The organism is Actinotignum sanguinis, from assembly GCF_003957255.1.
GTDB classification, from domain to species: Bacteria; Actinomycetota; Actinomycetes; order Actinomycetales; family Actinomycetaceae; genus Actinotignum; species Actinotignum sanguinis.
On record NZ_QDIE01000007.1, the window covers coordinates 1 to 57,671 of the forward strand.

At 62.1% G+C, this 57,671-nt stretch carries 40 protein-coding genes, 2 tRNA genes and 1 pseudogene (1 of these 43 running past the window's edge); 28 read left to right on the forward strand and 15 right to left on the reverse strand.

The window, feature by feature from the left end:
- Positions 1-258 precede the first annotated feature (258 nt).
- The gene (locus tag DDD64_RS02995; protein WP_164545888.1) at positions 259-2,655 is read left to right on the forward strand and encodes a MaoC family dehydratase; all 2,397 of its coding nucleotides are present in this window, start codon (positions 259-261) and stop codon (positions 2,653-2,655) included.
- A 76-nt stretch (positions 2,656-2,731) separates the two neighbouring features.
- Here the strand turns inward: DDD64_RS02995 and DDD64_RS03000 are convergent, their stop codons facing one another.
- Positions 2,732-3,784: a zinc-dependent alcohol dehydrogenase family protein gene (locus DDD64_RS03000; protein ID WP_126134964.1), complete on the reverse strand. Its 1,053-nt coding sequence runs from the start codon at positions 3,782-3,784 to the stop codon at positions 2,732-2,734.
- A 375-nt stretch (positions 3,785-4,159) separates the two neighbouring features.
- A tRNA-Pro gene (locus DDD64_RS03005) sits at positions 4,160-4,233 on the reverse strand.
- Positions 4,234-4,418: 185 nt separating this feature from the next.
- On the opposite strand from DDD64_RS03005, the gene DDD64_RS03010 reads away from it, so the two are divergent.
- From DDD64_RS03010 to DDD64_RS09175, 11 genes and pseudogenes are all read left to right on the forward strand, one after another.
- A tRNA-Gly gene (locus DDD64_RS03010) sits at positions 4,419-4,492 on the forward strand.
- Between the two features lie 209 nt (positions 4,493-4,701).
- Positions 4,702-7,515, forward strand: coding sequence for a hypothetical protein (locus tag DDD64_RS03015; protein ID WP_126134965.1), 2,814 nt, complete (start codon positions 4,702-4,704; stop codon positions 7,513-7,515).
- A gap of 271 nt (positions 7,516-7,786) precedes the next feature.
- On the forward strand, positions 7,787-8,773 hold the full coding sequence (locus DDD64_RS03020; protein ID WP_126134966.1) for a methionine ABC transporter ATP-binding protein: 987 nt from the start codon (positions 7,787-7,789) through the stop codon (positions 8,771-8,773).
- Positions 8,770-9,519 carry a methionine ABC transporter permease gene (locus tag DDD64_RS03025; protein ID WP_126134967.1) on the forward strand — a complete coding sequence of 250 codons (750 nt, stop codon included), beginning with the start codon at positions 8,770-8,772 and terminating at the stop codon, positions 9,517-9,519. The genes DDD64_RS03020 and DDD64_RS03025 overlap by 4 nt, the downstream gene beginning before the upstream one ends.
- 117 nt (positions 9,520-9,636) lie before the next feature.
- Complete coding sequence (locus tag DDD64_RS03030; protein ID WP_126134968.1) at positions 9,637-10,479, forward strand: MetQ/NlpA family ABC transporter substrate-binding protein; 843 nt, start codon at positions 9,637-9,639, stop codon at positions 10,477-10,479.
- Between the two features lie 296 nt (positions 10,480-10,775).
- Positions 10,776-12,365 (forward strand): trigger factor, encoded by a 1,590-nt coding sequence (gene tig, locus DDD64_RS03035; protein ID WP_126134969.1) that lies wholly within the window; start codon positions 10,776-10,778, stop codon positions 12,363-12,365.
- A gap of 444 nt (positions 12,366-12,809) precedes the next feature.
- Positions 12,810-17,468 (forward strand): metallophosphoesterase, encoded by a 4,659-nt coding sequence (locus DDD64_RS03040; RefSeq protein WP_164545889.1) that lies wholly within the window; start codon positions 12,810-12,812, stop codon positions 17,466-17,468.
- 242 nt (positions 17,469-17,710) lie between these two features.
- Complete coding sequence (locus DDD64_RS03045) at positions 17,711-18,358, forward strand: ClpP family protease (RefSeq protein ID WP_126135012.1); 648 nt, start codon at positions 17,711-17,713, stop codon at positions 18,356-18,358.
- Between the two features lie 38 nt (positions 18,359-18,396).
- A complete protein-coding gene (locus tag DDD64_RS03050) occupies positions 18,397-19,074 on the forward strand; it encodes an ATP-dependent Clp protease proteolytic subunit (RefSeq protein WP_375712894.1) in 678 nt (225 codons plus the stop codon).
- A 237-nt stretch (positions 19,075-19,311) separates the two neighbouring features.
- The gene (gene clpX / locus DDD64_RS03055; RefSeq protein WP_126134971.1) at positions 19,312-20,571 is read left to right on the forward strand and encodes an ATP-dependent Clp protease ATP-binding subunit ClpX; all 1,260 of its coding nucleotides are present in this window, start codon (positions 19,312-19,314) and stop codon (positions 20,569-20,571) included.
- Positions 20,571-20,849 (forward strand): annotated as a pseudogene (locus tag DDD64_RS09175) (chorismate mutase); the annotation flags it as partial. The gene clpX and the pseudogene DDD64_RS09175, both read left to right, overlap by 1 nt.
- A gap of 227 nt (positions 20,850-21,076) precedes the next feature.
- Here DDD64_RS09175 and DDD64_RS03065 read toward each other — a convergent pair.
- A complete protein-coding gene (locus DDD64_RS03065) occupies positions 21,077-22,912 on the reverse strand; it encodes an AMP-dependent synthetase/ligase (protein WP_126134973.1) in 1,836 nt (611 codons plus the stop codon).
- Between the two features lie 130 nt (positions 22,913-23,042).
- On the opposite strand from DDD64_RS03065, the gene DDD64_RS03070 reads away from it, so the two are divergent.
- From DDD64_RS03070 to DDD64_RS03090, 5 genes are all read left to right on the forward strand, one after another.
- Positions 23,043-23,948 carry a PIG-L deacetylase family protein gene (locus DDD64_RS03070; protein ID WP_164545890.1) on the forward strand — a complete coding sequence of 302 codons (906 nt, stop codon included), beginning with the start codon at positions 23,043-23,045 and terminating at the stop codon, positions 23,946-23,948.
- Between the two features lie 93 nt (positions 23,949-24,041).
- Complete coding sequence (locus tag DDD64_RS03075) at positions 24,042-24,971, forward strand: ATP-grasp domain-containing protein (protein ID WP_126134975.1); 930 nt, start codon at positions 24,042-24,044, stop codon at positions 24,969-24,971.
- Positions 24,968-26,194 carry a glycosyltransferase family 2 protein gene (locus DDD64_RS03080; RefSeq protein ID WP_126134976.1) on the forward strand — a complete coding sequence of 409 codons (1,227 nt, stop codon included), beginning with the start codon at positions 24,968-24,970 and terminating at the stop codon, positions 26,192-26,194. The genes DDD64_RS03075 and DDD64_RS03080 overlap by 4 nt, the downstream gene beginning before the upstream one ends.
- Complete coding sequence (locus tag DDD64_RS03085; protein ID WP_126134977.1) at positions 26,191-27,609, forward strand: sensor histidine kinase; 1,419 nt, start codon at positions 26,191-26,193, stop codon at positions 27,607-27,609. The genes DDD64_RS03080 and DDD64_RS03085 overlap by 4 nt, the downstream gene beginning before the upstream one ends.
- A gap of 28 nt (positions 27,610-27,637) precedes the next feature.
- On the forward strand, positions 27,638-28,309 hold the full coding sequence (locus DDD64_RS03090) for a response regulator transcription factor (RefSeq protein WP_126134978.1): 672 nt from the start codon (positions 27,638-27,640) through the stop codon (positions 28,307-28,309).
- Positions 28,310-28,381: 72 nt separating this feature from the next.
- On the opposite strand, the gene DDD64_RS03095 is transcribed toward DDD64_RS03090, so the two are convergent.
- Entirely contained in the window at positions 28,382-28,915 is a 534-nt protein-coding gene (locus tag DDD64_RS03095) for a hypothetical protein (RefSeq protein WP_126134979.1), read from the reverse strand.
- Between DDD64_RS03095 and DDD64_RS08895 the strand changes: the two genes are divergently transcribed.
- Positions 28,914-29,111, forward strand: a complete 198-nt coding sequence (locus DDD64_RS08895) for a hypothetical protein (RefSeq protein ID WP_126134980.1) — start codon at positions 28,914-28,916, stop codon at positions 29,109-29,111. The two genes, DDD64_RS03095 and DDD64_RS08895, sit on opposite strands and share 2 nt — an antisense overlap.
- A 33-nt stretch (positions 29,112-29,144) precedes the next feature.
- On the opposite strand, the gene valS is transcribed toward DDD64_RS08895, so the two are convergent.
- The 10 genes from valS to proC form a co-directional block, all read right to left on the reverse strand.
- Positions 29,145-31,787, reverse strand: coding sequence for a valine--tRNA ligase (gene valS, locus DDD64_RS03105; RefSeq protein WP_126134981.1), 2,643 nt, complete (start codon positions 31,785-31,787; stop codon positions 29,145-29,147).
- A 135-nt stretch (positions 31,788-31,922) separates the two neighbouring features.
- On the reverse strand, positions 31,923-32,648 hold the full coding sequence (locus DDD64_RS03110) for a tyrosine-protein phosphatase (RefSeq protein ID WP_126134982.1): 726 nt from the start codon (positions 32,646-32,648) through the stop codon (positions 31,923-31,925).
- Complete coding sequence (locus DDD64_RS03115; protein ID WP_126134983.1) at positions 32,648-33,664, reverse strand: metallophosphoesterase; 1,017 nt, start codon at positions 33,662-33,664, stop codon at positions 32,648-32,650. Before DDD64_RS03115 ends, DDD64_RS03110 begins: the two co-directional genes overlap by 1 nt.
- Positions 33,661-34,566 carry an ABC transporter ATP-binding protein gene (locus DDD64_RS03120; protein ID WP_126134984.1) on the reverse strand — a complete coding sequence of 302 codons (906 nt, stop codon included), beginning with the start codon at positions 34,564-34,566 and terminating at the stop codon, positions 33,661-33,663. The genes DDD64_RS03115 and DDD64_RS03120 overlap by 4 nt, the downstream gene beginning before the upstream one ends.
- Positions 34,563-35,369 carry an ABC transporter ATP-binding protein gene (locus DDD64_RS03125; RefSeq protein WP_126134985.1) on the reverse strand — a complete coding sequence of 269 codons (807 nt, stop codon included), beginning with the start codon at positions 35,367-35,369 and terminating at the stop codon, positions 34,563-34,565. The genes DDD64_RS03120 and DDD64_RS03125 overlap by 4 nt, the downstream gene beginning before the upstream one ends.
- On the reverse strand, positions 35,366-36,250 hold the full coding sequence (locus tag DDD64_RS03130) for an ABC transporter permease (protein WP_126134986.1): 885 nt from the start codon (positions 36,248-36,250) through the stop codon (positions 35,366-35,368). The genes DDD64_RS03125 and DDD64_RS03130 overlap by 4 nt, the downstream gene beginning before the upstream one ends.
- A complete protein-coding gene (locus tag DDD64_RS03135) occupies positions 36,247-37,287 on the reverse strand; it encodes an ABC transporter permease (protein WP_126134987.1) in 1,041 nt (346 codons plus the stop codon). Before DDD64_RS03135 ends, DDD64_RS03130 begins: the two co-directional genes overlap by 4 nt.
- Positions 37,287-38,816 (reverse strand): ABC transporter substrate-binding protein, encoded by a 1,530-nt coding sequence (locus DDD64_RS03140; protein ID WP_164545891.1) that lies wholly within the window; start codon positions 38,814-38,816, stop codon positions 37,287-37,289. The genes DDD64_RS03135 and DDD64_RS03140 overlap by 1 nt, the downstream gene beginning before the upstream one ends.
- Before the next feature lie 123 nt (positions 38,817-38,939).
- A complete protein-coding gene (locus DDD64_RS03145; RefSeq protein WP_126134989.1) occupies positions 38,940-39,281 on the reverse strand; it encodes a hypothetical protein in 342 nt (113 codons plus the stop codon).
- Entirely contained in the window at positions 39,282-40,082 is an 801-nt protein-coding gene (proC, locus tag DDD64_RS03150) for a pyrroline-5-carboxylate reductase (RefSeq protein ID WP_126134990.1), read from the reverse strand. It abuts the gene before it with no gap.
- 146 nt (positions 40,083-40,228) lie between these two features.
- Between proC and DDD64_RS03155 the strand changes: the two genes are divergently transcribed.
- Complete coding sequence (locus DDD64_RS03155) at positions 40,229-41,011, forward strand: SDR family oxidoreductase (RefSeq protein ID WP_126134991.1); 783 nt, start codon at positions 40,229-40,231, stop codon at positions 41,009-41,011.
- 74 nt (positions 41,012-41,085) lie between these two features.
- On the opposite strand, the gene DDD64_RS03160 is transcribed toward DDD64_RS03155, so the two are convergent.
- Positions 41,086-41,814 carry a pyroglutamyl-peptidase I gene (locus DDD64_RS03160; RefSeq protein ID WP_164545892.1) on the reverse strand — a complete coding sequence of 243 codons (729 nt, stop codon included), beginning with the start codon at positions 41,812-41,814 and terminating at the stop codon, positions 41,086-41,088.
- 208 nt (positions 41,815-42,022) lie between these two features.
- Here DDD64_RS03160 and DDD64_RS03165 point away from each other — a divergent pair, with 208 nt between their 5' ends.
- The 9 genes from DDD64_RS03165 to smc form a co-directional block, all read left to right on the forward strand.
- Entirely contained in the window at positions 42,023-42,361 is a 339-nt protein-coding gene (locus tag DDD64_RS03165) for a hypothetical protein (protein ID WP_126134993.1), read from the forward strand.
- A gap of 11 nt (positions 42,362-42,372) precedes the next feature.
- The gene (locus DDD64_RS03170; protein WP_164545893.1) at positions 42,373-44,292 is read left to right on the forward strand and encodes an alpha/beta hydrolase; all 1,920 of its coding nucleotides are present in this window, start codon (positions 42,373-42,375) and stop codon (positions 44,290-44,292) included.
- A 266-nt stretch (positions 44,293-44,558) separates the two neighbouring features.
- Positions 44,559-47,768: an isoleucine--tRNA ligase gene (gene ileS, locus DDD64_RS03175; protein WP_126135014.1), complete on the forward strand. Its 3,210-nt coding sequence runs from the start codon at positions 44,559-44,561 to the stop codon at positions 47,766-47,768.
- A gap of 127 nt (positions 47,769-47,895) precedes the next feature.
- Complete coding sequence (gene brnQ / locus DDD64_RS03180; RefSeq protein ID WP_126134995.1) at positions 47,896-49,269, forward strand: branched-chain amino acid transport system II carrier protein; 1,374 nt, start codon at positions 47,896-47,898, stop codon at positions 49,267-49,269.
- Between the two features lie 128 nt (positions 49,270-49,397).
- Entirely contained in the window at positions 49,398-50,366 is a 969-nt protein-coding gene (uriH, locus tag DDD64_RS03185) for a uridine-preferring nucleoside hydrolase UriH (RefSeq protein ID WP_126134996.1), read from the forward strand.
- 95 nt (positions 50,367-50,461) lie between these two features.
- Positions 50,462-51,901, forward strand: a complete 1,440-nt coding sequence (gene uriT / locus DDD64_RS03190) for a uridine transporter UriT (RefSeq protein ID WP_126134997.1) — start codon at positions 50,462-50,464, stop codon at positions 51,899-51,901.
- Between the two features lie 125 nt (positions 51,902-52,026).
- Positions 52,027-53,565 carry a bifunctional folylpolyglutamate synthase/dihydrofolate synthase gene (locus DDD64_RS03195; protein WP_126134998.1) on the forward strand — a complete coding sequence of 513 codons (1,539 nt, stop codon included), beginning with the start codon at positions 52,027-52,029 and terminating at the stop codon, positions 53,563-53,565.
- Positions 53,566-53,660: 95 nt separating this feature from the next.
- Positions 53,661-55,220 carry an aspartate:alanine exchanger family transporter gene (locus DDD64_RS03200; RefSeq protein ID WP_126134999.1) on the forward strand — a complete coding sequence of 520 codons (1,560 nt, stop codon included), beginning with the start codon at positions 53,661-53,663 and terminating at the stop codon, positions 55,218-55,220.
- A gap of 116 nt (positions 55,221-55,336) precedes the next feature.
- Positions 55,337-57,671: the 5' portion of a chromosome segregation protein SMC gene (smc, locus tag DDD64_RS03205; RefSeq protein WP_276330024.1), read on the forward strand. The gene runs 1,220 nt beyond the window's last position; only the first 2,335 of its 3,555 coding nucleotides appear in the window; the start codon lies at positions 55,337-55,339; its stop codon lies off the right edge, out of view.

A 57,671-nucleotide genomic window follows, 5' to 3' on the forward strand; every position in this document is an offset into this window, starting at 1 on the left:
TTTTCACTCTCCCGGTGTTTGTCAAGTATGCAAGGCTATTGAGGCCGGAAAGCTCAACGACCCGGACTTTGTGTTGGTATAGCGAGGGAAAGTCTGGGTATTAGCAACCATTTCTGTCTATTTACCCAACGGTGCAACGGCGCAACGGGGCAACGGGGCGACGGGGCGACGGTGCTGCACGCTTGGCCGCGAGCGCGCTGCCGGCAGCGGGGCGGCTCTTTTCCTAAAATGGAAGGGACACCGACGAAAGGGGTTCCCATGCAAGCCCGTCGCTACGCCGCTATCCTTGCCGCCGCGGCCCGCCAAAAACTCAGCCGCCGCGCCGTTCCTCGTGCTGACGAGCTGCCGCGGGTGAAGGTCCACGCGGTTGCCGAGCGCGCCGTGGGGGAAGGTATCGCCCGCTTTGCCGGCGGGGGAGTGGGCGGGCATGCCCCGGCCGCTCTGCTGCACCAACTATGCCTGGGTCCCACTCTCGATATTCTTGCCGATACCCGCCTGCCCCTGGTCGCCACCGGTGCCGTTATAACCGACCTGCGGTGGGAGATTCTCAGCCCCGTTCCTTTCGGGCGCCCGCTTACGGTGCGGGCGTGGGTTGCCAGTTTTGAGCGTGATGAAAAAGGTACGGCGCTGCGCCTCGCGGCGGATATTTCGTACGACGGCGCAGTGTGTTACCGAGAAATCGCCCGTTACCTGGACCGGGGCAGCACCGGGAGCCCCGTGCGCGTGACCGGAGAAGAACCGCAGCTCGGGGGCGCTGATCTCGATTTCCGCACCGAATTCGGGGTGGATGAGGCCGGGCATCTGCGCTACGCCAGTCCCCACGCGCTGGCGGAACGGCGCTTCACTGCCGCGGATGCGCGCCATTGGGCCCGCCTGACCGGAGATATCAACCCGATTCACCTCTCCGGAGCAACCGCCCGCCTCTTCGGCTTTAGCGGGGCGGTGCTGCACGGTGCCGCTACCGACGCCTGGGCCTGCGGCCAGCTTGGTCTGCGCGGGGATGCACCGGGCCGCGGGGAAGTTACCTTCCGTGCGCCCCTGGTACTGCCCCAAAAGGTGGTGCTGCGCGCCGTGGGGGAGGAAGACGCCGTCGCCGTTGTGGAGGAACGCACGGGGCGCGACCTCGTCCATCTGCGCTACACCAGTGCGGAATTACATGAGGCGCAGGGAGGTATCGTGCTCCCCATTCGGGATGGGAAACCCTCCAGCACCGCGGTTTCGCGGGGCATGGTCGAGGTTTTCGCGGCCGGGGACGCCGCGCTTGCCACGTCCCTTGAGGATGCTATTCCTTGGCGCCGTACCTACCGGGAGCCTTACGCGCAGCTGACCCGCCTCGACGATCCGGCCCGCGGGGCGGATGCGGCGCGGGCCGGGTTGGACTTCGTGCACCATACGCTCACCTTGCATGACGGTACGCCGCTTGCCAAGCTGCGCCCGCGCGGTGGGGCACCCCGGGGTGAAATCGTCCGGGGTACCACGGTGCCCTGCCCCTTCACGGTTCCTTTTCGGGGCCGGGAGATTCCCGAGCGCTGGCGCGGTGCGACCCGTCGGGATGCTCGCGGCGACTATGTGTACCTGAGCGGCACGGAGCTCCTTGACCACCTGGCCCGCTGGGAAGAACAGGGGCGGGTGCAGCCCGGGGTGCTCGCCGCGCTCACCGAGGTGGTGCAACACCCGGAGATGATGCGCTTGGAGGGGCGCACCGTGGCCGTCCTGGGGGCCGGTGCGGAGCTGTCTCCCGCGCCTACGCTGCTGGCCACCGGAGCGCAGGTGGCGGGAGTGGGGCGCAGCGAGTCGCGGCGCATGCGCACCTTGCGAGCCCGGGCGTTGGAAGCTGCCGGTGATCTCCATATTGCGCCCGCGGGTTTCGGTGACGTGACCGCAGCCCCGGACGCGGTGGCCGGTTGGCTCCTCTCGCTGCCCGGTGACCTTGTGGTGGTGGATACCCTTTACGCGCCCGGATATAAATTCCTGTTGGTGGAAGCGGGAGCGGACGCCGTGCTGCGCATGGTAGGGGAGGAAAGTAACGCTGCGTTCGCCTGGTACGGTTCGCCCACGGATGCCTACCCGATTCCGGGGAACGACGACGCAGCGGCTGGCGCCGCTGAGCTCCCCGGCGGGGTGGTTTCCCGCACGGCGATCCGCAGCTGGGCGAAACTTTCCGGGGCGCGGCCCGCCCGCGAGGGCGGCGTCGTCAATCTGCTCCAAGATATCCAGGGCCCCAATTACGCGGCCGCGAAACGCATCGGACGGTGGCGTGCCACCGTGGAGCGGGAAGCCGGCCGCACTATTTCCTACACTATTGCCCCGATGTCCCGCACCGAATCGGTGCTCATTTCCCAGCCGCTGCGTGCTGGGTACGCCGGCCTGGAGCGGCTGGGATACCCGCCCCTCGCCGCGGATACCGCAGCGGCTCTCCTCGCTGGCCTGCTGGTATGGGATCTGCACCATCCGGAGGCCACCGCTTCCTCCACTAGTTTCCTAACCGACCGCGCCTTGGATGGTGGGCTTCTCTCCATCCCCTATCAGCCCAATGACCTGGCCGGGCTCGCGCTTCTGAGCGGGGCGGAGCAGCTCCTCGGGCGCCACCGCGGACCTACGGCCGGGCGCTTACGGGAGCGCCCGGCCGTAGGGGATGCGTCCTCGGGCTACTAAACGAGGGAAGGCTGTTAGGAACCCGAGGACAGTTCTGGTTATACGAGGGGACAGGTCACATGGGTGGCCAGTTACTTTAGTGGATGAGAACCTTGAGGGCGTTGGTATCCGCAGCGTGGGCGAAAGCCTCGTAGGCTTCCAGGATGTCCTCGAAGGCAAACTCGTGGGTGACGAACTTATCGGCGGGCAGCTTCTTAGCGGCCACCAGCTTGAGCAGCATTTCCAGGGTATTGGTGGACACCAGACCCATAGAAATATTGATATTGGCGATCCACAGCTTGTCGATAGGCAGGTCAACCGGCTTACCGTGCACGCCCACATTTGCCACGTGCCCACCCGGGCGCACGATCTGGAGGCAGGTATCGAAGGTGGCCGGCACGCCCACCGCTTCGATGGCGACGTCGACCCCTAAACCATCGGTGAGGGCCATAACCTGCTCCTTCCAATCGGAGGAGCTGTTATTGACCGTGTGGGTGGCGCCGAAATCACGGGCGCGATCCAGGCGCTTATCATCCAGGTCAATGGCGATGACCTTGGCCGGCCCGTACAGGCGCGCCGTCATCACCGCGGCCAGACCCACGGGACCCGAGCCGACCACCGCGACGACGTCGCCCGGCTTGACTTTGCCGTTCTGCACCCCGATTTCGAAACCGGTGGGGAGGATATCGGAAAGCAGAATACCCTCCGCATCGCTCACACCTTCCGGAATCTTGTATACGGAGTTTTCCGCGAACGGCACGCGCACGTATTCGGCCTGGGTGCCGTCAATCATGTAGCCGAAAATCCAGCCGACGCCGGGCATGCCTTCGGGATCCATGCAGTGGGCGTACATGCCGGTGCGGCAGTAGGAGCAATGCCCGCAGGAGCTCACGCAGGAGAGGATGACCCGATCACCGACCTTGAGATTTGTCACGTTCGACCCGACTTCGGTGATGCGGCCAATTCCTTCGTGGCCCAGAATGCGCCCGGGTTCGACTTCCGGGGTGTCACCCTTGAGGATGTGGAGGTCGGTGCCGCAGATCGTGGTTGCTTCCATCTTGACGATGACGTCGGTGGGCTGCTGGATTTGCGGATCCGGAACTTCTTTCCATTCCTTAATTCCCGGACCTCCGTAGACAAGAGCCTTCATAATTTTCTCCTCATTGAGTCGCTCTGGTAAGTGCGGTGCCGTGACTGGCGCCACGCAATCCAATCTAGCGGGACGAAAGACCTATGAAAAGGGGGTGTTACGGCGGGTTGTGTAAGTTTGATCACGCGAGCGCTGTATAAGAATTACGTGAAAATATGCGGAAAAGTCGGCTGGGTGGTGGGTGTGATGGGTTGACGTAGCTCCCGAAGGGCGGGTGTATAAATTAAGGACGTATGTCTCGGTGGGGTGGATTTGACGGCAAGTGTGCGGCGGGTGCTGGCGGCGGCTTGCGGCGGGTGCTGGCGGCGGCGTCGTTCATAAAAATGTGGCGAGGCTGCACGAAAAGAAACATTGCACGTTCGGAACATCACACGGTCGGGACGGCGGGACTTGAACCCGCGACCCCCCGCTCCCAAAGCGGGTGCGCTACCAAACTGCGCCACGTCCCGTGCTAGTTATTGTATGTAGCTGCCATGCGCCGAAAACTGAAGGTTTCCAGCCGCACCTAGGCAACGTGCCTAGTGTAATGGATTCCGGCCCGCGATGCCCATGCGGCTAGTGGGCGCCAGTGGGGTGGAAGTCTTGGGGGTGGGGTGGTATTCTCTTCGGGTAGTGTTCGCGCAAGCGGCCGTATGCGAGTGTAGTTTAGTGGTAAAACCTCAGCCTTCCAAGCTGATGATGGGAGTTCGATTCTCCTCACTCGCTCCATACTTTTCGTTGATATTGTGCGGAATTATCTCAATACTTCACCGTGTACTCTTTCCCTGTGGTCACATAGCCCTGCCTCTACTAAGGATATGGCCCACTTTCACGATAATATTTTCAATATGTAGGTATTCTTTAATAATGATTGCACCTATGTCGTTGGGATCATTATGTTGAGAAAATCTGCCGCAGTCGGAGCTGCGTTGATACTTATGGGTTCTGGGATTGGGGCTGTCACCTCCGCTGTGGCAGCTCCCTCGTCAGCGGGCGAGCTACCCGCCGGCTTCGTGCCTGCCGATGCGGTCGCTGATGTTACCGCGGTCGTGGTGAATGCCCCGAGTAATGAATGTACGGGCCGCACCCTGCGCACCGCCAAGCCGGATGACGGGAAAACATATCCGAGCCAGGTTGGTTACTACACCAATAGCGTCACGTATTGCCTGGACCAGTCCTTCGTTACCGGCGATAACAAGATTTCTTGGGATGCCGGCACCAAAACCCTCTGGTTCAATAGTTATGTTCAGGATGCCTCGAATGTGTACAAGCGTGGCGTGTCCGTGGATACAGGTGGGATTGCCTCTGATATTCGAGTGAAATTCAGCGGCGCGAACGTTTTTACCGCCAGTGAGGGCGGCTACACCGCGAACGCCCTTTATTTCGCCGGGAACCAAGAAGGCCTATATAAGTACGTTCTCGATTTTGATGGGGATGCCTCTTTTGATGCCACAAATACCATCAATAAATATCCGGTGAATGTGGCCGATAGTGATCCGGCTGCTAAGTGGCTCAAGGGCGGCTCCATTGGGCTGGATTCTTCCGGTGCGCCGATTGAAATTGTCGGTCAAGGAAAACTCACCGCAGTGAGCAGGGATATTACGTGCGAGAAATGCGGGAGCGGAGATAACAATACCGCGATGAGCACCGCGATCCGCAGCACCGCGGATCTCAGCATTGGCGGCAATGTTCAGGTCACGGCACGGGTCACCAATGAAACCGGTTTAGCGACCGGGATTAACGCCTGGAAGAACCTCAAAATTGACGGTACCCAGGGTGCCACGGTGACGGCGGAAGCCACCTCCAACACCTCCACGGCAACCGCGATTATGCAGGCCGGCGGCGGCGATGTCGATAACACCGGCGACGTTATGAGCATCACCAATGCGAAGGTCACGGCGCAGGCAACGGCGCAAGGAAAATCGAGTTTCGGCGTATACAGCAGAGGAAATCTCAGTGTTGCTGGAAAGGCGTCACTTGACGTCACCTCCTCCTCGCAATCTCAAGGCTACGGGGTGTACAGCGAAGGCCAGGTAAAGGCCGACGGCGCAGCCACTCTCACGGTGGCGGCTTCCTCAGCGAATGTTGCCGGGGGAGTGGTCGGTGCCACCGGGGTGACCTTCGCGAGCGCCGGTGACAGCCTCATCAAGATGAACGGGGCGAAGAATGCCCCGGCGATCTTCACGGCGGGCCAAGGTACCTGCCGCTTCTTGGGTACGGGGGAGGTAACCGCCCAAACCATCGGTGGCTACGGTGCCTACCTCACCTGCCCGAACACCGAATTCGGGGAGCGCATTGGTGTGACCAAGCCCGGCACTTTCGCCCTTGCTGAGTTTAGCGGCGGTGCCTTTACGGTTGATGAGAACCTCGACCGGAACAAGGCGGCAGGCCCGGCCGGTACCAGCCCTGTTTCTTCGAGTGCCCGCACTCGTTTCGTGGTCAACCACAAGGGTCAGCGCGCCGGAAACTGGACCATTGGCCGGGGCTACGTGGCACAAATCGGCACGACTGCGCAAACCGATTCCGTGACCGGTCAGGTGACCGAACCCGGCTCGCAGCACTATCCGGACGGCACCGTGCGGCAGCATATTTTCACCGCGCCGCAAGCCCGGGTAGGCACGAGTGCGCAGCTGAGCATTCCTGCGGGAGCGGAGAGCATTCCGGCAGGGGAGGAGAGCCTTCAGGCGGGGGAGAAGGGTATTCCCTTTGCATGGTGGACGGTATCTGACCTGGCCACGCCAACCGAGCAGCTGAGCGCGGAAGCCCTCGGGCAGAACGCGCAGACGAACCCGGCCAATAGTGCGCTGAAGTTCGCCATGCCGGCCGAGGATCTTACGTTGACCCCGGTGTACGGCAAGATTGTTGTGCCCGCAGCGCCCGTGACCGCCCCGCAGCCCTGTGACGGGAGCGGAACCGTGGCACCGGCGAAGGTGACGCTGCCCGAGAATGCTGTGGGAATCATCTATGGCGAACCGAAAATCACCGGCACCACGGCAACCGTGACCGCTACGGCAAAACCCGGGTACCTCATTGCTACGCCGGTTTCCGAGCCAGGCTCCACGCCGAGCTACACGGTTGATAAGGAGCACCGTATGGCCACCTGGACCCTGGATCTCACTTCCACCGCGTGTGCCGCTACTCCGTTGGAGAAGCCCGCGGTGACCCCGATTGCTCCGACGTTGGTTCCGGCAGATAGCTGCGGTACTCCAGCTACGGTCACCATTCCGGAATCGGCCGTTGTGGAGTACACCCGTACGGAGAACAACGGCACCGTGACCGTGACGGCGCAGCTCAAGGATCCGCAGCGTTATAACTTCGCCGTGGGAGCCACGACCGAGTGGACCTTCGATATTTCTGCACGGCCGTGCCCCGTGCCGGAGCCGCCGGTGAACCCGGAGCCGGGCGCACCTGATACTCCGGGTACGCCAGGTGAACCGAATGACCCGGGTACGCCGGGCGCCCCGGACGCGCCGGAAGTGCCGGGTACCCCGGAGCCGCAGCCTGGCACGCCGGGCATGCCTAGCGAACCGGCCGGCCCGGGTGCTCCCGCTGATCCGAGTAATCCGGACCAGCGCCCCGCGCCGCAGCAGCCGGGTACTCCGGCTACCCCGGAGCAGAAGGCCCCGGCGGTGAAGGTGAAGCGCCCCGCGGCTAAGCTCGCGCATACCGGCACCGCGGTGACTACCGGAATCGCAGGAGCGGCCGCGCTTATCCTGGGCGGCTACGTGCTGCGCCGGAAGTATCGCGGCTAAGCGAAACGGCAGGTCAGCGACCCTAAGCTATCCCCTCGGGGACCTTGGAAAAAGTATTTGCGCAAAACCCGCACCGGCATCGCCGGGAGGGAAAACGCGGAAATGTCGGGGGAAACCGAGGGGATAGCGCTGTTTTTCACCCCCGAAACCTACCGTGGCGTATCTCATGAGTGAGCCATTGCGTTGTTGTCACCGGCAAAAACACCTACGATGATTGACTGTGCGCAGCAGCCCCGCTGAGCACACTAAGGGAAACGTCAGGGGATACGAGATGATCGAACTAGCCGAGGTGGAGAAGATCTACCCGCGCCGCGGAGCGGAATCCGTGGCGGCGCTGCGCGGCATCTCGCTCACCATCCCCACCGGGGAAATTCACGGCATCGTCGGTGAATCAGGGGCGGGTAAATCCACCCTCATTCGCTGCCTCACCGCCCTGGAAAAACCCACCAGCGGCTCCATTCGCATTAACGGCGAAGATCTCAACGCGCTGCCGGCCTCGAAATTACGCGCGGCCCGGCGCACCATCGGGATGGTGTTCCAGGGTGGCAACCTGCTTGAGGCACGCACCGCCGCGGAAAATATCGCCTACCCTCTTCAGATCGCCGGTGAAAAATCCGCGAAGATAGCCGAACGGGTGCGCGAGCTGCTGGGCGTCGTCGGCCTTGCTGATCGGGGCGATTCTTATCCATCCCAGCTTTCGGGCGGGCAGCGCCAGCGCGTGGCCATTGCGCGCGCCCTGGCCACCACGCCGTCAGTGCTGCTCTGCGATGAGCCCACCTCCGCGCTGGACGCGGATACCACCTTGCAGATCCTCGAACTGCTCCGTGAGGTGCGCGATGCCTACGGGGTGACCGTCGTTATTATCACCCACGAAATGGAGGTGGTGCGCCGAATCTGCGATTCGGTGACCCTCCTCGAATCCGGCCGGATTACCGCCGGCGGCACCATTGAAAGCGTGCTCGCGGACGTGAGTTCGCCCCTCGCGCGCCGCCTCGTGCCCGCTCCGGATATTGAAACGACCAACGTTTCGGGTTCCATTATCGATATTGCCTTTACCGCCCGCCCCGGAGAAACCGCCGGGTCCCAAGCTCTCAGCCTGGCCGCGCGCCTCGGCTGCGATATTGGCGCGGGCGTTTTTGAATCCATCGGTGAGATTCAGATTGCGCGCCTGGCCCTCGTGGTCAGCGACGCGCAGGTCGATACCGTTCTCACCGCGATGACTAACGCCGGAATCACCGCGGAGGTGCGGGCAGTATGACCACTCTTCTCAGTGCAGTTCTCAGCCCGGTTCTTTCCGCGCCGGCCGCATCCGCCGCGGCCGCACTCCCGCTGGAGCGCGGCACCTGGTTCGATGCCCCGGAAATCAAGGACGGCCTGGCCCGCGCCACCTTCGAAACGCTGGCGATGGTGGGTATCTCCACGGTTATCGCTTCGGCGCTCGGCCTTATCCTCGGGATGGTCCTCGTGGCAACCGGCCGCGGGGGACTACTTCCCTCGCCGCTCCTCAATAAAACCCTCGGTTTTATTGTCAACGTGGGCCGCGCCATCCCCTTCATTATCTTCGTCTTTATTCTCATCGGCTTTTCGCGTGCAATCGCCGGAACGGGCAGCGCCTGGCAGGGCTTCACCGTTCCGCTCACGATCTCAGCGGCCTTTTACTTCGCGCGCCTGGTGGAATCCAATCTCATGGGCGTCGAGCGCGGCAAAGTGGAAGCCGTCCTCATGATGGGAGCCTCCCGCACCCGCATCATGTTCGGGGTGCTCATGCGCGAAGCGCTGCCGGCCCTCGTCCAATCCGTCACGATCCTCGCGGTTACCCTTGTTGGCTACTCGGCCATGGCGGGTGCTGTGGGCGGCGGCGGGCTGGGCGCCATGGCCCAAAACGCCGGGTACTACAATAACCGCCCGGATGTCCTCACGATCGTGGTGGTCGTGCTGGTGCTCCTCGTCATGGTTATCCAGGCGCTGGGTGACATGCTCAGCCGGCTGGTGGATCACCGCTAAGGAACCGCCGGCCGGGTCACGCACCACCGGGATGCACCCGGAGCAGCGCTGTCAGCGAACGGTGTACAGCGATATGTCATCACCACCAACATTGTGAAAAATAGAGGAATATTAACCATGAAGAAGCTTTCGAAAATTGCCCTGGTAGCTGCGGTGAGCGCGCTCGCGTTGAGCGGCTGCGGTAGCTCGGATTCGGCCTCCTCCGCTCCCGCGAAGAACGACGACGGCGCGGTGCGCCTCGTGGTCGGTGCCTCGCCGGCCCCGCATAAGCAAATCCTGGAATTCGTCAACGATAACCTTGCCAAGGATGCCGGTTTCACCCTGGACATCCGCGAGTACAACGATTACGTGCAGCCCAATGTGGCACTCAACGCCGGGGAAATCGACGCGAATTACTTCCAGCACCTGCCCTACCTTGAGAACGAAATCCAGGAAAAGAACTACACCCTGGACCACGGCGCAGGTATTCACATCGAGCCCTACGGCATCTACTCCAAGAAGATCAAGCAGCTCAGCGAGCTCAAGGACAATGCCGTGGTGGGCGTGACGAACGATCCGTCCAACCAGGCCCGGGCCCTCGATCTGCTCCAGAAGAACAACCTCATCAAGCTCAACCCGCAGGTTACTTCCCCCACCATTTACGACGTGGTGGAGAACCCGAAGAACCTCACCTTCCGCGAAGCTGATGCTCCGTCCGTCCCGAAGATCCTCCCGGACGTGGATATCGCGATTATCAACGGTAACTTCGCCCTGCAAAACGGCCTGGTTCCTTCCAAAGACGCTATCTACACCGAAGATCCGACCGATAACCCCTACGGCAATATCCTCGCCTGGAACTCCAAGGCCACCGGTGAGAAGCTCGAGGGCGTGAAGAAGCTGGATGCCGCGCTGCACAGCCCCGAGGTTGCCAAGTACATTCGTGATACCTGGCCGAACGGCGAGGTTATCCCCGCCTTCTAAGGTTCATTACCCGAGCCTCATCACCCCGCCTTGCCAGCTGCGCTGGTAGGCGAGTGAGCTCCAGCTGCCCGGTACCTCGCAGCGAGGTACCGGGCAGCTGCGTCGTCGTGCCCCATAACGGTGCGCGGGTGAGAGTGCGTTCACATATGGCGAGTAGTTGTGCGCTAGAACTCCCATCACCCGGGGTGCGTGCCGTAGAATTAGCGGGTATGCCCGCGCCCGGCGCGGCGCAGTAAGGGGACGGATTCGTCCTATCGACAAGGGTTATCACCCCCATTTTTAGACTGGAGAAAAAGTTGGAAAGCTCCTACGAACAGCTCGATCCCACCCAGGTAAAGCTGACCGTTGAGGTTCCTTTCGAGGAATTCAAGCCGGAAATTGACAAGGCCGCGAAGACCATCGGTAACCAGGTGCAGATCCCTGGATTCCGCCGGGGTCACGTGCCCGCGCGCGTTCTGGAAGCGCAGATTGGCCGCGCCGCGATTGTGGAGCAGGCGATTAACGACTCTCTGGACGGCTACTACCAGGACGTTCTGGAAGAGCACGACCTCGTTCCCATGGGCCGTCCCGCGGTGGACGTGACCGGCGTAGCGATGGAAAAGAACTCCACCGACCCGCTTGCCTTCACCGTTACGGTGGATGTGCGCCCGGCCATTGTTCTCCCGGATCCGGCGCAGTACAGCTTCGAAGTGGAAGCCACCAATGCCGATGAGGATGCCGTGGAGGAGCGCCTCGAACAGCTGCGCGAACGCTTCGCCACCCTCAAGACTGTGGAGCGCGCCGCCGCCAGCCGCGACTACGTCACCATTAACCTCTCCGCCAGCATCGACGGTGAGGAAGTTGATTCGGTGGAGGGTGTCTCCTACCGCATCGGTGATGACAATATGCTCGACGGCCTGGATGAGGCGGTCAACGGTGCCGCGGCCGGCGATGAGCTGAGCTTCACCTCCACCCTCGTGGGTGGGGAGCACGCCGGGCAGCAGGCCGATGTCACGGTCACGGTGGAGAAGGTGCAGGAATCCGAACTTCCGGAAGCGGATGATGATTTCGCCCAGCTCGCCTCCGAATTTGACACCATTGAGGAACTGCGTGCGGACCTGGCGGAAAAGGCCGCCACGGATGCCGCCCAGGTGCAGGTCATGGCCGCCCGTAATCTTCTCCTGGATAAGCTCCGCGAGGATGTTACGGTGCAGCTGCCCAAGCGCGTGATCGACGCTGAAGTGGAACGCCACCTCGAATCCGAAAACCGCGCCACGGACGACGACCACGCCAAGGAAATCCGCGGGGAAATCCGCGATTCGCTGCGCGACCAGATCATCCTCGATGAGCTGGCCAAGAAGTTCGGTGTGGATACCACCCAGGATGAACTCTTCAACTTCCTGGTGCAGCAGGCCCAGTCTTACGGCATGGACCCCAACCAGTTCATCTCCGCGGCCGCGCAGACCGGCCAGCTCGGGGCTTTCAGCGGCGAGCTGCGCCGCGGCAAGGCGCTTATTTCCGCGCTGCGCCTGGCCAAGGTTGTGGACACCAACGGCAACGAGGTGGATGTCATCAAGGTCGTTGGTGAAAAGCCGGAAGAAGAACTCACCCCGGACTTCTCCGCCGCTCCGTCCCGCCCCGTGTGGGATGGCCCGGTTGATGAGGACGCTGCGGCTTCGGATAACGCAGCGCAGGGCGACGACGCCGCGCCGGCGGAGGAAACTCCCGCCGCGGATGCGCCGGCTGGCGATGCGGAAGCTTTCGACCCGGCCACCAAGAAGGTGGACGAAGTCGTGGAATACGCCCAGGATGCGGATGCCGCTGAAGTGGCTCGCGTGCTCGAGGCGGAGAAGGCCGGCAAGGCTCGCAAGACCCTCGTGAAGAAGCTTGAAGAGCTGCTTGGCTAATCTCGGCTAATTCAGATATGCACGAACGTGCCCGCTAGTGCGGTGGGCGTGTGGGGTGGGAGGCTCAGCCTTCCCACCCCACACGCGTATATGCGCAGCGTAGCTGCGCCGTCGTCGTGCCACCCACCGTTCTCCGCAGGGGCGCACCGTCGCGCCGTCCACTCCCGCACCATTCCCACCGTCGCGCCGCCCGCGCCGCCCCGTCCGCACCGTACCGCCGCAGTGTGATATTCACGTGAAGCTCCTTAAATTAAGAGCCCGTTTACGGCTTATTAAGGCGAATTCAATAGTTTGAGCAATGGAAACGCGTGTTTCCGAGTCGGGCCAATCCGCGCCCCGACTAGCTCAAAGCGAAGGATATTCATGCGACACGTGCGTCGAGTAGTAGCGGCTCTAGCTGCCGCTACGCTAGTGCCGGTCGGGGTGGCATGTACCGTGCCAGCCATGGCCGACCCAGTACTCCCGGGAGTCGATTCTCCGGCTCTCGCCTCTACGAATGAGAATCCCGTCGTCGTTGACGGGGTGACTCAGCCCATGGATCCACGTCCCGGCTTCCGAGTGCTGCCCTACCTGCAGCGCCCCGGTGCCCACGAGATGACGATTAACTGGTTTACGGAACTGGGCCATAATGCCGTTCTCACCATCACCGGCCCGGGTCTGCCCGCCGAAGGGCGCACCTACACGGTAGCCGGCGTGCAGAACCCGGTGAACGATTACCAGGACTACGAACTCAAGCAGGGCACCCTCAGCCGCGGGAAGGCGCTGTCCGTACCGCAGGGAGCTTGGATTCGTGCTGATCATCCCTATAAGTACAGCCAGCGCGTGGAAGAGCTCCAGCCCAGCTCCACCTACACCTACACGGTCACGGTGGACGGCTACGCGCATTCCGCCACGCTGCGCACCCTCCCGGACGGCAAGGCGGGGATTACTGATCCGCTCCATATCATCGCCTTCTCCGATACCGAAACCGATCCCATCGGGCGCGTGACCTACCGTGAATGGGAACAGACCCTCAACCTGGCGGAAGGCTCCGAAGAGCGCCCGGGTAAGGGCTCGGCTTGGGATGAGAAATTCGGCGGCTCCACTCGTAACGGGAAGTACGCCGTCAATTACATGCTTACCGAGGATAAGGCGCAAGAAATCAATAACGCCGCCATTGCCGCCGCCAAGCCTGACCTGGTGCTGCTGCCCGGCGACATCGCGGAACGCGCCTCCTCGCAGAGCCATTGGGATGAATGGTTCCGTTACTTCGCGGGCGATAAAGGCCAGCTCCTCGATTCGATTCCGGTTATCACCTCGCTGGGCAACCACGAAGTGTACGGCTACGGCAGCGCCGATGATCGCACCGCGGTAGCCCGGGCGCGCGCCGCCTACAACCAGGTTTTTGATACCAACGGCTCGGATAACGCGAATGCTCGCGATGCCTACCACCGCACCGATATGGGGCCGGTGACCATTATCAGCCTCGATTCGACCAACGGTACGGATCAGACCACCAAGACGATGCCGGAAGAAGCCAAGATCGAAGGCAACGACGCAGGCATTACCGCCGCTCAGCTCGGGACGGACACCCAGGGCGTTTTCCCGTACGAGGAATACGCGCGGGACTTCCCCAAGTCTGTGGCGGCCGGCTGGTGGGGCCCGGATGCGGCCCCCGATTCGGTGGATCAGCCCAGCTTCATGCCCGGTTCGGAGCAGTACCGCTGGCTCGAAGAACAGCTGGCTGATGCTCGCGCCAAGGGCCAGATCATTATCGTGCAATACCACCACGTCGCATATTCCAACGGTGTGCACGGTACTCCGATGGGTCACAAGTTCCCCGATCAGCAGCCGGGTGTGCCCATGCGCCACCTCCAGCCGCTTTTCGAAAAGTACAATGTCGCCTCCGTATTCTCTGGCCACGACGAAATGTTCCAGGCCTCCTACGTGGACGAAGCGGGCGACGGCGTGGGCGTGTACCACTGGGACGTCGGCGTAGCTTCCGACGGCCTGCGCGGTGAGAAGATGGTCAAGACGGGAGAGGGCGGTGCCTTCGAACCGCTGCGTTTCAACTCCCACTCCGTGTGGATGGCGCAGGCCAACGAACCGGAAATGTGGAAGACCAACGAGGCGGGCGTGAAGAAGCTCATCTCGGGCGGGAAACACTACGGCCACCTGGACATCAAGATTCAGCCCTACGCCGGCCCGGCCCTCGATTCCGGGGTGAAACCGGCCGCCGAAATGGTCATGACCCCCATCTCGCTCTTCCCGATCCTCGACGATAACTACGAGGTGGAAAAGGTAGAGCGCCGCGAGCTGCTCTCCGGGCAGTTCACCGTGTACCTGGATGCGGAAGGTAACCCGCTGGCGGGCACCCCGCAGGAAGGCACCGGCCAGGACGAAGAGAAGACCCCGCTGTCCAACTTCTCCCTCGGCGTTATCCCGGACACCCAGTTCTACTCGCGTTACGCCACGGCGGAAACCGGTAACCAATTCGGTGCCATGTACGGCAGCGAACCCTTCTCCTCCCAGACCTCCTGGATCGCGGAAAACGCTGAGAAGTACGGCATTAAGATGTCCATGCACCTGGGTGATATCGTCGACCAGTACAACCGTCCCCAGCAGTGGGAAATTGCCGATAAGGCGATGAAGATTCTCGAAGATGCGGGGCACCCGTACTCGATTCTTGCCGGTAATCACGACGTCGGGGCCGATGCGTCGGATACCGACCCGGTCGGCTACGGCACCTACAAGGAATGGTTCGGTGCCGAGCGTGCCGCCAAGAATGTGACCTTCGTGGAGCGAGATCCTTCCGGCGCGCACGAATACCATATTCTCAAGGTCAACGGCCAAGATTTCCTGGTCATGAACCTGTCCTGGCAGGCCCAGGATGACGCCCTGCAGTGGGCCTCCGATGTGCTCGATAAGCATCCGAATACCCCCACGATCGTCAATTCCCACCAGCTCATTAACGTGGAGGGCGACGGCGTGACGCCGCTGGCCACCGAGTTCGGTGAAAAGGTATGGAACAAGGTCATCCGCAACCACGACCAGGTGTTCCTTACCTTCAACGGCCACCATCACGGCGCGACCACCTGGACGCGCACGAACGATGCCGGTCATCCCGTTTACCAGGTCCTCATGGACTACCAGATGGCCTACATGGGTGGAAACGGCTACATGGGCATGGTTGAATTCGACCTGCCGGGTAACAAGATTTACCAGACCTCCTTCTCCCCGTGGGTGATGACGAAGGCCAAGGACACCCTTGTTCCCGACGACCAGGCGATCCTCACCGGAGCGGGCCAGACCTTCGAGCTCGACTTCAACTTCGCGGAACGTTTCCCGAACCTCGTTATCGCTGATACGAAGGCTTCTTTGACGACGCCGCAGCTGCGCGAGTGGCTTGCCACCTACGATGCGCCGACCCAGGTTACCCCCACCGCCCCGACCAGCGCGGAGGACTACCCGCAGGTGGAGAGCACCGTGGCCCACTGGAAGATGCCGGTGGACAAGGCCGAGGGCACCCCGGTTGCCGTGGGTGAAGCCATCGTGGATGCCGTGGGTGGGGATAACTTCACCCGGGCCCCGCTGGACCAGCCCGGTTCCAAGGGGGCGGAAGAAGGCGACGTCGTATGGACCCGTGACCACCACCCGCTCTCGGCCAATGCCGGCGCGGTGTGCTTCGCCAATGGTGGACGCGATAACGCGCGGTGGAATAACTTCGTGACCGCCGCTGATGCCGCCGTCAATAACGAGACCTTCGAGAATGGTTTCACCTTCGAGACCTTCATCAAGATCTCCCCGAAGTTCGATAACAAGAACAATGCCTGGATGGCCTGGCTCTCCCGCGACGGGCAGCGCCAGAACATCGCCGGCTACAACAACACCGAGGGTGAAGAACCGCCCTTCGCGTGGGCAATGTCCAACCTGGCGGAAATTCAGTTCTCCTTTGTGGACTCCCAGAAGCCCACCCCGGCCGAATCTTCGGCGTGGTCGGGTGAGATCGTCTCGCGCGATCAGTGGCTCCACCTCGCGGTGGTCAACGATCCGGAAACCAAGATGACCACGATGTACGTGGATGGGGTACCGGTGCTGCGTAATTCGCCGGGCACCGTGGGCGTGGGCACCCAGGGCCTGCCGTGGGTTCTCGGCGCGGGCTCCTATGCCGGGGTGCGTGAATCTGGATTCCAGGGTTGTATCGGTGAAGTTCGCCTCGTGGGTGAACCGCTTGATTCGAGCAAGTGGCTGACCGCGCGCGCCGGGGAAACCCCGGGCGGCGAGCAGCCCGGCGGTGAAGAACCGGGAACGGAGCCGAGCGTTGAGCCGACCGAGCCGGGTACCGAGCCGACCGAACCGGGCACGGAACCGAGCACCGAACCCAGCACGGAACCCAGCAAGCCGGGTACCGAGCCGAGCGATAAGCCGAGCAAGCCTGCGGCACCGCAGGGCAATCTGCTCTTCAGCTCCACCGCGCTGGCTGGTGGTAACGCCGACCGTGTCACCAGCTACGGTCGCGCCGGCGAAACCATCTTCGTGGGTGACTGGGACGGCGACGGCGTGGACACCCCCGGGGTGCGCCGTGGCAACACCTTCCTGCTCACCAACGCCGCCACCGGCAATGCCCAGATGCAATTCTCCTTCGGCCGGGCCGATGACGAGATCATCATTGGCGACTGGAACGGGGACGGTAAGGACACCATCGGAGTACGGCGCGGCAATACGGTATACGTGCGCGACGACCTGACGGGTGGTAACCACACGTCCACGGTCTCCTTCGGGCGGCACGGTGACCAGATCGTGGCCGGCGATTGGGATGGCAACGGGCGCGACGAACTCGCGGTGCGCCGTGGCAACACCGTCTTCGCTCAGGGGGCTTTCGCTGATACCCAGGCAAAGTCCACCTCCTCCTACGGGCGCCCCGGTGATGTGTTCCTCGCCGGTGACTGGAACGGGGACGGCGTGGACGGCATCGGTGTGGTCCGCGGTAACGTCTGGCACCTGCGTGACAACGTGGGCGAGGGCGTCGCGGTGGCAAGCTTCGGCTTCGGCCGCGCCGGTGATGTGTTCCTCGCCGGTGACTGGAACGGCGCGGGTGCTGATCGCCCGGCCGTCAACCGCTAACAGGTCACTACCAGCGGCTAGTAACTAGCCACCTCTCCAGCGGGAGGGCAGCGAGAATCACCTCGCTGCCCTCCCGCTCTTTTCTTGGCTGCGGCACCGTGACGGCGCCAACCATGCGCCATCAGCGAAAAAGTCTCGAGCCAGGATGATCGCGGCGGCCCGCGGGCGTTAAAGTCGCATACGAGTATGGAATCTCCGCGTGGGGGTTCCGAGGAAGGAAAACCGTGACCACATCACCTCGCATGGAAGGCCGGGATAATAACCAGCCTTCAGCATTCGGCGATGCTGTTTACCAGCGCCTCCTCAAGGAACGCATCATTTGGCTCGGCTCGGAGGTTCGCGATGATAATGCGAATCAGATTTGCGCCCAGATGATGCTCCTTGCCGCGGAGGATCCGGAGAGCGATATTTACCTATACATTAATTCTCCGGGTGGCTCGGTCACCGCGGGTATGGCCATTTTTGACACCATGCAGTATGTTCAACCGGATGTTGTCACCGTGGCTATGGGCATGGCGGCCTCGATGGGCCAATTCCTGCTTTCAGCCGGTACCAAGGGTAAGCGTTATATCACTCCGCATACTCGCGTTCTCATGCATCAGCCGTCGGGCGGCGCCGGCGGGGTGGCAGCTGATATCCGTATCAATGCCAACCTCATCTTGCAGATGAAGGAAGAACTAGCCGGGCTCAACGCGAAGCACACCGGCAAGTCACTGGAGCAGATCCTGGAAGATTCCGAACGTGACCACTGGTTCACCGCGCAGGAAGCACTGGAATACGGCTTCGTGGACCACATTATTTCCAACTCGCAGGTCATGCTCAAGAAGCCGAATAACGATAGTAACGACGGCGCACTCGAAGCCAGCCACGCGGGGGAGGAGCTCTCATGACGATGAATTTCCGAGCCGCGGGTAATCTGCCCGCCATGATGGCCGCCGGTCGCGTTCCCACCGCTGGCTTCGGCCACGGTAGCGCGGGCCCGATGCCCTCCAACCGCTACGTCCTTCCCGATTTCGAAGAGCGCACCCCCTACGGATACAAGCGTTCCAACCCCTACACCAAACTTTTCGAGGATCGCATTATTTTCCTCGGGGTGCAGGTGGATGATGCTTCCGCGGATGATGTGATGGCCCAGCTGCTCGTCCTCGAATCGATGGACCCGAACTCCCCGGTGACCATGTACATCAACTCCCCGGGTGGTTCCTTCACCGCGCTCACGGCTATTTACGACACCATGCAGTACATCAAGCCGCAGATCCAGACCGTGTGCCTGGGCCAGGCTGCCTCCGCGGCGGCGGTGTTGCTGGCGGCCGGCTCTCCGGGCCGGCGCCTGGCGCTCCCCAATGCGCGGGTGCTCATCCACCAGCCCGCAATGGAGGGGATGCAGGGGCAGGCCACCGATATTTCTATCGTGGCCGATGAACTTGACCGCATGACGGAATGGCTGGTCAACACCCTGGCCCACCACAGCGGGAAGTCTCCCGATGAGGTACGGGCAGATATCCAGCGCGATAAGATCCTCACCGCCCAGCAGGCCAAGGACTACGGCCTGGTGGACAATGTGCTCGAATCGCGTAAAAATGCGGATACCGTAACCAACGGTTAAAAGGAATCGCGCGTATACGCTCCGGGCTATAGCTGGGGCGGGAGCGCGTATCATGGGCGGGTAGGGGCCAGGTGCTCCTGCCCGCCCACCTGCATGGGCGGCGGGTGCGGCGCGGGAGCTGCGCCGTCGTACATCTCACTCACCGTGCGCGCCCCGCGTGGGAACGTGACCTTTGAGCGCAGATGCGGTGGAATAGGGAAGACGCGCGTACGGCGCGGCCGCGAGGCAAGGAGGAACATGGCGACCGTCGATGCAGCAGAAGCTCTCAAGTGTTCGTTCTGCCAGAAAACCCAACGCCAGGTGAAGAAACTTATCACCGGCTCGGGTGTCTACATTTGCAATGAATGCATCGAGCTGTGCAATGAGATTATCGCCGAGGAATTCGGGAAGGAAAACGATGGTTTTTCCCCGAATGAGCTTCCCGTTCCCGCAGATATTTACGCGTTTTTAAACGAGTACGTGGTGGGGCAGGAGGCCGCGAAGCGCACGCTCGCCGTCGCCGTGTACAACCACTACAAGCGGTTGCGCGCTAAAGCCGCGCCGCGTCCCGCTGATGGTGAGGATACTGTTGAGCTCGGCAAATCTAATATTTTGCTGCTCGGCCCCACCGGTACTGGGAAAACGTATCTCGCCCAGTCGCTTGCGCGGATGCTCGATGTGCCCTTCGCGATCGCGGATGCCACCTCTCTTACAGAGGCCGGGTACGTGGGTGAAGACGTCGAGAATATTTTATTGCGGCTCGTGCAGGCTGCCGGTGATGATGTGAAAAAGGCCGAATCTGGCATTATTTACATCGACGAAATCGATAAAATCACGCGCAAATCTGAGAATCCCTCCATTACCCGGGATGTGTCGGGGGAGGGCGTGCAGCAGGCGCTTCTCAAGATCGTGGAGGGTACGGTTGCGGCGGTGCCTCCGCAGGGCGGGCGTAAGCATCCCCAACAGGACTATCTCCAGATCAATACCTCGAATATTCTTTTTATATGCGCCGGGGCCTTTGCGGGTTTGGAGGATGTTATTTCTACCCGCGTAGGGCGCCACGGTATCGGTTTCGGGGCGCAATTGCACGACGCCGAGGCCAGTTCGACGATGCTCTCGCAGGTCACCCCGGAGGATCTCCATAAGTACGGCCTTATTCCGGAGCTGGTGGGGCGCCTGCCCGTTATCGCAACGGTGGAGGCGCTGGGCGAAGACGACCTGGTGCAGATTCTTACCGAGCCGCGCAACGCCCTGGTCAAACAGTACACTCGCATGTTCGAGCTGGACGGGGTGCGCCTGACCTTCCAGGATGAGGCGCTGCGCGCCATGGCGCGCGAAGCGATGGAACGGGGCACCGGGGCGCGCGGGCTGCGCTCCATTATGGAGCGGGTACTCGGCCCGGCCATGTTTGATGTGCCTTCCCGTAAGGATGTCCGGGAAGTGATTGTTACCCGCGCGGCGGTCACCGACGGTGCGGCTGTGGAGATCGTTTCCGCTGCGCAACGGAAGAGCGCCTAGTGGGCAGCGAAGGGGCGCAGCGCCATGCGGAAGAAGAGCGGTGCACCGCGGAACTTGGTGCTTTGCGGGCGCGTCTGGACGTTTTGGACTCCCAGCTAATTGAGCTGTTGGGGCAACGTAAGCAGATAACCGACGCCGTGGGGCGCCTCAAGGATCGCTACCGGCTTCCCGCCCGCGATATGGCGCGCGAAGGTGTGCAGCATGCTCGAATTGCTGAACTGGCGCGCGAGGTGGGGCTAGATCCCGAATTTGCGGTGCGGGTGCATAATGTCATCACCTCGCGGGCTGTAGCGGATCACCAGCGTATTTCCCACGCTTCCCGTGTTTCCCGCGCCGCGCAGGTTGGCGGTGATCAGCACGAGGCTGGCGGTGATCAGCACGAAGCCAGTGGTGATGAGCGCGCGGCTGGCGGTGCCGGCGCGGACTAGCTTCGCACGACGCGAGGTGAAACGAGGCGGGGCGTGGACTAAGAAGCCCCCGCCCCGCCTCGTAGCTGAACTATGACCTAATCGCGGTTCTTATCGCCCTTGTCCCCGTAAATATCGCGCCCGATCACGGTGGCGAAATCACGGAGCACCGCGGTGCGCTTCACCTTGAGAGAAGCGGTGAGGTAGCCGTTCTCCGGGGTGAAATCAATGGGGAGAATAACGAATTTACGGATAGATTCCGCGCGGGATACCGCTTCGTTGGTGCGCTTAATGGCGCGGTCCACCGCGGCGATAATCTGCGGATCATGCACGGCTTCCGAAACGGACATGGCCGGCAGATTCTTATTCTTCAGCCAGATGGGCAGCATCTCTGAATCCAGGGTGATGAGGGCGCCCACGAAAGGCCGCTGATCGCCCACCACAACCACCTGCGAAATAAGCGGGTGGCCGCGCAGCCGATCCTCCAGGATCGCGGGGGAGACGTTCTTCCCGCCGGCGGTCACAATAAGTTCCTTCTTCCGCCCGGTAATCCACACGAAGCCATCTTCGATCTTGCCGAGATCGCCGGTGCGATACCAGCCGTCCTCGGTAAATGCCTTGGCGGTTTCTTCCGGGTTATTCAGGTACTTGTGGAAAACATGATCGCCCTTGACCAGCACTTCACCGTCGGTATCAATCGCGACGTGGCAGCCGGGATACGCCGGCCCCACCGAACCGATCCGCTGGTGGTTGAAGCGGTTCACGGTGGTCGGTGCGGACGTTTCCGTTGCCCCGTATCCTTCAAAAATGTTAATCCCGATGCCGCGGAAGAAATGCCCCAGCCGTGCGCCCAGCGGCGCACCCCCGGAAATCACATTCTCGAGGTTCCCGCCGGTAATCTCCTTAATCTTGGAGTAGACGAGGCGCTCACCCACTTCATGCTGAGCTCGCAGCGCCAGAGACGGCCCGGCCGCGCTATCCAGGGCCCGCGAATAGGCGATAGCCACCTTGGCGTAATAGCGGAAAATCTTTTGCTTCACACCTGTGGCCTGGGCATCCGCCGCGTTGTAGATCTTCTCGAAAACGCGCGGTACCGCCAAAATATAATGCGGCTTGAAGGACTTCATATCCTCAACGAGGTTATGGGTATCGGGGCAGTGCCCGATGGTATTACCCGCGTAGAAGGCCACCAGGTTAATAAAGCGTGCGAAAACATGGGCCATGGGCAGGAAGAGGAGGGTGCGCTTCTCGCCGGAGAGGATCGGGGCGAGGTTATCATCCAGCGGCCCATTAATAACTACGTGCAGCAGGTTGCGGTGGCTGAGAACCACGCCCTTAGGCCGGCCTGTCGAGCCGGAGGTATAGATGACGGTAGCTTCGTCGTCGGCATGCATCGCATCGATACGGCGGTCAATCTCAGCATCGAGATCCATGGTGCCACGCGCGGAAATCCGGGCCAAGTCATCGTCAGAAATAACGAAAATATCGCTAAAGAAATCAAAATCGGAACGGAAGGGCGCCATAACCGCGGCCATCTGCTGGTTTTCAACGACGGCGAAGCGGCAGTGCGCATCTTCCACAATCCAGCGAGCCTGCTCCGTGGAATCAGTTTCATACACGGTGACGGCCATCGCGCCAATGGACCACAGCGCGAAATCAACCACGCAGAATTCGTAGCGAGTGTGGCACATGAGTGCGATACGATCCCCGGGCTGGACGCCCATGGCGATAAAGCCGCGTGCCAGGGCACGATATTCGGATTCGAAAGTCCGCCACGCCACCGGCACCCATTGCCCCAACGAGGCCTTGCGCGCCACCACGGTGCGCTCGGGCTGCTCGCGTGCGATATTACGGAAAACCCACGGAATCGTCATTTCATCGGTGATATGAATCTTTCCGGGAGTGAAAACTTCAGTCCGCTCGATTTCGGCCATGATTCTCCTCAAGGTTACGCGTGAGTAAGTAAAGTGTACGGCACGCGCGGGAAACGGGGGTGGAGGCGCGATGAGAGAGTTCTCATCACCTCCTCACCGCGATATTAACACGGGGCGGAACACTGGAGCCATGACGATCTCCATGAATGCTCTTCTTGCCGTGCTCCTTTTGGTGACGGCACTGTCCGTTGTTCTTCTTGAAACTTCAGTACGACGACGCATCCGCGCCTTCCGGCCCCTCCAGCTTTTCACGCTGGGAAGTGCCTTCCTTCTCGTCCCGGCTAATATCGCCTTGTTAGGTGGGGATGCGCCCGGGAACCTGGAGCGGTGGGTGAGCCTGGGCTCCGTTGCGGCGCTGGTTACCCAGTTTGTTCTCTTGGTGAGTGGTTGGATTCCGGTGGGGGCGGCGGGGCCCACGCGCCGTATCCTCGCCGTCGGGGCACATCCCGATGATCTGGAATTGGCCTGCGGGGGTACCTTGGCTCGGTTGGCCGATGCCGGGCATGAAATTCATGCCATCGTGGCCGCGGATGGTGCGGTGGGAGGTAATGCCGGGGAGCGGGCCGGGGAAGCCCAGCGCGCCGGTACTTTCCTCGGGGTGACCACCTTGCGCACTCTCGGCCTGCCCGATACTCAGCTAGCTGATCACGAAAATACTCTCACCAGCGCCATCGAAGAAAAAATCCGAACCCTCAACCCGGATATTATTTTCACGCATTCGGCCCACGATCAACACCAGGACCACACCGCCGTGCACCGCGCCACCATGAGGGCCGGGCGGCGCCACCCGGCGATTCTCTGCTACGAATCGCCCTCGGCTACCGCGAACTTTTCCCCGCAGGTCTTCGTGGATATCACCGAGTACACCGGGGTGAAAAGCGCCGGGGTGGCCATCCACGCCGACCAGATGGACAAACCGTATATGGCTGGCGACGTGCTCACCGCCAAAGCTAATTTCCGTGGCGAACAAGCCAAAATGGAGGCCGCCGAGGCTTTTGAAGCGGTGCGTATTCCCGCTTTCCGCGGTGTGCTCTAAGCCCGGGTAGGTACCCATCCCGCGGCGCTGCGCCGCGCCGTGTGGCGCACCGTGTCGCGCCGTCTCTCCACTATTATCGAAGGATCAATCACGATGACTCATTCCGCTCTTACTTCCTGCCCGCGAGTGCTCGTTACCGGGGCCAGCGGCCCGGCTGGCTCCTCCCTTCTCACCCAGCTGGATGCCCGGCGAATCCCCGTGCTCGGCGTCGATATGGCGCCTCGCCCCCGTACCGACGGTGCGCGGATCCTCCCGTGCCCGCCGGCCACAGCTCCGGATTTTGTTAGCGCCCTGGCCGCCATCTGCGAGGAGTATTCGATTGACCTCATCATCCCCACCGTGGATGAAGAACTTTCTATCCTCGCTCCGCTGCGCAGTGCGCTGCTCCATCGGGCCCGCATTGCGGTTTCACCCACCGCAGCGGTGGCTATTGCTGCCGATAAATGGCTCACCCATCGGGTAGCAGACAGCCTCGGCCTGGCCGTGCCCCGGAGTCTGGAAGGCCCCGCACTCACCGAAGAAGGTGCCTACTGGCTCGGATTCCCCTACGTGGTACGCCCGCGGGTCGCACGTGGCGGGCGCGGGGTACGCCTGGAAACAACATTCCCACCCACCGTGCCATTGCGGGAAACCGAGATGGTCTCCGCCTTCCTCCCCGGAACCGAATACTGCGCGCAGCTCTACCTTCCTCTTCCCGCATCGGGGCACACCGCCACCGTGGTCGTGCTAGAGAAAACCAGTCTGGCCTCCGGGCAGCACGGAAACGCGACCGGGGTCCGGCGCGTGAAAGCCCCAGATGTTGCCGAGCTAGCGCTCGCGGCGGCGCGGGCGGTGGGCGTGAACGGCGCGGCCGACGTTGATATTCGCCGCGATACTCAGGGCCGCCCCGCGCTCATCGAAATCAATGCCCGTTTCGGCGCACATAGCGCTCACGCACCAGAATTGTTGGACGCGCTCCTGGACGCTTACGCACCCGCGGAGGCCACTTCGGCACCTCACTCCGCTATCGAGGTGACCGCATGACCACCTTGCTTCTCATTCTTGCCGTTCCTACCCTCATCCTCACCGCGGTGACCTGGATGATGTACCCGGCCGCCATACTCGGTGAGATGCGCCAACGCCCCCGCCCCCTCTATGGTCCGCACACGAAAGTGTCGATTATTATCCCCGCCTATAACGAAGAAGTGGTGCTCGGCGCCTGCCTGCGCTCCATCCTTGCTACCGGCTGGCGCCGTTTGGAGGTCATCGTCGTCGATGATGGTTCCACGGACGCGACCGCCGCCGTTGCCGCGCCCTTCACCCGCGATCCGCGCGTGACCTTCCTCAGTAAGATCAACGGAGGGAAAGGCAGCGCCCTCAATCTCGGTATCGCTCATGCCACCGGGGAGATTCTCATTTTCGTGGATGCCGACGGGCTCTTCACTCCCACCACCATCCCGCAGCTTTTGAGTGGATTCCGCCATCCTGGGGTGGGCGCCGTATGTGGCAACGATCAGCCGGTCAATATCACCGGCCCGCTCACAGCTCTGCTTGCCCTCATGACCCACGTCGGGACAGGTATGACGCGCCGTGCCCTCGCTTTGCTGGGGATGCTTCCCATCGTGGCAGGAAATTCCGGGGCGTTCCGTGCTGATGCGGTGCGCCGGGTCGGAGGTTTTCGGGAAGATACCCTGGGGGAGGATCTGGAGCTTACCTGGCGGATCCACTTTGCCGGATGGGACGTGGAATTCGCGCCCCACGCTCTGGTACTGGCCGAAGTCCCATCCACTCTGTCGGCATTATGGAAACAGCGGGTGCGCTGGCAACGGGGTCTTATTCAAACCGCTCGTATCCATCGCTCCCGCCTCACCTCTCCTTGGCGGCGCCCCATTGACGCCTACCTGCCTATCAATCTCTTCTCACTCCTCGTCGCCCCGGTGTTCCAGGTAGCCACCCTCGCGGTGTGGGCGGTTGCAGCACTTAGCGGGGCGGCTCCGAATTGGATGAACATACTGGTGGGGGCGGGACTGGTGGTCGCCTTCGCGGTAACGGTGCTTTCTCTTGTCCTGGATCGTGCCTGGCGCGACCTGCGTCTTCTTCCCGCCTTGCCCCTGTGGCTCCCCTTCTCCTGGATGATGAGCGCCGCGACGGTGCGCGCGATCTGGCTAGAAATGCGCGGAAAAGCCAGCGAATGGAATAAGCTGGAACGAACGGGCGTGCACACCGTGCCGCTCCCGCCCGCCGCCGTCGAACGGGAAACAATGTGACATCACGTCCTATTACGATTCGTTTTCGGATTGCCGCCACCATGGTCGCCCTCGTTGCGGTTGTGCTGGCGGCAACCGGCGTTGCCGTTGTTCTTACCGAAAGCCGTATGTGGCGCGCCCAGGTGGATGCCACCCTGGTGCGGGTGGCAGACGAGTTTAGGGTGCTGGCTGAAAACGGAGTCGATCCGGAAACCGGGCAGCCTTTCGCCGGGCCATCCCAGCTCATCGAAACCTATCTTTCGCGCACCGTCCTTTCCGAAGCGGAAGGGGAAATGGGGATCGTGGACGGGCGGGTCGCCTGGGTGGGTGGTGATACCAGCCCGGTACGCCCTGAAGAAGACTCCGGACTGGTGCGCCACCTCCTCCCGCTCACCCGGAGCGGGGAAGTCACGATGGGTACCTACGCGGGTACGCAGCGTGAATATCGCTATATCGTGGTGCCGGTGCAGTTCTCCGACTCGCAGCCCGGCGCGCTGGTGCACGTGTACCTTCTTGATGTCATCAGTGCTCGTATCTGGAGCCTTATGACGGTGCTGGCGGTGGTCTACCTGGTGGCGGTGAGCGGCGTCGTCGCCATCGCGTGGCGACTGGTGGGGCAGCTGCTGCGCCCCGTGGAGCAGCTGCGTGCCACGGCAGAAAATATTACCGAGAATGCGGATTTGTCCCGCCGGGTGCCGGTGGAGGGGCGTGACGATCTGGCGCGGCTCTCGACGGCGATAAATACTATGCTCGATTCCCTGGAAACCATGGATGCCGATCAGCGCCAACTTTTAGATGACGTCGGGCACGAATTGCGCACCCCCATCACGATTGTGCGCGGACATCTGGAACTCATGGACGCTGCCGATCCGAGTGACGCCGCGGATACCCGCGCCCTGGCCCTCGAAGAACTGGACCGTATGAATTCGCTGGTAGGCGACTTACTCACCCTCGCAAAATCCGAGCGTGCTGACTTTGTGGTACCTCGCGAAGTTGATATTGCCGCGCTCACCGAGCGGATTTTCGATAAAGCTACCGGGTTGGGCTCGCGCGCCTGGAACCTCGGCGAGGTGGCACGTGGACAAGTATGGCTCGACCCGGAACGTATTACCCAGGCAGTGCTGCAATTGGCCGCGAACGCCGTCAAATACTCCGAAGATGGCTCCCCGGTAGAGATTTCCTCGACCGTGGCCGGAGGCCGCGTGAGTTTCACGGTGGAAGACGCCGGCTGCGGGATCGCCCCGGAGGATACCGCTCGCATCATGGAGCGCTTCGCGCGCGGGCGTAACACCGGGCGTTCGGAAGGCTCCGGGCTCGGGCTCGCAATTGTTAGCTCTATCGCCCGGGCCCACGGCGGGGAGGTAACGGTGCGCTCACGTTTGGGGGAGGGCTCCGTGTTTACGCTGAGTTTGCCCAGCGTTTACCGGGGAACGTGATAGCCTCACAACCGGAGAAGGGAGCAAGATGAGCACCATCCTCATCGTCGAGGACGAAGAGCGCATTGCCCGCTTTATTGCGAAGGGGGTGAGAGCAGCCGGCTACACCTCCACCACCGCATCAAGCGGCGGGGAGGCTGTTGACCTGGCGGTCCATACCCCGTTCGATCTGATTATTTTAGATATTGGTCTGCCGGATATCGACGGTTTCGCGGTGCTCGAACGCTTGCGCGGTCAGGGGCTGGACACTCCGGTTATTCTCCTCACCGCCCGCACCTCGGTGACAGACCGCGTGGCCGGGCTTGAGGGCGGGGCCGATGATTACATGGCGAAGCCTTTTTCTTTCGAAGAACTCCTCGCGCGTATCCGTTTGCGTTTGCGCGACGCCGCAGCCACTCCGATACCAGCTAGCTCTGCCACCCAGCTTTCCCACGGCGGCATCACACTGGATTTGCTATCCCACCACGCCCATGTGGGTGGGAAACAGGTGGAGCTGTCCGCGCGCGAATTTACCCTGCTGGAAACCTTTATGCGCCACCCGGGGCAGGTGCTTTCCCGCGAGCAACTCCTTTCCCGCGTTTGGGGCTATGATTTCGATCCAGGTTCCAATGTGGTGGACGTGTATGTGCGCTACCTGCGCGGGAAAATCGGGCGTGACCGTATCGAAACGGTACGTGGAATGGGCTACCGCCTGAGCTAGAGCAGCGCGGGGCCTTCTCAGAGAAGGATCGGGCTGCTAGCTCAGGCGGTAGCACCGAGGTATTCAGATGATTTAGTCGTCGCCATCATCCCAATCGTCATCGTCGTCGTTATCATCCCAATCATCGTCGGCATCGTCATCGTCGCTGCCCCAATCATCATCGGAGTACTGGGGCGGGACGGGGCGTGCGGGCGCGGGAGCTACCCGCTGCGGGGCGGGAGCCAGCGCAGCCGGTTCCGGAGCAGGAGCAGGTGCCGGAGCAACGTTCGCGGGGGCTGGTGCGGCGCCCGCGGGCGCCGTCGTCGTACTATCTGAAGCGCCACCGGCAAATTGGTGCGCATTTTCGGCCACATCAATCAAAAGACTGCGCAGGGTAGCACGCTGTGCGTTGTTGAGCGGAGGGCGCGTCGGTGCGGGCGAAGCAACCGAAGCGGCGCTGCCAGCACCGGTGGTGGTAGCGGAAGTGGAGGAAGGTGCCGTGACGGTAACGGCGGGGCCCACAGACTGGGTACCGCTCCCGCTCACGGCGTGAGCAAGCTGCATCCCCAAGAAACCGAGGAGCGCCAGCCCGAGAAGCACGGCAAGAAGTTTCACACGAGTTGTCATGCCTTTAGTACACCGGAGCGAGATGACGGGGCTAGGAAACAATGATGAGAATCTTCTCATCATCGGGACCAACCTGTGGGGGCGCAAGACACGGTGTGGTGGTGAAGGCTACCTGGTGGCGCGTTCTAGCGCGAATACGGGGGTGGCGGGCCCGCTCTTGCAGACCCGCCACCCGAATTCGCTCAGTTGTACGTAGCGCTACGCGTGATGCGCCGTGGCGCTCGCGGTACTACTTCCGCTTCGGCTCTGGCTCATCCAGCTCGTAATCACCAATGGTGATCTGCTCACTGGCCTCCGTATCCGGTGTGAAACGGAGCTCCCCGCGCACATGGGCGGCGCGCACCAGGTCTGCGCGCACCTCCTCCAGCAGGGAGGTATTCCCACGTAGCTCGACCCGAGCGAAGCTGGTGCGCTGCGACATCTTCGCTGCGGATTTCACGCCGCGCAGCACCGTGAGAGCTTGGCCGGCAATCTCGAGCAGTTCCGCATTCCCGGAACCAGCGGCCTCGCGCAAAGGCGCCGCTTCCGGCCACGCCGCCCGGTGCACCGAGCCGGTACGGTACCAGCTCCACACCTCAGCGGTGGCGTAGGGGATAAAGGGCGCCAGCAAGCGCAGGAAGGTATCCACCGCAAGCGCCAGCGTCACCCGGGCGCTCTGCGCCTCGGGGCTATCCGAGTAGGCACGATCCTTGACCAGTTCCAGGTAATCATCACAGAAGGTCCAGAAAGCCGTTTCTGCCACTTCGAGAGCACGAGTGTGATCAAAGGCATCAAAGGCGGCGGTCGCTTCCTCCACTACCCGCGCTAGATCAGCCAGCAGGGCACGGTCAATCGGTTCGGTTACGCAAGAAGCATCCAGACACACCGGAGCACCCGCCCCGCCCATACCGAGCGCGAACTTCGAGGCATTGAGCACCTTCATCGCCAGACGGCGCCCCACCTTCATCTGCTTTTCGTCAAAGGCAGCGTCCACGCCCAAGCGCGCGGAGGCCGCCCAGTAGCGCACCGCATCCGCACCGTGCTTGACGAGCAGATCCATGGGGGTGACCACATTGCCCTTGGATTTGGACATCTTCTTATGATCCGGATCGAGAATCCACCCCGAGATCGCCGCGTGCTTCCACGGCAGTTCCCCGAATTCGAGGTGTGCGCGCACCACGGTGGAGAAGAGCCAGGTGCGGATAATATCCTGACCTTGCGGGCGCACGTCCATGGGGTACACGCGCTTGAAAAGATCCTCATCGGTGAGCCACCCGCCCGCGATTTGCGGGGAGAGGGAGGAGGTTGCCCAGGTATCCAAGATATCGGTTTCCCCGGCGAAACCGCCCGGCTTACCGCGTTGATCTTCGGTGTACCCGGCCGGCACATCACTGGAAGGATCTACGGGCAGGCTCGCCTCATCCGGGGCGATGACGGCGTCGTACTTCACTTCGCCATTTTCCGAAATTTCGTACCACACCGGAATCGGCACCCCGAAGAAACGCTGGCGCGAAACAAGCCAGTCAGAGTTGAGGCCCTTGACCCAGTTGTCGTAGCGCACGTGCATGAAATCGGGGTGGAAGGCCAGCTGATTGCCGGCCTCAATGAGGTTATCGCGCAGCTCCTTGCCGTTTTTCTCCACGTGGGAGCGCCCGCCGTTGCGGATATACCACTGGCGAGAGGTCACAATTTCGAGAGGCTTATCGCCCTTTTCGAAGAAGTTTGTTTTACGCATGGTCGGCTTTTCCTCGCCGATCATTTCCCCAGTTTCCTTGAGTTTCTCCACCAGAGCCTTACGCGCCGAGAACGTGGTTTTCCCAGCCATCTCCGCGTACATGGCGCGCCCGGCCTCCGAAGTAATCCACTCGGGGATATCGCGCACGAGCCGGCCATCCTTACCGAGCACGCTGCGTAGCGGCAGCTGCAATTCGCGCCACCACTCCACGTCCGTGACGTCGCCGAAGGTACAGCACATGGCGATACCGGCACCCTTATCCATCTCCGCCTTCGGGTGGGCGAGAACGGGCACCTCCATCTCGAACACGGGCACGCGCACGGTGGTGCCGAAAAGGTGCTGGTAGCGCTCATCATCAGGATGGGCGATGAGGGCCACGCAGGCGGGCAGCAGCTCCGGGCGGGTAGTTTCGATCACCACATCCTCGCCCTCCCCGTGGAAAGCCAGTGCATGATAGGCGCCCGGATAATCGCGGGCCTCAAGTTCAGCCTGCGCCACCGCGGTCTGGAACGTAATATCCCACAGGCCCGGGGCCTGCGCCTGGTAGGCTTCCCCGCGCGCGAGATTACGCAAGAACGCGGTTTGGGCTACCTTCTGGGCCTTTGCTCCGATGGTTTGGTAATTCTGCTTCCAATCCACGGATAGCCCCAGGTGGCGCCACAATGCCTCGAATTGCTTTTCGTCTTCTTCGGAGAGTTTCCAGCACAGCTCAATGAAATTACGCCGCGAAATGGGCACCTGGTCCGCGTACTTAATGGATTTTGCGCCCCCCTGGTGCGGCGGCACGAAATTCGGATCGTAGGGCAGGGAGGCATCCCCGCGCACCCCGTAGTAGTTCTGGACGCGCCGTTCGGTGGGGAGGCCGTTATCATCCCAGCCCATGGGATAGAACACTGATTTGCCGCGCATGCGCTGGTAGCGGGCCACGGTATCGGTGTGCGTATAGGAAAAAACGTGGCCGATATGCAGCGAGCCGGAGACCGTGGGCGGCGGGGTATCTACAGAAAAGACTTCGGAACGGGTAGCGGTGCGGTCAAAGGCGTAGGTGCCTTCCGCCTCCCACCGTTCGCCCCAGGTAGTTTCAAGACCGTCGAGAGTGGCACGATCCGGTACCTCCGTGTGATCGAGGAGTTTGGACTCTTGGTTAAAACTAGTCATGGGGCTATTGTTTCACGCTCCGTGCACTGCGGGAAACTGCGCCGTACGTGAGAGGGGCGACGGCGCAGCTACGGCGCGCGGTGCTTCGGGCGCCGTAGCGGGTATCCGAGGCCGTCAGAATGGCGCACCGCCCCGTTAGAGGCCGGTATCCGGTTCCACCAGGTGGGCGTGCAGCAGATTAAAAACAGCCGGGTCGATCCCGTGCCCGAGGAGGTATTCGCGCGCCCCGCCGGCCGCCTCAATGCGCACCGTGGCGGCGCTCAAGGCTTCTTCGGTCACGTAGACGGCGCGGTGCGCGGCCGCCCCCGGGATATATTCGCGCCCCATAACGAAGGCAAGATCCTCCTGGTAGCTTTCGCCCAGCGCCGTGGCGGAGGTGAGGTAATCAGCCAGGATTGTTTCGCGGCTTGCTCCGAGGATGGAGAGGATCAGCCCGGTGACCACCCCGGTGCGGTCTTTACCGGCGGTGCAGTGGATAAGCACCCCGCCTTCCGCGGATAGCTCCGCCACCGCGGTGACCGCCTGCGCTAATTGCCCACCGAAATTGCGGGCCATCTGCATATACAAATCGGCAAGTTCGGACCATTCCAGGTGGGCAAGCTGATTATTGAAAATAGGCACGGAGGCAACGCTCACCCCGTAGTCTGCCCAATTGGTGGTGCCGGCGCGTTCGGCGTCGTCGCGCAAATCAATCACGCCGGTGATGCCCTGCGCTCTCAAAAAATCTCCCAGGCTCTCATCGTGGCGGAAAGCCGCTGAGGAACGCAGCAGGGCGCGCTCGCGGATATGCCCGCCGGCCACTGGAGTTCCTCCCAGGGAACGAAGATTATGCAGGCCGAGGGGCAAGCGTGGGGAAGTCATCACTGTCCTTTCGAACTGGAGTAAAGCGTATTTTCTAGCAGGTAGGAGCCGGGCCCGTCCCAGGCGAGCGGATCGCTCGGGCTCCACCCGGGCCGCCCGGCTCGCCGGCCGATAGCTACAACCTCCTCCGGGCTATAGGCAAAGATCTCCTCGCCCGGCTCTATGTCGCTGGGCAGTGCGGCCGCGGCGTCGTCCAGGTAGGTGATGTCCTGGTGGATACTGGCCTCGCTGATCTGCACCACCGAAAAAGCCGAGCGGGCTCGTGCGCTTTCCCATTCGGGGCCCCGTCCGAGCGTTGTTTCGTTGGCGAGGGCCGGGCCGACCACCACGGGAACCCCTCCTGCGCGCCCGCGTCCGGCCAGGTGGTAATGCCCTGCCAGCACCACGGCGGGCGCCACTTCCCAGGATTGCAGGCCCTGCGCCAGGCGCGGGGTATCCATGAGACGCAGCGCCCCGTGGAGCACCGTCGGGGCGGTCAAGGGCGGGTGGTGGAGGACAAGAACGGAGTGGATGGGCGCGGTGTCGATACCGGGGCGGGGCACGCCCTCCGCACCCGGTGTGCTATCAGCATTCGTGATGGCGTCCTCGATGCGGTGGATTTGTTCTCCCAGGTAACCGAAACCGCGCCCGGGAACGGAGCTATCAGCCGCAACGAAACGCCAACGTGTTTCTGCCACGGTGATATCGGTGACGGAAAAGATAGGGTCCATGGGTGCGCCGGGCAGATCGAGGGCCTCGCGCATGGCGGGGCGCCGGTCGTGATTCCCGCAGGCCCAGACCACTGGCGCATCCCACCGTTCCGCCAGTGGTGCAAGGGTTCGCGCAGCGAAATCGTAGGAAGCGGGGGTGCCGTCATCGGAAATGTCTCCGGAGACAACGATGGCCTGGCAGGGCGCGAGCTCGCCGGCGGCCGCAACAGCCGCTTCTAATAGCCCGGAAGTATCAATTTTTCCGTAGTGGCGGGCACGCTCGGCCCGCACATGGGTATCGGAGAGGTGCAGGATTCGCAAGCTCATAGGTCATCGTCTCCCTCGGATGGCGTGATAGACAGGGCGGCAGTCTCGGGCTGCGGTGGATCAGGTAGCAGCGGAACTGCCGCGATAAGTTCACGGGTGGCCGGGTGACGCGGATGCTCCAGAACCTGCGCCGTGGGAGCATATTCGACGACGGTGCCCCCGCGCAGCACCAGGGTGTCCTCGCACAGATTCTGGACAATGCCCAAATCATGAGAGATCACAATGAGGGTGAGGTCCAGGCGGGCACGCAGGTCGTGGAGAAGCTCCAGGACGGTGGCTCGTACCGAAACATCGAGGGCGGAAACCGGTTCATCGGCAATAAGAACCTTGGGTTGGCAACCCACGGCGCGCGCAATAGCGACCCGCTGGCGCTGCCCTCCAGAAAGCTCGTGCGGATAGCGTGAGCCCCATTCCGGGTTGAGATCCACGGCGGCCAGCGCATCACGCACCATCTCCCGGTGCTTGCCCGGCACGCGCAGCAGGCGCAGCGGTTCTTCAACAATCCGGCCCACCGTCATCCGCGGGTTGAGGGAAGCAAAAGGATCTTGCAGCACTAATTGGACTTCGTGGCGCAGGCGGGTAACACCCAACTTTCCGTAGCGCACCTCCTGGCCCCGGTAGGTGATGGAGCCGCCGCTCGGCTCGAGTAAGCCGAGCATCATGCGGCTCAAGGTGGTTTTCCCCGAGCCGGATTCGCCGATAATCCCCAGCGACCGCCCCGCTCGCACCTCGAACGACGTGGGTGCCAGAGCCACGGTGCTTCCGTAGGATTTGGTGACATTCTGGCAGCTAAATAGGACCTCCCCGCGTTCGACAGGCCAGTCTTTTTCCAGCGGTGCCCGAGAAGTCATCCGCAGGGCGGCCTCACGTGGATCCCAAGTTTTTTCCGGTGTGCTTGTCATGACTGGTCACCTCCGTGCACCGTGGGACGTTGCAAGCTGGTGGCGCGGGCCGCTGCTACAAGATCGTGGGTATAAGGATGCGCGGGACGGAGCAAAATATCCGCGGCGCTCCCTTCTTCTACCAGTTCGCCGCGGCGCAGTACGAGGATGCGTTCGGAGGTGTGGTAGGCCACCGCCATATCGTGGGTAATCATGAGAACCGCGGTGCTATGTTCGCGGGCGGCATCATCCATGAGCTGCAAAATATGGGACTGCACCGTGGCATCCAGTGCGGTTGTCGGCTCGTCCGCAATGAGGAGGGCGGGTGCCAAACTCATCGCCATGGCAATAACCACGCGCTGGCGTTGGCCCCCGGAAAGCTCATGGGGAAAGCGGTTAATAATGCTTTCCGGGCTAGGGAGCTCCACCATGCGGGCCAGCTCGCTGGCCCGCTGCGTCGTCGCCGATTTTTTTAATCCCGCGTGAATACGCGAGGCCGCCACCAACTGGTGCTTAATACGCACCACCGGGTTGAGCGCCGTATGCGGTTCTTGAAAAATACAGCCGATGCGGCGCCCCCGAATTTTCTGGAACTGCGCATCAGAGGCGCCCACCAATTCGCACCCCTCAAAACGAATCGAACCGGTCACGTGCGCCCCGCGGGGGAGCAGCCCTTGGATTGCCATTGCCGTCATCGATTTTCCGGACCCGGATTCACCGATGAGGCAGACCCGTTCACCGGCCTCCACCGTGAAGGAAACTCCGCGCACCACCTCGGTGGAACCGAAAGCCACGGTGAGATCACGTACCTCAAGAAGACTCATCGCGTTTCCCTTCCACGCGGATCTAGCACATCACGCAGTCCGTCCCCCAACAGATTGAATCCGATAATCGTCAGGACAATCGCGGTGGCCGGGATAAGAATAACGGTCGGGTGGGAATACATGAAGCTCTGGTAGGTGGAGAGCATGCGCCCCCAGGACGGAGTGGGGGGAGGGGTGCCCAGCCCCAGGTAGGACAGCCCGGCTTCCGCCAGCGTGGCTGTTCCCATGATTTGGGTGACGCGCACAATAAGCGTGGGAGTGATCGCCGGGAAAATATGCCGCGAGAGAATCCACCAGGAGCGCGCCCCGGCCGCCACGGCCAGGAGCACGTGATCGGAGGCGGTAGCACGGCGCAATTCAGGCAGCACGGTTCGGGTAACCGCCGGAGCGGAGCCCAACCCGATGGCAACGGTGGACGTGAGGGTGGAACCGGAAAATGCGGTAACGAGAATGAGGGCGATGATGAGGGTGGGGAAAGCCACCCACACATCGGTGAGACGCTCCGTCAGGGAACCGAGCCACCGCGGGGCATAAACAATAATCGAGGCGAGGAGCAGCCCGACCACCAGAGCCACCACAGCTCCTCCGACGCTGGTGAGCACCGTGACCCGTGAACCCAGCACCATGAGGGAGAAAATATCGCGCCCCAGCTGATCGGCACCAAACCAGTGCGCCCCGCTCGGGCGGGCCCAGGAGGCACGCGAATCCACGCTTTCCGGATCGTAGGGCACCCAGATGAAAGAAAGAATAAAGGTGGCCAGCACCGCCAGCACCACCGCGGTGCCGATAAGGCCGGCAGGATTGCGCAGCAGGGCCCGCAAGCGGGCCCGCCACGGAGAAGTAGCGGAGAGGGCCCGCAGGGCCGGAGAAGGAATACTCATCGCAACCTCACTCTCGGGTCAAGGAGCCGGGAGGCCACATTCGAGAGCATCATCAGGAGAATAACCGCTCCGGAGAGCACCATGAGGAAGCCTTGAACGGTAACAATATCGCGGGTAGAAACACTCGCGACCAGGTGGTGCCCGATACCGGGAAGCGCAAAGACCTGCTCGACCACCACGGTGCCCATAAGGAGGGCCGCTGCATCGAGGGCGATAACAGCCAGGAGGGGGAGCCAGGCATTCCGCAGCGCCTGGGTGAGCAGGGCGCGTCGGCGGCTCATCCCCTGGGCACGGGCGGTGCGCACATAATCTTGGCCAAGCTGTTCCAATACGGCGGAACGCACGTAGCGCACCAGTCCCGCCGTTTGCGGGATCGCCAAGGTAATGGCGGGCAGGATGAGACTACGGAGCGCCGCTCCCGGATCGCCCCATCCCTCGCGCGGGAATCCGGTGGAGGGAAGATGAAGCGGGGTTGCCAGGTACATGACGAGAAGCATTCCCACGATGAAGGTGGGGATGGCGATGCCCAACTGGGAAAGCCAGGAGACCAGGCGCCCTGCCAGAGTGGTGGAGCGAGCCGCGGCATATACCCCGATCACGAGAGCAAAAATAACTGCCAAACTCAAAGACATCAGCGCAAGCGGCACGGTGACCTGGAGTTTCGTCACGAGCTCGTGGGTCACCGAGAGGGAAGAAAAGGGAGAGATGCCGAAATCGCCGGTGAGGGCGGCGCTGAGCCAGCTCAAATACTGGACGATGAGGGGACGATCCCAGCCGTGCTCGGCCCGGATTGCTTCAATTTGCGCGTCGGTGGCATCGAGGCCCCCCATGATAACGGCCGGATCGCCGGGCAAGGTGTGAAGCGCGAAGAAAATCACGAAGGAGGCGAGGAGCAACGCCGCCACCGCCCACCCCAGCGCGGAGAGCACGATGCGGGCGGCACGCGACGTCGTGGTGCGGAGCACCGTTTCGCGGTCCACGGTGCCGGGAGCTGCACTAGCCCCCGGCACCTGCGCGAGCGCGAGTGGTTCAGCCATTAACGCGCAACCTGAATATCAGCGGCGTAGAAGCGAGAACCGGTCCGGTTGGTCGGGAATCCGGAGACCCCTTCCCGGGAGAAAATAATGGCCTTGGGGCTGTAGAGCCAATCCGAGGCCGCATCTTCGGACACGAAGGTGGCGAGCTCACCGAGCTTCTTATCGCGTTCCTCCAGCGAGCTGGCGGTCATCGCCTCCTTATTGAGGCGTTGAGCATCCGCGCTGTCGTAATGCCAGTAGTAGCTGGGATTGGAGTAGTAGGTGAGCGTCCACGGATCCACGTGGAGCACCATCGTCATATCGTAATTGCCCCCGCGGTAGACCTCATCGAGCCAGCTGGAAAACTCCATCCGGTCAATCGTCACATTAATGCCGATTTCCTTGAGCTGGGCCGCTACATATTCGGAAATAGCGGAATCGTAATTATTGGCTACCCGCAGGTTGAGGGAAAGATTTTCAGCACCGGCCTTCTTGAGCAGTTCACGGGCGGCTTGCGGATCATAGGAATCAATATCGTTGAGGGAATCACTCCACCAGGCCATCCCGGGGGAGACCATGGAGCCGACCCGCACCATATTTCCACCCAGCGCGGTAATGAGACCATCCTTATCGATGCCCTTGCGGATAGCGGTGCGCACATCCTTATTTGCCAGCGCAGGATTGCTGTGATTGAAGCCGAGCGTCATCCATGAAGTTTCCGTGCCCTGCGAGGTAATAATTGCCGGGTCGGCCGCGAAACGCTCCACCGTATCGGTGTTTTGGGTGGTGAGAATATCAATTTGCCCCGAGGCAAGCGCGTTCGCAGCGGCGGTCTGATCCGCGTAATAGTGGTAGACCACTTCCTTGGTGCCGGCCGGATCGCCCCAGTAATTGTCATTGCGTTCGAGGGTGATGGTGGAGCCGGTCTTCCATTCACCGATGGTGAAGGGCCCGGTGCCATTCGATTCCTTATTCAAATCGACCGTGTTATCAGAGGGCACCATCATGGCGGCATCCGTGGACATGCTGTCCAAGAAATTCATATTCGGTTCGGATAGGGTGACGACGACGGTATGCGGGTCGGAAGCCTGCGCGGATTTAAAAGTGCGCATGAGCTTATGATCGGGATTCTTCGAACCTTCGGCAGCTGAAGCTTCCAGGGTGGCAACCACATCCGCGGCATCAAAATCAGAACCGTCGTGGAATTTCACGCCCTCGCGCAGATGGAAAGTGTAGCTGAGCCCATCTTCGGAAATATCCCAGGAGGTGGCCAGAGCTGGCAAAATATCGCCATTTTCAGCGCGGCGGGTGAGGCCTTCGTAAACATTATCGATAACAAGTTGATCGAGAGCCGCGCCGGAGACCGAGGTTGGATCCAGCCCGGTGGGTTCCAAAATAAAACCAACGTGCACCGAGGCATCCGGGTTCGCATTCTGAACCGGGGCCGGGCCGCTGGCGGGGGAGGAAGCCTCACCGGAGGGCGGGTTGGTTGAGCATCCGGACAGCGCGAGTCCGGCAACGAGCAGGGCGACGCCCGCAAAACGCTTCATATCTGTTCCCATCAGGTAGTGAAGTCAAAATATGGCTCGGCGCATCGCAGCGCGGACGCTTCACCATATATGTATCTATCGAGTCAATGTGAACCGTTGGAAAACGTGGAGTTAAAAGGCGAGCTACCTCTCCTTTGCGTCAGTATCGCGGATAGAGCGGGACGCGCGGGTCCCCGGTTTGGCGTGCTTGGCGCGCCGGCGAGCCTCAGCGGCTTCGCTTTCCAGATCGTGCACCACGAGGCGAGCGTGGCGCGCGGTCAAGATGGGGTGGATTTTCTTCGCGGCGCGCATGGCGGTGGCGGTTCCCTCCGCCGCGGCCGCCAAAATGCGTTCTTTTTCTTCCGCGGTCCATTCGTGAGTGCGCATAAAACGTAGTGACCGTGCCTCGCGCAGCATGGAAATTCCCCACAGAATCAGCACCACCAGGAAAATCCCAGCGAAGCTGAGGATCGATAGACCGTTCATTTAACTGAGATTCCTATCTTTATCAATACTGGCCTGCACGCCGCGCACGACGGCCGCCCCGAAACCGGCACGTTCTAATTCCACCACACCGGCCACGGTGGTGCCGCCCGGGGACTGCACCGTATCGGCCAGGTCGGCGGGAGATAGTTCACTTGCGAGCACCAGGCGCGCCGCACCTTCCACCGCCTGTGCGGCGATACGCACCGCCTGCGCGGCCGGGAGCCCATCAGCAACGGCGGCGCGTTTGAGGGCATCAATATAGGTAAAGGTGAACGCCGGGGAGCAGCCGGCGAGCGCAGAAAAGACGGAAAAATGTTTTTCTTCCAGGGTGATATGGGCACCCACTGCGGCGAAAACTTCCCGCACCGCGTCCTGTTGAGCGGGGGTGACGGAGCTGGAGAAGCACAGCGCCGTCATGGAGGCGCGCACACTGGCGGCCACATTCGGCATGGCGCGCACGAGCGGTTGCCTCGGGGCGAGATGGCGGGCGAGAGTGGCAAGTTCAAGGCCCGCCGCGATAGAGACGATAACGGTGCCGGCGGCATGCGCGGCGTCGCTAATTTCTTCCAGAACGTCCGCAACCGCGTACGGTTTCACCGCGACGACGACGATTCCGTCCCCCACGGCCGTGACCAGCTCGGTATTTGAGGTGGCAGGGCGCGCCCCCGTTTCCTTCGCGAAGTCGCGCGCCGCCTGCGCATCTTTTGCAGAAACGACGACGGACGCCGGGTCCGCACCCGCGGCAAGCACCCCGCGCGCCAGGGCTCCCCCCATATGTCCGGTTCCGATAAAGCCGATCACGAGCACTTCCTTTCTACCAGCTAGGCCCGGTGCTCCCGCAGCGGCGCTGAGCGAACACCGGGTATGCTCTCCGCGTTTTATTTTAGGCTGAAGAAAGGTGTTTTATGGCCGGCGTGGCTCTCACCCGGCAGAACGGAGGGTTTGACATGTCACATCGCGTACTCGTGACCGGAGCATCCAGCGGAATTGGGGCGGCGAGCGTCCGTGCCTTGCGCGCGGCCGGATGGGAGGTGATCGCCACTGCGCGGCGCGAAGATCGGCTCCGCCAGCTCGCCGAGCAAACCGGGTGCAGCTACGTGGTGGCGGACGTGACCAAAGAGGCCGACGTCGCACGGCTCGCCGCCACCGTGGCGGAAGCCGGCGGCGTGGACGCCCTGGTCAATAACGCCGGTGGAGCACGCGGGCAGGATCGCGTGGCGGAGGCGAAAATCGAGGATTGGGAGTGGATGTACCGCGTGAACGTGCTCGGTACGCTGCGCCTTACCCGGGCGCTGCTCCCGCATATGCGTGAGCATGGCGGAAGTATCCTCTTTGTGACCTCCACGGCGGCGCAGGAAACCTACGTGGGTGGGGCCGGATACACGGCGGCCAAGCACGCCGAACGCATGATAAAAGACACCCTGCGTTTGGAACTGGTGGGAGAACCGGTCCGGCTCATGGAACTGCGCCCTGGCATGGTGATGACGGAGGAGTTTTCTAAGAACCGGCTCGGCTCGGATGCCGCAGCTCAGAACGTTTATGCCGGGGTTGCCGAGCCACTCCTCGCCGAGGATATTGCTGAGACGGTGGTGTGGATGCTCTCCCGCCCCGCCCACGTCAATATCGATTCGGTGGTTATCCGCCCCGTTGCCCAGGCGAATTCTTGGACGGTGGCCCGCGCCGGGAGCGACGTGGTGGACTTACCTTCCTCGGGGCTGGACGGCGAGTAGGGGCGCCGGGGCGCTGGCACGGTGCCGGCGTAGTACCAGCACCGTTCCAGTATGTGCGGGCATTGTGCGGGAAATTACCGAGCCTTGGCGACCTGCCGGGCAAGTTCGGCAATCGCGGCGGCAATCCCGAGGCCGAGATCATCGAAGGTGCTGGCGCCCCGGGGGAGCACCGGGGCGGCGCCTTCGCCTAACGGTGCGCTGCACACCGTTTCGGGCAATGAGGCACGCCCCGTGTCGCTTAGTGGCGCCGGCTGCGGCGCGGGCGGCGCATCGGTTTCCGCACCCACCGTGGCCGTCCCAACGGTGCGCAGGGCCGGCACGTGAATGAAGATGCCGGGAACCGTAAGCCGGGCCACCCGGTAAGCAATGTTATTGCAGAGGTAGCGTCCCGGATCTTGGCTCGTTTCCGCAGCAATACCGGACTCGTTAATAGCGCGGGTAATATCTGCCACCCGCACGGGGTTCACGGCGATATCTGGACCGCCGGGAATAATGGGTTCGCCGTGGGGTTGGGCTCCTGCATTATCAGGAATCCGAGCGAGGTTTTCATTAAAGGCTTGGCTCTCCGGGGTGATGGCGCTGCGGCCACCGGCCTCCCCGATGGATATGACCGCATCGGGATGAATACGCTCCACTGCCTCAGCCAACACTTTCCCAGCGCGCGCGAAAACCACCGGCAGCATTACCGTCGTGACGTCCACCTCGCAAGGAAGAACCATATCGTGAAGATGCGGGATAGATCGCAGGGCCGCCTCTCGGCTCGCGTTTTCGGTATCGGCACCAAAAGGCTCAAAATAAGTCACTAAAAAACGCACACTTCACCCTACCGCGGACCTCCCTGTGGATAAATGCACGGGTCAAAGCTTGCCTGTGGATGGGCTCTGGACGGATGTTTCCATGCCTGGCACCATCGGCTCAAGCGCTCAGTCAGGGGCGCTAACACACAGGAACTCGAGCGCTCAGCAAGCGGTGCCAGCGCAAAGATAACGGAAACAACACGGGGAGGCAGCGGTGGACGGGGTTCTCATCACGGAATCTGTCACAGCGGAACTGCGCGCGGCGCTCGCGGATGTGAGCGCCGCACTGGCTCCGGTACAGGTCGATAACGTGCCGGGAGCAGTGAGTGCGGCCTTGGGCGGCACCCCACCGCCGGCAACCGTGAGCGCAGGATGCACCGCGGTCAATAGGAGCACCTGTAGTATCGCGGCCCGAGCTGATGAGCTTGCCGATTCGCTCGCCCTAGCTTGGCGTATCTATCAGGAGGCAGATGGCGAGGCCGCAGCGGATTTTACTGGTGTCAAGGGCGTAGAAAACGTCGCGGCTACGGATATTGCGGGGGTGAAACAATGAGATACCTAGCGGTGTCGTGGGCTCAGCTGCGCCGCTGGAACGGTGCCTTACTCACGGCGGTGCTCAGCGAGGTAGCCTCCGCGCGCCGGCGCTGCGAAGAAGCCAGTTGGCAACTGCGGCAGCTAGCCACACGCTCCCTTGCAGGCACGTGGGAAGGCTACGGGGCGCGCGCCTTCCTCTCCGATGTGCGGGCCCTGGCAGCACGTGCCGCCGCGCACACCGACCGTATTGACCACCTGATCCAGGCTTTGGGGGAAGCTCAGCATAAAATCACCCGTACCCAAACAACCGTGAGTGAAGCACTCTCCCGCGCCAACGCTGCCGGCATGGAAATCACGCCCGGCGGTGAGGTGATTGACCCGCTCGCTGGCGCGGATACCACCGGGGTAGCGGAGTGGGAACGCCGTCAGATAGCGATCCAGATTAGGGCGGAGGTAGAGGTAGCCCACAGGTCAGCCGATAATACACTCAACTATCTAGATAAGGTTTTTACCCAGCTGGCCGCCGGGCAGATCGCCCCGGAGGCTCGCACCAACCACTATCGTTCGGTAGGGCGGGTACCGGTCGGGAAAAGCGCGGCGTATGTGCACGCGTGGTGGGCATCCCTGGGCGATGCCGAGCGTTCCTACATGCTTGTTCACTATCCGCAGGATCTCGGTAATCTTGACGGAATACCCTACGCGGTGCGGGATCGCGCCAATATTGCCGTGGCCCGCCAGGATGAAGAAAGGGCCCGCGCCTATTACGACCCTATTCTTACCGAATTATCCGCAGAAATCGCCAGTGCCCAGGCAGATCTCGAGGGCAACTTAGGGAAAAGCGATAGGGAACTTCGCACCGCCCAGCTCGGTGCGGCTCAGTTGCGCTATGCCACTATCACCGCCAACCTGGCGGCTTACGCCACGATCCGCACCCAGCGCGGCCTGGATCGCAACTGGCGTGAGCACCTCTCCCCGTCTCCGGATCACTCGGGTACGCGCCACGATGCGATGCGGCACTCATCGTCGTCACCGGCACGGCCATCTTCGGGGCGCGCAGGCCCGGCGCGCTCCTCCTCGCGGGTGGGCCCCGCGCAGCCCCGTCAGCTTCTCGTTTATCGCGGGCCGAACCGGGCCCGCACCGGAACCGGCGCGGAATTGCGAACTATCCAGGTGGCCCTTGCCCAAGGCGATGTCGATACAGCCCCGTCCGTCACCATTGAAGTGGGTGGAATGACCACCAATGTGGTCACATCCCTCGACTCCCATATGGGGGCGGCAGGTCGCCTAGCTGCTCTGCAGCAGGATATTCTCACCGCCCGTGGCGAAACAGGGAGTCCCGCGGTGGTGACCTGGTTTGATTACGCCGCCCCGCAAAGCGCGTTGGACTCCTCTCTCTACACCCCGGCGCGCGCCCGGGAAGGCGGAGCTAACCTCGCGCGTTTCGCGGAGGGTATCGCCCAGGTTCGCGGGGAGGATCGCCCGCGTATTAACCTGCTGGGGCACTCCTACGGTTCGGTGACGGCTTCAGCGGCTGCGGAGCGGGCTAGGCCCGGCGTCGTCGACACCCTTGTGGTATACGGAACACCCGGGGTAGTGGCCGAAGGTTGGGATATGAATACCGGGCCGCACGGAGCTGGAAGCGCCGCCTCCAATCATGTCCTCTCCAATAAAAAAGACATTATTAACGTGGTCAATGCCGTGGGCGGGGGAGCGGTTTCGGGTGGACATACCGATGCGCTAGGTTTCAATCCGCGCCGGGATCCAGATTTCACCGCGCATCATTTCGCGGGGCGCGGGGGTCTCTTCTCCCAGCATTCGCAGTACTTGGAAAACGTAGATTCCCCGCAGATGCGCGAACTGGCTCGCATCACTACAGAGCCCGGTGCGCTACCGGCTGAAGCTGCGCCGGCGCCGCGATTTGTACCGGTGCGCCCGCCACCCGGAAGCTAGATGCGCCCCGCGCGCGGAAGGGCTACAATGAGCGGCGTTGGCTTTGACCCGGCAATCACCGGCGAGCTCTCGGAAGAACAGCCGCGCGGCCCGCGCCCTGCAGCCCAGTAGAACCGAGCGGGTGGATCCGTTAGCGTCCTAATGAAGCGGTTACCCGCTGCACCACGCGTGCGGCGAGTAGCAAATGAGGTGGTACCGCGGTACCGGATATCCGGCGTCGTCCTCATTCCGACTAGGTTTGAGACACGAGGAGACACCGCGTGGATATGTATCCGCTTCATCGCGAGGGCGGCGTGCCCGCCTCCCCAAACTTCCCGAAGATGGAAGAAGGCACCCTCGCTTTCTGGAAGAAAGACAATACGTTCCAGTCCTCCGTTGCGCAGCGTGAATCCGGGCCGCACGGCTCCAATGAATTCGTTTTCTACGACGGCCCGCCGTTCGCCAACGGCCTACCCCATTACGGTCACCTTCTCACCGGCTACGTCAAGGACGTGGTGGGGCGTTACCAGACTATGCGCGGGCGCCGGGTCGAGCGCCGCTTTGGTTGGGACACCCACGGGCTGCCGGCCGAATTGGAAGCCCAGCGTATCCTCGGGATCGATTCCACCGATGAGATTGAAGAAATGGGCATCGCCACCTTCAACGAGGCCTGCCGCTCCTCGGTGCTGCGTTACACCAAGGAATGGGAAGAGTACGTAACCCGCCAGGCGCGCTGGGTTGATTTCTCCCATGATTACAAGACCCTGGACACCACCTATATGGAATCGGTGCTGTGGGCTTTCAAGACCCTGTACGACAAGGGCCTTGCCTACGATGGCTACCGGGTGCTGCCCTACTGCTGGAATGACGAAACTCCGCTATCCAATCACGAATTGAAGATGGATGACGATGTCTATAAGGACCGGCAGGACCTCAGCTTGACCGTCGGGTTGCGCCTAGAAACGGGTGAACTTGCCCTTATTTGGACGACGACGCCCTGGACGCTTCCCTCCAATCTGGCCATTGCCGTGGGCCCGGACATTGAGTACCTCACCGTGGTTCCGCGCGAAGGCAAGCTGGAAGGCGAGCGGGTGATTATCTCTGCAGCGCGCCTGGAATCCTACGCGAAGGAACTGGGGGACGATCCGGAAGTTGTGGAACGGTTCCCCGGTTCGCAGTTGGTGGGTCGCGCTTACGCCCCGATTTTCGATTACTTCATGAACCGGGCGGCCGACGAGGCACCCGGCCCGCATGCCTATCACGTGATCGCCGGGAGCTTCGTGACCACCGAAGACGGTACCGGGCTCGTCCATATTGCCCCCGCTTTCGGTGAGGATGATATGTTCGCCTGCCAGGAAGTAGGCATCCGCCCCGTGGTCCCGGTGGACGGCGCCGGCCGTTTCACCGCCGAGGTGCCCGATTACGAAGGTACCCAGGTCTTTGATGCCAATCTGCCCATCACCCGCGATCTGCGTGAGGGAACCGGGCCGCTGGCGCGCCGTCCGGAAAACGAGCGCGCCGTGCTTGTTCAGGAGCGCTCTTACCTGCACTCCTACCCGCATTGCTGGCGGTGCCGTAAACCGCTCATCTACAAGGCGGTGTCCTCGTGGTTCGTGCGAGTAAGTGCCTTCCGGGATCGGATGGTGGAGCTTAACGAGCAGATCGAATGGACCCCGGCGCATATCAAGCACGGCCAGTTCGGTAACTGGTTGGCCGGAGCGCGCGATTGGTCCATTTCCCGCAACCGCTTCTGGGGCAGCCCCATTCCGGTATGGCGTTCTGATGATCCGAACTATCCGCGCGAAGACGTTTACGGTTCCCTGGAAGAACTCGAGCGTGATTTCGGGCGACTGCCCCGCAATGAAAAAGGAGAGGTGGATCTCCACCGTCCTTATATCGACCAGCTGACCCGTCCCAACCCGGATGATCCGACAGGGAAGTCCACCATGCGGCGTATCACCGACGTGTTGGACTGCTGGTTTGAATCCGGCTCCATGCCCTACGCCCAGGTTCACTATCCCTTCGAAAATAAGGATTGGTTCGAGGACCACTACCCGGGGGATTTCATCGTCGAATACATCGGACAAACCCGCGGCTGGTTCTACACTCTCCACGTGCTCGCCACCGCGCTCTTTGACCGCCCGGCCTTCCGCACCTGTATCTCCCACGGCATTGTGCTGGGGGATGACGGCCAGAAGATGTCGAAATCGCTGCGTAACTACCCGGATGTCTACGAGATGTTCGACGAGGTCGGGGCCGATGCGATGCGTTTCTTCCTCATGAATTCGCCCATCGTGCGCGGCGGGAACCTCATCGTGACCGAACGTGCGCTGCGCGATACCGTGCGCCAGGTGCTGTTGCCGCTGTGGAATGCTTACTATTTCTTCGCGCTTTATGCCTCGACTTGCTCGAAAGGGGAGGGCTACCGGGCCCAGCGGGTGAGCGACCCCTCCGGTCTGGATGTTATGGATCGCTACCTGCTGGCCAGCATTAAAGAGCTGGCCGATAAGGTGCGCACCGACCTGGATACGTACGATATTCCGGCCGCCTGCGACCGGGTGCGCGGTTTCCTCGATGTGCTGACTAACTGGTATGTGCGTACCTCCCGGGATCGCTTCTGGAATGAGGACCACGCCGCCTTTGATACGCTCTACACGGCGCTCGAAGTGCTCATGCGGGTGATGGCACCCCTCGCACCTCTCGTGACAGAAGAGATCTGGAAGGGCCTGACCGGCGGGCGCTCCGTCCACTTGGAAGACTGGCCTGAACTGCCTGATTCCTGGGCGGATGATGCGCTGCGCGAAGCGATGGACGAGGCGCGCGCCGTCGTCTCCGCCGCGCACTCCCTGCGTAAAACCCACCAGTTGCGGGTGCGGCAACCGCTGCGTAGCCTCACCATTGTCACCGACCGTGATCTGGCACCTTTCGCGGACCTCATCGCTCTGGAAGTCAATGTCAAGAACGTTGAACTCAAGGACGTGGCGCAATCGGGGATGAAGGTCAGCCGTGATCTCAAGGTTCTCCCGCGCGAGCTGGATCCTCAGCTGCGCAAGATGACCTCCGCGCTCTTCCAGGCCGCCAAGGCCGGGAACTGGAGCGAGGACGGTGCGGAAGCGGTGCTCCATACCGATCCGGAGGTGCGCCTGGCGCCCGGACAGTTCGAGATCACCGTATCGGTGGAAGCCGATCCGGGCTCGGTCGCCGCGGCGCTCGATTCCGGTTCTTTCATTGCCCTGGATACCGAGGTGGATGAAGAACTGGAGGCCGAAGGTTACGCCCGCGACGTCGTGCGCGCCGTGCAGGACGAACGCAAGAACGCGCAGCTACACGTGGCCGACCGGATCGCCCTCAAGCTCACGGTTCCCGCAGAGCGAGTGGATGCGGTTAGCCGCTACCTGCCTTTCATCCAGGAGGAAACCCTCGCGGTGCAGGCGCAGGTGACGGCGGGTGCAGAAGGCGCACCGCTCGGCATCGAGGTGACGAAAGTCGCGCGCTAACGGGAGGCGCGCTCTGTAACGGCGCGCCGTGATCCTCTAGAGTAGGGGCCTTGCACGGGCCGCGGTAGACCACCATGGTGTCTGCCGCGGCCCCGCAGGCTTCTCACAATTCACACGAAGGTCAGGGATGAAAAACTCGCGCGTCCTCACGCTCGCTGTTACCGGTTTGGCGCTCTTTGCCATGTTCTTCGGGGCGGGGAACCTTATTTTCCCGGTGATGCTCGGCATTCAAGCCGGAACGAATACGCCGCTGGCTATCGCCGGTTTTATTGGCACCGGGGTGATTCTCCCCGCCATCGGCCTCATCGCCGCCACGTCCAGCCGCGACGGCACCCCGCAAGATATTGCGACCCGTATCGGCCGTATCCCCGGTCATGCGCTGCTGTGGGCGATTTTTATTACCACCGGAGTTTTGTATGCGGTGCCGCGGGTGGCCGCGGTGAGTTTCGAGGTTGCGGTCCGCCCCGTGATGCACGACGACGCCGCAGCCCGCCCCGCCCTCCTCGTTTTCTCCGCTGTGTTCTTCGTGGTGGCCGTACTCGTGGCCCTCAATCCGGGCAAGATGGTGGATCGGGTGGGAGGCATCCTCACCCCAGCCCTCGTCATCCTCATGGCGATTCTCATTACGGTGGTGGTACTCCATCTGCCGCCCCAGGTTGCGCTTCCGCAGGCGCCGTATGCTCCGAATGCGCTCACCGGTGGCCTGCTGAGCGGGTATATGACCATGGACGCGCTGGCAGCCTTCGTCTTCGGGCTCGTCATCGTATCTTCGCTGCGTTCTAAGGGCTTTACATCTCGCGGGGCACTCTTCGGGGGAGCTGCGGGCGTGGCCCTCATCGCCGCGTTGATCCTCGCCGCGATCTACCTGGGGCTCTCCCAGATAGGGGTGCGGGTGGCGACCGAGGGTTTCGCTAACGGTGCGGATGCATTGGCTGCTGTTTCCGAGCGTTTCTTCGGGCGGAGCGGCCAGCTTATCTTCGGTGCCATCACGATTCTTGCGTGTTTGACGACAGCGATTGGCCTGCTGGGCGCGGCAACCCAGTTCTACCGCAGTTATCTTCCGGGGCTGGCGTACCGTCCCCTCCTCATCGGGCAGGGCATGTTTGCTTTCGCCATGTCCACCCTGGGATTGGAAGGAATCCTCAATTTCATTAACCCGATCAATCGCTTTATTTATCCCATCGCGATTGTTCTTATCTTTGTGACGCTTGTCGATCTGGCGGTGCCCGGACGCCTGCACTGGTCCTACCGCGCCTCCGCCTGGATTGCGGCACCTTTCGCGCTTCTGGACGGGCTGGTTGTGACCGAATGGGATATTTTCTCCCCCGTTGCGGAGTTTTTGGCGCTCTTCCCGCTGGGCGCAGAAGGACTGGCCTGGGCCGGGCCGGCGTTGCTCGGTTTTGTTCTCGGGCTAGCGGTGGACGGCATCCAGGGGCGATTGTTTCCGCCGGCTCTGGTGCGGGCGGGGGCCGATGTGCCGGCCGCGGCGCCAGTATCCTGAGGCCGCGGCGCCAGGCTCGTACATGTTTGCGGGGTGTTGGTGAACGCTCGCGGTGAGATTATTGTTTCTATGTTTTAATGAAACCACGTAGAACTCCGCGGGAGTTCCCCAAGGATGTGGAGAAAAACATGGCAACACAGCACACCCCGGAAAAAATCATTTTGGATTGCGATCCCGGTCATGACGACGCCGTTGCGATGCTGCTGGCGTGGGCGAATCCGCAGATTGATCTGCTTGCCGTCACCACGGTGGGTGGCAACCAGACTCTGAAGAAAGTTACGAATAATGCCCTCGCCGTGGGCACCGTCATGAAAATGATCGGCGTGCCTTTTGCGGCCGGATGTGATCGTCCGCTGGTACGCCCGGTGGAAGTCGCCCCCGATATTCACGGAGATACCGGCCTGGATGGCACCGAACTACCGGCCCCGGCTATTGAGCTTGATTCCCGGCACGCCGTCGACCTCATTATCGACACGGTGATGGCGCACGAACCGGGCACCGTCACCCTTGTTCCCACCGGCCCGCTCACCAATATCGCGCTGGCGGTGCGCAAGGAACCGCGCCTGGCCGAGCGTGTCAAGCAGGTGGTCCTCATGGGCGGGGGCTACCACGTCGGCAACTGGTCCGCCGTCGCCGAATTCAATATCAAGATCGACCCCGAAGCCGCGCATATTGTTTTCAACGAGCCGTGGAAGGTGGTTATGGTGGGGCTGGATCTCACCCACCAGGCGCTCTGCACCCCGGAAGCCTACGCGAAGATCGATGCGGTGGGCACCCAGCCGGCCCGTTTCGTCCACGAACTCATGGACTTCTTCCGTGCCTCCTACCAGGATGCTCAGGGCTTCGACTACCCGCCGGTACACGATCCGTGCGCGGTGGCTTACCTTATCGACCCCACCATCGTGGAAACGGTGCAGGTCCCCATTGATGTGGAACTCACCGGCACCCTCACCGTGGGGATGACGGTGGCCGATTTCCGCGGACCTATTCCCGAAGATTGCCACACCTGGGCTGCGACCCGGCTCGATCACGGGCGCTTCTGGGATCTCATCGCTGATGCGCTTGAGCGCGTAGGCGAACACCACTACCTGGGCTAAATACAGGGCTAGGCCCTTTCCAACCCAACCTTTGTGAACGGAGGACGGCGCTGCCACGGTGCGGCGTCGTCCTCCCCGGTGAGAAAGAAAAAACTATGGCATCTTCCGTTCCCACGCGTGGCGGCCGGGCACAAACCGGCTCGCGCACGAATATTATCGTGCTGATGGCCGCGCTGCTGTGCGCGGTCTTCGCTTTCCAGCTCAACGCGTCCATGCTCTCCCCAGCACTGCACACCATGAGCGTGGAACTCAATGCGACCGAAGTTGAAATTGGCGTGACTCAAACAGCTTTCTTCGCTTCCGCCGCCCTCTTTTCCCTCTTCCTGCCCCGCTGGGGTGATCTGATCGGGCGCAAGAAGATTTTGCTGGGCATGCTGCTGGCTACCGGGATTGGATGCGTGGTGTCCGCGCTCGCACCCAATGTCACCATCCTCGGTATCGGGCGCGTGATTCAGGGGACTGCCGGGCCGATGGTGCCCCTCACCCTCGTGATGCTGCACCAGGAAGTACCCGAGCCGCGCCGTTACGCCAAGTACATGGCGATTCTTACCTCCGTCAATGGCGGTATCGCCGGGGTGGACGCCCTGTTGGGCGGCTGGATTGCCGGTAACTGGGGCTTCCGCTACGTGTTTGTGTGCATGGCAGTTGTGTGCGCCGTCGCCTTTGTGGCTTCAATTTTCGGAACTCGCGAATCCCAGGGCGACCGCACCCCAATGGACTGGCCCGGGGTTGTCACGCTGCTCATCGTTTTCGGCTGTGTCTACTTCGCTTTCAACGAGCTGGGTAAGCTCGGGGAGGCCCGCTGGTGGCTCATCGGTGTGGAAATTCTGGTGGCGGCCGTGTCCGCGGTGATCTTCTGGAAGATCGAATCTTCGCGGGCCCACCCGCTGGTGGCCACTCGCTACCTTAAGCAACGGCGCACCTGGGCGCTCCTATCTACCACTCTCTTCACCATGACCGGGGTGTTCGCGGTCATGAACGGTCTTATCCCGAATCTGGCGCAGCTGGAAGCCAGCGCCGGTGGTCTGGAAATCCCGGCCGAAACGGTTTCCTTCGTGACGCTCACGCCCTACGCTATTGCCGGCCTCATTATGGGCCCGATTGCCGGGCAGCTCGCTTCGCGTTTCGGCTACAAGAAGGTGCTCCAGGCGGGGCTGCTCTCCACGGTTATTTTCCTTGGTATCGCGGTGTTCGGTGTGGGGGCACCCTCGAAGTCGCTCATCTTCTTCCTGTGCGTGGCCATTGGTATTACCTACGCCGGTACCGTCAATATCATGCTCAACGGCTTGGGCATTGTGCTCTCTCCGGCTGATAACCAGGGCTACCTCCCGGGTATGAATGCCGGCGCCTTCAATCTGGGCGCGGGGCTTTCCTTCGCGATCCTCACCGCGGTGGCCACCGCGGTGGGCGGCACTGAAAACGTGGTGGGAGGTTACCAGGCCGGAATTGCGGTGGGCGCGGTCCTTGTGATTATCGCGCTCCTGCTCTCCACCCTCATCCCGTCAGTGGAGAACGCTGAGGAATCCGCCGCCTAGACACATCCGTACATCATGGTTTGTGCAGACCGATAGGTGTGCGGGAACGGGGCCCACGGGGCTGGCAGCGCCAGTCGCACCGTGGGCCCCGTAGTATATGCTGGTGTGCCGTGAAAGGGGCAGGTATGGGCACGAATAACATTAGCTACGACGGTGCGGACTACGACAGCGAAGAGGCGCGGGAGGCCGAACTTGATGCGGCACTTTCCGAGGTCCTCAATTCTGGAATTTTTGGGGACGAAGCGGTGCTCCGAGATATCAAAGAGTCACCTGATCCCACCATCGAACTTGCGGATATCACCGCAGAAGAAGCTCAAGTGGAGGAGATCTACCGGGATATCCTCACCCGTGCTCCCGAACACAAGGTGCAGCCCTCTCTTGGACGCGTCCAGATGTGCTTGGATTTGCTCGGTAACCCGCACCATTCCTACCGGTGCGTGCATGTGACGGGTACCAATGGGAAAACCTCGACGGCACGCATGATCGAAGCGCTGCTACGTGAGCACGGCCTGCGTACCGGGCGTTTCACCTCCCCGCATCTGGTGTCGGTGCGTGAACGCATCGCCATCGACGGGCATAATATTTCCCGCGCCGATTTCATTCAGGCATGGGAAGATGTAGCGCCTTTCGTTGAACTGGTGGACCAGCGCTCCCAAGCTGAGGGAGGGCCGCGCATGAGCTTCTTCGAAGTATTTGTGGTCATGGCATACGTAGCTTTCGCCGCCGCACCTATCGATGTGGCAGTGGTCGAAGTAGGTATGGGGGGACGGTGGGATGCCACCAATGTGATCGACGGCGACGTCGCTGTTCTCACCCCCATCGCTCTCGACCACGAACGTTGGCTCGGGCACACCATCGCACAGATTGCAGGTGAAAAAGTCGGGATTATTAAACCCGGGGCCAGCGTGGTGAGCGCTGCCCAACCAGAGGAAGCCGGTGCGGCTATCGCTCAGGCAGCCCACCAGGCCCGTGCCCACGTATCTGTCTACGGGAAAGATATACAGGTCCTCGGGCGGGAGACTGCGGTGGGCGGTCAGCTCATGACCGTGCGCACCCCGGCAGCTCGCTACGACGATATTCCCCTCGCACTGCGCGGCTCATATCAGGCAGAGAACGCGGCGCTGGCGCTCACGGCGGTTGAAGCATTCTTTGGCGGGCGCGCGCTTTCAGGTGACGTCGTCGAACATGCCCTTATGGCCGTTACCTCGCCCGGACGTCTCGAAGTGGTGCGCACCTCTCCCACCGTCCTCGTAGACGCAGCTCATAACCCCCACGGCGCCGCACATACCGCGAGCGCGCTGGAAGAATATTATCCCGGCCGGCGGGTTGGGGTGCTCGCCATGATGGCAGATAAGGATGTGGAAGGGACCCTAGGGCAGTTCGAGCCGGTGCTGGATGCCGTTGTGATCACCGATATGCCCGGGGAACGGGCTATGGACGCCGAGGATCTGGCGCGCCTGGCCCGGGAGGTCTTCGGTGAGGATCGAGTACGCGTGGAACGCGATCTGCTCGCCGCAATCGACGAGGCTGCTGGATGGGCTGAGGCTGAGGCCGGTGAAGAACTCGCCACGCCGGTGGTGGCGGTCGTTGGGTCGGTTTATCTGGCTGGAATGGCGCGCCAAATCATGGGCAAAGGTACTCCTGACGAAGCGCCTACCGAGTAGGACGGGGCGGGCACGGTGCACCAAAGCGCGGGCACGGTACACCGACTTGGTAGAGTAGACAACGTTCTACCAGTCTTCAACTCCGAGGTGGCACTGTGCTCGATATCCTTGCCAGCAATACCGTTCTCGTTGTTTTCATCGTGGTGGCGCTCGGCGCCGCCTTCGGGGCGATTCCTTTCGGTCCCCTGAAATTCGGGGCAGCGGGGGCGCTTTTCATCGGTTTGCTTGTCGGTGCGGTGGTTCCACCTTCCACGTCGCTCCTTGTGCTCTTGCAAGATTTGGGCCTGGGTATTTTCGTTTATATGATCGGCTTGGAAGCCGGGGAAACATTCTTCCAAGAGATCCGCAAGCAGCTGGGCCTTATGCTTGCCTCCGTTATTGCGATTACGGCCGGTGCGGCAGCCGCGGTGGGAATCGGGGAGCTTCTCGGTTTATTGCGCGGCACTGCCGTGGGTGTTTTCGCAGGTTCGCTCACTTCGACGCCTTCGCTTGCTCTCGCCCAGGAAATGACCGATCCGGATAACCCTGCGGTGGGTTATTCCATTGGTTACCCGGTCGGGGTCACGCTCGCCATTGTCATGGTCGCTATTTTTATTAACCGGGAATGGAAGGCCCGTAACGACCAGCTTGATCCGGATGATGTGGAACTGGAACAGGCAACCGTGTACGTGGATCGGGATATCTCCGCGCAGCAGATGCGGGATATCGCGGGTCAGCAGGTGCGGTTCGTAGCAATGCGGCGCAATCGGCGCTGGCACATCCTCGATATGGAACGTGCCCTGGAGCCGGGGGATCGGGTTCGCATTTTCGCCTCCCGGGCAGCGCTTTCTGAAGCCATCGAACGCCTGGGGAGCCGCATGCGCCATCGGCGGCTGACTGATCCGTATCTGACGGTGCACCGTTTTACGGTATCCAATCGGGATATTGCCGGACTTACGGTGGGGACCCTCCCGCTCTATCGCCGTTTCGAAGCCCGAGTGACGGTTATCCGCCGTGCCGACGACGAGATCCTCGCCACCCCGGATACCTACCTGGAAATGGGCGACGTGGTAGAAGTCGCTCTACCTACCTCGCGGGTGGAGGAGCTCGAGGAATACTTCGGTGACTCCGTTTCCAGCTCTTCCGAACTGGACTGGGTGGCAGCGGCCGGCGGCCTTGCCCTCGGCTTTGCCCTCGGACTGGTAGAAATCCCGCTGCCGGGTGGCGCGGCTTTTTCTCTGGGTGCGGCCGGTGGACCGCTTGTGGTGGGGCTGATCCTCGGAGCGGTGCACCGCATCGGCAGGGTACCCTGGCAGCTGCCGCGCCCCGCGAATCTCACCTTGCGCCAGTTTGGCCTCATGCTCTTCCTCGCGGCGGTGGGCCTCAACTCCGGTTCTGCTTTTGCCTCCACCGTCTTCACAATGATGGGCCTGAAATCGCTGCTCTTGGCCGCAGCAGTGAGTATCGTTGGGTGCGGAGTCATGATGGCTGCCGCGTGGGCGCTTGGTTCCTCGGCCACCCGTTCTGCGGGTGCGGTGGCAGGACTGCTCGGGCAGCCGGCCGTGCTTTCCTACGCTACCTCACGTACCACCGATAACCGGGTGATGACCGGTTATGCTACAACCTTCGCGATTGCACTTATCTACAAGATCGTCGTCGTTCCTTTCATGTTCTAGCGGCACCGTAACGGTGCGATGCACATTGACGGCGTGCCACCGCGAGGTGGGTACCGGTAGCAGGTGGTGCCCCGTCGTAGCACCACCGGTGGCGCCGTCTGGCATAATCTGTAATCGTGCACTTAAAAACCTTGACCATGCGAGGATTCAAATCCTTTGCCACCGCCACAACAGTGCGCTTTGAACCCGGAATTAACGCGGTAGTAGGCCCCAATGGATCAGGTAAATCCAATGTGGTGGATGCCCTCGCCTGGGTGATGGGGGAACAGGGTGCGAAAACCTTACGTGGCGGTTCTATGGCGGATGTTATTTTCGCCGGTACCTCGCGCCGTCCCGCGCTCGGACGCGCGGAAGTCTCCCTTACTATCGATAATTCTGACGGCGTGCTCCCCATTGAGTATTCCGAGGTGACCATCACCCGCACCCTCTTCCGCGCCGGCGGCTCCGAATACGCCATTAATGGTACTCCGGCACGACTTCTCGATGTCCAAGAACTGCTTTCGGACACCGGGATGGGGCGGGAAATGCATGTTATTATCGGGCAGGGCCGCCTCGATGAGGTTCTCACCTCCAGTCCTGAAGAGCGCCGCAATATCGTGGAAGAAGCCGCCGGGGTGCTCAAGCACCGCCGGCGCAAAGAAAAAACTCTGCGCAAACTTGAAGCGATGAAGGGGTCGTTTACGCGGGTGGAAGACCTCACCGCGGAGCTGCGCCGCCAGCTCGGGCCGCTTGCCAAACAGGCGGAGGCCGCCCGGCGTGCCCAGGTTATTCAGGCAACCGAACGCGACGCGCGGGCACGCCTCCTTGCCGATGATCTTGCCCAAGCGCAGGCGCGGCTCGAAGCCGGAACCGCTGAAGATAACCGTACCGCCCAGCTGCGCGAAGAAAACCAAGCGGCCCTCACGCAGGCCCGCGCCGCCCTCGCCGCGGCAGAGGAACACCATGCGCGCCTGAACCCGCAGCTTTCCTCACTGCGTGACAGCTCCGAGCGTCTCGCCTCCCTCGAAGAACGATTCCGCGCCATGGACGAACTGGCACGCGAACGGGAACGCACCCTGAGCACCATGCCCGCACGGGGCGGCCAAGATGACCCGGAGGAGCTCCGGGCGCGCGCCGTACGGGCCCGGGCCGAAGAAGAAGAACTGGAAGGGCGCGTCCGCGACGCTCAGGATGCTTTGCGCGCCGTCCTCACCCAGCGGGAGGAAAGTGAAACTGCGGAAGCCGCGGCCGAGCGCGCCTATAACGAGGCGAGCCGGGTGCGGGCCGACGCGCGAGAGAACGCTGCGCGCCGTGCCGGGAAGGTCTCCGCCATACGATCCCGCCTCGAGGCGCTCACGGCTGAAGTTGAACGTGTAGACAAGGACGTGGCGGCTGCGCGCCAGCGCGTGCAGACCACCAGCGTGCAGGTCACGGATATCGAAGAAGAGCTTGTCGCCACCTCCGCCGGGGACGATACCCTCGCTACCGCACATGAAGAACATACCCGGGCCCATCTGGCGGCTCGCGCTGCCGTGGAAGAGGCTCGCGCGAACGAGGCACGTGCTCGCGAGGAAATGGCGCGCTTACAGGCCATTGTTGATACCCTTGCGCTTTCTTTGGAACCGGAAGATGCGACCGCGTGGGCTATCGAGCACGGTGCGGCATTGTTGCGTGACCACCTCCATGTGGAACGCGGTTGGGAAAGCGCGGCGGAAAATGCGCTGGCGGGAACCGCCGCCGGTGCGGTGGTAGACGACCTCGACAGCGCCGTGGATATTTTGCGCGGTGCCGCGCAGGCGCAAGCCGGGCGTCTCACGCTCAGCATTACGGAAGGGAAGAACGACGACGCTGTAACTGCCGCGCGCGAAGCTGAGCTGAGCACCGCCTTTGAGACGGTGCGCCCGGATAAGGATGCCGCCGTGCATGCATTAGCGGTGGTGAGGTGGTCCGGGACGGGCAGCGACCTGGCTGGCCTTCTCAAGCAACTTCTAGCTGGCACCGCACTTACCGTTGATCTTGTTACAGCCCGCCTGCTTGTGGCTGCCGGGGCGCCTCGTGCGGTAACAATGAGCGGGGACGTTATCACGGCGTGCACCGCTACCGGGGGAGAGGCTACCGCTGCTGCCACTCTCGCCCGCCAAGCTGCCTACCAGGACGCTTCTGAGCAGCTCGATGCCGCCGCCACCGCCGCTGATGAAGCAGCCGTGGCGCTGCGGAAAGCTGAGAGCGCCGAGGAAGACGCGCGGGCTCGCGCCGAGGCTTCCGGGAGCGAACTGACGGCGCGAGACTCTAATCTGGCTGCCGCAACTGCCCAATTAGGAGCTTTACGCCAAGCTCTTTCTACGGCGCGTGCCGATGAAGAACGCGCCGTCGCTCGTGCCGCCTCCTTGCGGGAAGATATAGCCGCCCGGCAGGCAGAGCTGGAAAGCTTCACGCAGCCCGAAGAGAGTACTGCTGATATTCCCGATGATG

What these genes read in the sequence shown, in the direction of transcription:
- DDD64_RS03125 (WP_126134985.1), bottom strand. Translation starts at nt 35,369, where the DNA reads ATGAGTCTTCTTGAGGTACGTGATCTCACCGTGGCTTTCGGTTCCACC.
- DDD64_RS03020 (WP_126134966.1), top strand. Translation starts at nt 7,787, where the DNA reads ATGATCGAACTAGCCGAGGTGGAGAAGATCTACCCGCGCCGCGGAGCG.
- DDD64_RS03130 (WP_126134986.1), bottom strand. Translation starts at nt 36,250, where the DNA reads ATGAGTATTCCTTCTCCGGCCCTGCGGGCCCTCTCCGCTACTTCTCCG.
- DDD64_RS03030 (WP_126134968.1), top strand. Translation starts at nt 9,637, where the DNA reads ATGAAGAAGCTTTCGAAAATTGCCCTGGTAGCTGCGGTGAGCGCGCTC.
- DDD64_RS03080 (WP_126134976.1), top strand. Translation starts at nt 24,968, where the DNA reads ATGACCACCTTGCTTCTCATTCTTGCCGTTCCTACCCTCATCCTCACC.
- DDD64_RS03050 (WP_375712894.1), top strand. Translation starts at nt 18,397, where the DNA reads ATGGCCGCCGGTCGCGTTCCCACCGCTGGCTTCGGCCACGGTAGCGCG.
- DDD64_RS03155 (WP_126134991.1), top strand. Translation starts at nt 40,229, where the DNA reads ATGTCACATCGCGTACTCGTGACCGGAGCATCCAGCGGAATTGGGGCG.
- DDD64_RS03110 (WP_126134982.1), bottom strand. Translation starts at nt 32,648, where the DNA reads ATGACTTCCCCACGCTTGCCCCTCGGCCTGCATAATCTTCGTTCCCTG.
- DDD64_RS03000 (WP_126134964.1), bottom strand. Translation starts at nt 3,784, where the DNA reads ATGAAGGCTCTTGTCTACGGAGGTCCGGGAATTAAGGAATGGAAAGAA.
- clpX (WP_126134971.1), top strand. Translation starts at nt 19,312, where the DNA reads ATGGCGACCGTCGATGCAGCAGAAGCTCTCAAGTGTTCGTTCTGCCAG.
- DDD64_RS03075 (WP_126134975.1), top strand. Translation starts at nt 24,042, where the DNA reads ATGACTCATTCCGCTCTTACTTCCTGCCCGCGAGTGCTCGTTACCGGG.
- uriT (WP_126134997.1), top strand. Translation starts at nt 50,462, where the DNA reads ATGGCATCTTCCGTTCCCACGCGTGGCGGCCGGGCACAAACCGGCTCG.
- DDD64_RS03065 (WP_126134973.1), bottom strand. Translation starts at nt 22,912, where the DNA reads ATGGCCGAAATCGAGCGGACTGAAGTTTTCACTCCCGGAAAGATTCAT.
- uriH (WP_126134996.1), top strand. Translation starts at nt 49,398, where the DNA reads ATGGCAACACAGCACACCCCGGAAAAAATCATTTTGGATTGCGATCCC.
- DDD64_RS03120 (WP_126134984.1), bottom strand. Translation starts at nt 34,566, where the DNA reads ATGACAAGCACACCGGAAAAAACTTGGGATCCACGTGAGGCCGCCCTG.
- DDD64_RS03135 (WP_126134987.1), bottom strand. Translation starts at nt 37,287, where the DNA reads ATGGCTGAACCACTCGCGCTCGCGCAGGTGCCGGGGGCTAGTGCAGCT.
- DDD64_RS03095 (WP_126134979.1), bottom strand. Translation starts at nt 28,915, where the DNA reads ATGACAACTCGTGTGAAACTTCTTGCCGTGCTTCTCGGGCTGGCGCTC.
- DDD64_RS02995 (WP_164545888.1), top strand. Translation starts at nt 259, where the DNA reads ATGCAAGCCCGTCGCTACGCCGCTATCCTTGCCGCCGCGGCCCGCCAA.
- DDD64_RS03090 (WP_126134978.1), top strand. Translation starts at nt 27,638, where the DNA reads ATGAGCACCATCCTCATCGTCGAGGACGAAGAGCGCATTGCCCGCTTT.
- DDD64_RS03045 (WP_126135012.1), top strand. Translation starts at nt 17,711, where the DNA reads ATGGAAGGCCGGGATAATAACCAGCCTTCAGCATTCGGCGATGCTGTT.
- DDD64_RS03195 (WP_126134998.1), top strand. Translation starts at nt 52,027, where the DNA reads ATGGGCACGAATAACATTAGCTACGACGGTGCGGACTACGACAGCGAA.
- brnQ (WP_126134995.1), top strand. Translation starts at nt 47,896, where the DNA reads ATGAAAAACTCGCGCGTCCTCACGCTCGCTGTTACCGGTTTGGCGCTC.
- DDD64_RS03145 (WP_126134989.1), bottom strand. Translation starts at nt 39,281, where the DNA reads ATGAACGGTCTATCGATCCTCAGCTTCGCTGGGATTTTCCTGGTGGTG.
- DDD64_RS03040 (WP_164545889.1), top strand. Translation starts at nt 12,810, where the DNA reads ATGGCCGACCCAGTACTCCCGGGAGTCGATTCTCCGGCTCTCGCCTCT.
- DDD64_RS03015 (WP_126134965.1), top strand. Translation starts at nt 4,702, where the DNA reads ATGGGTTCTGGGATTGGGGCTGTCACCTCCGCTGTGGCAGCTCCCTCG.
- DDD64_RS03070 (WP_164545890.1), top strand. Translation starts at nt 23,043, where the DNA reads ATGACGATCTCCATGAATGCTCTTCTTGCCGTGCTCCTTTTGGTGACG.
- DDD64_RS08895 (WP_126134980.1), top strand. Translation starts at nt 28,914, where the DNA reads ATGCCTTTAGTACACCGGAGCGAGATGACGGGGCTAGGAAACAATGAT.
- valS (WP_126134981.1), bottom strand. Translation starts at nt 31,787, where the DNA reads ATGACTAGTTTTAACCAAGAGTCCAAACTCCTCGATCACACGGAGGTA.
- DDD64_RS03115 (WP_126134983.1), bottom strand. Translation starts at nt 33,664, where the DNA reads ATGAGCTTGCGAATCCTGCACCTCTCCGATACCCATGTGCGGGCCGAG.
- DDD64_RS03025 (WP_126134967.1), top strand. Translation starts at nt 8,770, where the DNA reads ATGACCACTCTTCTCAGTGCAGTTCTCAGCCCGGTTCTTTCCGCGCCG.
- ileS (WP_126135014.1), top strand. Translation starts at nt 44,559, where the DNA reads ATGTATCCGCTTCATCGCGAGGGCGGCGTGCCCGCCTCCCCAAACTTC.
- DDD64_RS03140 (WP_164545891.1), bottom strand. Translation starts at nt 38,816, where the DNA reads ATGAAGCGTTTTGCGGGCGTCGCCCTGCTCGTTGCCGGACTCGCGCTG.